The organism is Nocardia sp. NPDC050710, from assembly GCF_040654375.1.
Classification (GTDB): domain Bacteria; phylum Actinomycetota; class Actinomycetes; order Mycobacteriales; family Mycobacteriaceae; genus Nocardia.
Genome location: NZ_JBFAHV010000028.1, coordinates 57,672 through 104,217, shown reverse-complemented (window position 1 = coordinate 104,217; position 46,546 = coordinate 57,672). Strand labels below are relative to the sequence as shown.

General features: G+C 66.4%; 39 protein-coding genes and 2 tRNA genes (1 of these 41 running past the window's edge). 26 read left to right on the top strand and 15 right to left on the bottom strand.

The window, feature by feature from the left end; genetic code table 11:
- The first annotated feature begins 174 nt into the window (after nt 1-174).
- From AB0H61_RS33590 to AB0H61_RS33555, 8 genes are all read left to right on the top strand, one after another.
- Nucleotides 175-711 (top strand): NUDIX hydrolase, encoded by a 537-nt coding sequence (locus tag AB0H61_RS33590; RefSeq protein WP_357311776.1) that lies wholly within the window; start codon nt 175-177, stop codon nt 709-711.
- Nucleotides 708-3,278, top strand: coding sequence for a DUF6049 family protein (locus tag AB0H61_RS33585; protein ID WP_357311775.1), 2,571 nt, complete (start codon nt 708-710; stop codon nt 3,276-3,278). Before AB0H61_RS33590 ends, AB0H61_RS33585 begins: the two co-directional genes overlap by 4 nt.
- Before the next feature lie 645 nt (nt 3,279-3,923).
- Nucleotides 3,924-7,826: a murein biosynthesis integral membrane protein MurJ gene (locus tag AB0H61_RS33580; protein ID WP_357311774.1), complete on the top strand. Its 3,903-nt coding sequence runs from the start codon at nt 3,924-3,926 to the stop codon at nt 7,824-7,826.
- 372 nt (nt 7,827-8,198) lie between these two features.
- On the top strand, nt 8,199-8,759 hold the full coding sequence (gene sigM / locus AB0H61_RS33575; protein WP_357311773.1) for an RNA polymerase sigma factor SigM: 561 nt from the start codon (nt 8,199-8,201) through the stop codon (nt 8,757-8,759).
- A gap of 121 nt (nt 8,760-8,880) precedes the next feature.
- Nucleotides 8,881-9,684 (top strand): hypothetical protein, encoded by an 804-nt coding sequence (locus AB0H61_RS33570; RefSeq protein WP_357311772.1) that lies wholly within the window; start codon nt 8,881-8,883, stop codon nt 9,682-9,684.
- Nucleotides 9,685-9,875: 191 nt separating this feature from the next.
- The gene (trxB, locus tag AB0H61_RS33565) at nt 9,876-10,862 is read left to right on the top strand and encodes a thioredoxin-disulfide reductase (RefSeq protein WP_357311771.1); all 987 of its coding nucleotides are present in this window, start codon (nt 9,876-9,878) and stop codon (nt 10,860-10,862) included.
- A gap of 38 nt (nt 10,863-10,900) precedes the next feature.
- Entirely contained in the window at nt 10,901-11,233 is a 333-nt protein-coding gene (gene trxA / locus AB0H61_RS33560; protein ID WP_357311770.1) for a thioredoxin, read from the top strand.
- Between the two features lie 277 nt (nt 11,234-11,510).
- Complete coding sequence (locus tag AB0H61_RS33555) at nt 11,511-12,707, top strand: N-acetylmuramoyl-L-alanine amidase (RefSeq protein ID WP_357311769.1); 1,197 nt, start codon at nt 11,511-11,513, stop codon at nt 12,705-12,707.
- Between the two features lie 86 nt (nt 12,708-12,793).
- Here the strand turns inward: AB0H61_RS33555 and AB0H61_RS33550 are convergent, their stop codons facing one another.
- From AB0H61_RS33550 to rpmH, 9 genes are all read right to left on the bottom strand, one after another.
- A complete protein-coding gene (locus tag AB0H61_RS33550) occupies nt 12,794-13,513 on the bottom strand; it encodes a GNAT family N-acetyltransferase (protein ID WP_357311782.1) in 720 nt (239 codons plus the stop codon).
- A 228-nt stretch (nt 13,514-13,741) separates the two neighbouring features.
- A complete protein-coding gene (locus AB0H61_RS33545) occupies nt 13,742-14,767 on the bottom strand; it encodes a ParB/RepB/Spo0J family partition protein (RefSeq protein WP_357311768.1) in 1,026 nt (341 codons plus the stop codon).
- Nucleotides 14,768-14,816: 49 nt separating this feature from the next.
- Nucleotides 14,817-15,818 (bottom strand): ParA family protein, encoded by a 1,002-nt coding sequence (locus tag AB0H61_RS33540; RefSeq protein ID WP_357311767.1) that lies wholly within the window; start codon nt 15,816-15,818, stop codon nt 14,817-14,819.
- Between the two features lie 2,675 nt (nt 15,819-18,493).
- Nucleotides 18,494-19,273, bottom strand: coding sequence for a 16S rRNA (guanine(527)-N(7))-methyltransferase RsmG (gene rsmG, locus AB0H61_RS33535; RefSeq protein ID WP_357311766.1), 780 nt, complete (start codon nt 19,271-19,273; stop codon nt 18,494-18,496).
- A 173-nt stretch (nt 19,274-19,446) separates the two neighbouring features.
- A complete protein-coding gene (locus AB0H61_RS33530) occupies nt 19,447-19,953 on the bottom strand; it encodes a protein jag (RefSeq protein WP_357311781.1) in 507 nt (168 codons plus the stop codon).
- A gap of 154 nt (nt 19,954-20,107) precedes the next feature.
- Complete coding sequence (gene yidC / locus AB0H61_RS33525) at nt 20,108-21,211, bottom strand: membrane protein insertase YidC (protein WP_357311765.1); 1,104 nt, start codon at nt 21,209-21,211, stop codon at nt 20,108-20,110.
- 4 nt (nt 21,212-21,215) lie between these two features.
- Complete coding sequence (gene yidD, locus AB0H61_RS33520) at nt 21,216-21,590, bottom strand: membrane protein insertion efficiency factor YidD (RefSeq protein WP_357311764.1); 375 nt, start codon at nt 21,588-21,590, stop codon at nt 21,216-21,218.
- Nucleotides 21,587-22,051: a ribonuclease P protein component gene (gene rnpA / locus AB0H61_RS33515; RefSeq protein ID WP_357311763.1), complete on the bottom strand. Its 465-nt coding sequence runs from the start codon at nt 22,049-22,051 to the stop codon at nt 21,587-21,589. The genes yidD and rnpA overlap by 4 nt, the downstream gene beginning before the upstream one ends.
- Before the next feature lie 21 nt (nt 22,052-22,072).
- On the bottom strand, nt 22,073-22,216 hold the full coding sequence (gene rpmH / locus AB0H61_RS33510; protein ID WP_005516618.1) for a 50S ribosomal protein L34: 144 nt from the start codon (nt 22,214-22,216) through the stop codon (nt 22,073-22,075).
- A gap of 678 nt (nt 22,217-22,894) precedes the next feature.
- Between rpmH and dnaA the strand changes: the two genes are divergently transcribed.
- The 12 genes from dnaA to AB0H61_RS33450 all read left to right on the top strand — a co-directional run bounded on the left by dnaA (nt 22,895) and on the right by AB0H61_RS33450 (nt 36,870).
- Nucleotides 22,895-24,808, top strand: a complete 1,914-nt coding sequence (dnaA, locus tag AB0H61_RS33505; protein ID WP_357311762.1) for a chromosomal replication initiator protein DnaA — start codon at nt 22,895-22,897, stop codon at nt 24,806-24,808.
- Between the two features lie 827 nt (nt 24,809-25,635).
- Nucleotides 25,636-26,811, top strand: a complete 1,176-nt coding sequence (gene dnaN / locus AB0H61_RS33500; RefSeq protein WP_357311761.1) for a DNA polymerase III subunit beta — start codon at nt 25,636-25,638, stop codon at nt 26,809-26,811.
- 82 nt (nt 26,812-26,893) lie between these two features.
- A complete protein-coding gene (recF, locus tag AB0H61_RS33495; protein ID WP_357311760.1) occupies nt 26,894-28,081 on the top strand; it encodes a DNA replication/repair protein RecF in 1,188 nt (395 codons plus the stop codon).
- Nucleotides 28,082-28,537: 456 nt separating this feature from the next.
- Complete coding sequence (locus AB0H61_RS33490; protein WP_357311759.1) at nt 28,538-29,104, top strand: DUF721 family protein; 567 nt, start codon at nt 28,538-28,540, stop codon at nt 29,102-29,104.
- A 210-nt stretch (nt 29,105-29,314) separates the two neighbouring features.
- Nucleotides 29,315-29,959 carry an alpha/beta fold hydrolase gene (locus AB0H61_RS33485; RefSeq protein ID WP_357311758.1) on the top strand — a complete coding sequence of 215 codons (645 nt, stop codon included), beginning with the start codon at nt 29,315-29,317 and terminating at the stop codon, nt 29,957-29,959.
- Nucleotides 29,956-30,225: a hypothetical protein gene (locus AB0H61_RS33480; protein ID WP_357311757.1), complete on the top strand. Its 270-nt coding sequence runs from the start codon at nt 29,956-29,958 to the stop codon at nt 30,223-30,225. The genes AB0H61_RS33485 and AB0H61_RS33480 overlap by 4 nt, the downstream gene beginning before the upstream one ends.
- A 319-nt stretch (nt 30,226-30,544) precedes the next feature.
- Nucleotides 30,545-32,584: a DNA topoisomerase (ATP-hydrolyzing) subunit B gene (gene gyrB / locus AB0H61_RS33475; RefSeq protein WP_357311780.1), complete on the top strand. Its 2,040-nt coding sequence runs from the start codon at nt 30,545-30,547 to the stop codon at nt 32,582-32,584.
- A gap of 134 nt (nt 32,585-32,718) precedes the next feature.
- On the top strand, nt 32,719-35,229 hold the full coding sequence (gene gyrA / locus AB0H61_RS33470; protein ID WP_357311756.1) for a DNA gyrase subunit A: 2,511 nt from the start codon (nt 32,719-32,721) through the stop codon (nt 35,227-35,229).
- 39 nt (nt 35,230-35,268) lie between these two features.
- Nucleotides 35,269-36,387: a DUF3566 domain-containing protein gene (locus AB0H61_RS33465; RefSeq protein WP_357311755.1), complete on the top strand. Its 1,119-nt coding sequence runs from the start codon at nt 35,269-35,271 to the stop codon at nt 36,385-36,387.
- Nucleotides 36,388-36,567: 180 nt separating this feature from the next.
- Nucleotides 36,568-36,641, top strand: a tRNA-Ile gene (locus AB0H61_RS33460).
- 29 nt (nt 36,642-36,670) lie between these two features.
- Nucleotides 36,671-36,778: a DLW-39 family protein gene (locus tag AB0H61_RS33455; protein ID WP_357311754.1), complete on the top strand. Its 108-nt coding sequence runs from the start codon at nt 36,671-36,673 to the stop codon at nt 36,776-36,778.
- A gap of 19 nt (nt 36,779-36,797) precedes the next feature.
- Nucleotides 36,798-36,870: transfer RNA gene (locus tag AB0H61_RS33450), tRNA-Ala, on the top strand.
- Here AB0H61_RS33450 and AB0H61_RS33445 read toward each other — a convergent pair.
- From AB0H61_RS33445 to AB0H61_RS33435, 3 genes are all read right to left on the bottom strand, one after another.
- Nucleotides 36,844-37,191: a transposase gene (locus tag AB0H61_RS33445; RefSeq protein WP_357311753.1), complete on the bottom strand. Its 348-nt coding sequence runs from the start codon at nt 37,189-37,191 to the stop codon at nt 36,844-36,846. The genes AB0H61_RS33450 and AB0H61_RS33445 overlap by 27 nt on opposite strands.
- A gap of 168 nt (nt 37,192-37,359) precedes the next feature.
- Nucleotides 37,360-37,995 (bottom strand): hypothetical protein, encoded by a 636-nt coding sequence (locus AB0H61_RS33440; protein ID WP_357311752.1) that lies wholly within the window; start codon nt 37,993-37,995, stop codon nt 37,360-37,362.
- A gap of 1,096 nt (nt 37,996-39,091) precedes the next feature.
- The gene (locus AB0H61_RS33435) at nt 39,092-39,802 is read right to left on the bottom strand and encodes a YoaK family protein (protein ID WP_357311751.1); all 711 of its coding nucleotides are present in this window, start codon (nt 39,800-39,802) and stop codon (nt 39,092-39,094) included.
- A 191-nt stretch (nt 39,803-39,993) separates the two neighbouring features.
- On the opposite strand from AB0H61_RS33435, the gene AB0H61_RS33430 reads away from it, so the two are divergent.
- The 3 genes from AB0H61_RS33430 to AB0H61_RS33420 all read left to right on the top strand — a co-directional run bounded on the left by AB0H61_RS33430 (nt 39,994) and on the right by AB0H61_RS33420 (nt 43,668).
- Nucleotides 39,994-40,974: an acyl-CoA dehydrogenase family protein gene (locus AB0H61_RS33430; protein WP_357311750.1), complete on the top strand. Its 981-nt coding sequence runs from the start codon at nt 39,994-39,996 to the stop codon at nt 40,972-40,974.
- Nucleotides 40,975-41,776: 802 nt separating this feature from the next.
- The gene (locus tag AB0H61_RS33425) at nt 41,777-42,814 is read left to right on the top strand and encodes an ATP-binding cassette domain-containing protein (RefSeq protein ID WP_357311749.1); all 1,038 of its coding nucleotides are present in this window, start codon (nt 41,777-41,779) and stop codon (nt 42,812-42,814) included.
- A gap of 35 nt (nt 42,815-42,849) precedes the next feature.
- Nucleotides 42,850-43,668, top strand: a complete 819-nt coding sequence (locus AB0H61_RS33420) for an ABC transporter permease (protein ID WP_357311779.1) — start codon at nt 42,850-42,852, stop codon at nt 43,666-43,668.
- Between the two features lie 9 nt (nt 43,669-43,677).
- On the opposite strand, the gene AB0H61_RS33415 is transcribed toward AB0H61_RS33420, so the two are convergent.
- Entirely contained in the window at nt 43,678-43,881 is a 204-nt protein-coding gene (locus tag AB0H61_RS33415) for a hypothetical protein (RefSeq protein WP_357311748.1), read from the bottom strand.
- 133 nt (nt 43,882-44,014) lie between these two features.
- On the opposite strand from AB0H61_RS33415, the gene AB0H61_RS33410 reads away from it, so the two are divergent.
- Both AB0H61_RS33410 and AB0H61_RS33405 read left to right on the top strand, forming a co-directional pair.
- The gene (locus AB0H61_RS33410; protein ID WP_357311747.1) at nt 44,015-44,542 is read left to right on the top strand and encodes a peptidylprolyl isomerase; all 528 of its coding nucleotides are present in this window, start codon (nt 44,015-44,017) and stop codon (nt 44,540-44,542) included.
- Nucleotides 44,543-44,546: 4 nt separating this feature from the next.
- Nucleotides 44,547-45,419, top strand: a complete 873-nt coding sequence (locus tag AB0H61_RS33405; protein WP_357311746.1) for a rhomboid family intramembrane serine protease — start codon at nt 44,547-44,549, stop codon at nt 45,417-45,419.
- Between the two features lie 58 nt (nt 45,420-45,477).
- On the opposite strand, the gene AB0H61_RS33400 is transcribed toward AB0H61_RS33405, so the two are convergent.
- Together AB0H61_RS33400 and crgA are read right to left on the bottom strand one after the other, a co-directional pair.
- Entirely contained in the window at nt 45,478-45,954 is a 477-nt protein-coding gene (locus AB0H61_RS33400; RefSeq protein ID WP_357311745.1) for a PH domain-containing protein, read from the bottom strand.
- A gap of 99 nt (nt 45,955-46,053) precedes the next feature.
- Nucleotides 46,054-46,317, bottom strand: a complete 264-nt coding sequence (gene crgA / locus AB0H61_RS33395; RefSeq protein ID WP_357311744.1) for a cell division protein CrgA — start codon at nt 46,315-46,317, stop codon at nt 46,054-46,056.
- Between the two features lie 204 nt (nt 46,318-46,521).
- Between crgA and AB0H61_RS33390 the strand changes: the two genes are divergently transcribed.
- A protein-coding gene (locus AB0H61_RS33390) for an aminodeoxychorismate/anthranilate synthase component II (protein WP_357311743.1) crosses the window boundary here: on the top strand, nt 46,522-46,546 show its 5' portion. The gene runs 620 nt beyond the window's last position; the window shows 25 of its 645 coding nt (coding positions 1-25); its start codon is at nt 46,522-46,524; its stop codon lies beyond the right edge, outside the window.

Genomic DNA, 46,546 nt, shown 5'->3' with positions numbered 1-46,546 from the left:
TTGCCCGACCCGTCGCTCTTCCGATCTCGGCCGAAGCGCACGCGACGCAGTCGCAAGTCTCGGCCGCTCGGACGCGAGACATAAAGGGCCGCGAACCCGCCGCGCCCGTGCGGCCGACAACACAGCAACACGCCGCGCCGAAGGCGCGGCAAACAAGCACAGTAGGATGTTTTGGTGTCTCCGGCCGATCGAGCGAACAGTCGACGCCGCCAGCCTCGGCGCCGCGGTTCGGCGGCCAATGCGGCGAAACCGCGCATGCGCACTGTTCGGGAGACTTCGGCGGGCGGCCTGGTCGTCGACGGGCTCGACGGTCCCAGCGAGAAACGCAGCGCGGCTCTCATCGGACGGACCGATCGGCGCGGCCGGTTGCTGTGGTCGCTGCCCAAGGGGCATATCGAAGAGGGAGAGACCCCCGAGCAAACCGCCATTCGAGAAGTCGCCGAGGAGACCGGGATCAACGGGGTGGTGGTCGCCGAACTCGGCAGCATCGATTACTGGTTCGTGACCGAGGGGCGCCGGGTACATAAGACCGTGCATCATTATCTACTGCGTTCGGTCGGCGGCGAACTCTCCGACGCCGATGTGGAGGTCACCCAGGTCGCGTGGGTTCCGTTGAGCGAACTGGATTCTCGGCTGGCCTACGCCGACGAACGGCGGCTCGCCGAGGTGGCGAACCGGCTGATCGACCGGATGGAGACCGGCAAGCGATGACACGTGGACTGTTCCGGATCATCGTGGCGGTCCTGATCCTGCTGGGTTCGGTGACGGCGGTGCCCGCGCTCATGGGGACGCCGGCCGCGGCACAACCGGGTGGTTCGAGCAGCCCGTCACCGAAATTCCTCAAACTGTCGCTGGATTCGGTGACGCCGTCGGCGGTCACCACGACCAGCGATCAGAACCTCACGGTCTCGGGCACCGTCACCAATATCGGCGACCGGGTGGTCGACGACATCAGCGTCCGCATCCAGCGCGCCGCCGCCGTCACCGCGCCGAGTGATCTGCGCTACGCACTGCGCCTGGATCAGATCAACTACGACGTCACCGGTCCGTTCGAGGATGTCGCCGAACGACTCAGCCCCGGCCAGCGCAAACAGTTCACGCTCAGCATCGCGTTGCGCTCCACCGACGGTACGGCCTCGCTCGACCTCACTCAGCCCGGCGTCTACCCGCTCTTGCTGAATGTGAACGGCGAACCGGCGTATGGCAGTCAGGCCCGGCTCGACGACGCCCGCTTCCTGCTGCCGGTGCTCGGACTGCCCGCCGCGACCGGAGGCGGCGCCACGGTCCCGGCCGTGCCCGCTCCGCCGGAACCACCGGTGGCGACGACCCTGGTGTGGCCGCTGGCCGATCGACCCCGGCTGGTCGCGGGCGTGCCCGGCTCGGTGAACGGGAAGGTCGAGCTCACCGACGACGATCTGGCGGCGTCGCTGGGCAAGGGCGGTCGGCTCGACCAGCTGCTCGGCGCACTGGAGGCCGTGCTGGGGTCCAACGGACCCAAGGAACCCGGCGTGGCCGCCGCGGTGTGCGTCGCCGTCGACCCGGATCTGCTGCTCACCGTCCGAGCCATGACCGAGGGGTACCGGGTGCTCGCCAGCCCGTCCGACCCCGACGGCGCGACCCGGGCGGGCGCGGGCGCGGCGGCGGCGCAGTCCTGGCTGGATCGGTTGCGTGCGGTCGCCGCGTCGGTCTGCACGGTGGCACTGCCGTTCGCCCAGGTCGACATCTCCGCACTGGCGGCGGTAAACGATCCCGCGCTGTCCGCCAGGGCGCTGGACGCACCCGCCGATATCGTCGACGCGATCCTCGCGACCAGGTCTATACGCGGGGTGAGCCTGCCCGATTCCGGCAGTATCGACGCGGGCGCCGGAATGCTGTTGCGCAACCGCGGTTTCGGCACCGCCGTGCTGGCCGACACCGCGGCCGTCCCGGTCGGCTCGGCCCGCAGTGATGAGTCCACGCAGGTCAGCGCCGGGCAAAGCCCCTCGGTCTCGAGCGGTACCCAGTCCGAACCCGCCACACCCGACGTGGTCCGCCTCCCCGATGTCGCCGCGCTGCCGGCCGCCGCGAACCCCGCGCCCGAACCCGCCGCGCCGCACACACCGATCGTGCCGCCGCCCGCGACGCCCGGCGCACCCGCGGCCCCGGCAGGCGATCCGGCGTTGCACGTCGCGACCTTCGATATCTGGTCGGCCACCGCACTCGCCGCGGTCGGATCGAATCCGCCGACGCCGTCGTTCACACCCGCCCGGGTCCGCTACGACGTCACCAACGACTCGCGCACCGCCCGGTTACAGGACGCGATCGGCGCCATCTCCTGGACCGCACTGAACCCACAGCCCGGCCACCCGCGTTCGCTGCTGTTGATGCCGCCCCAGCAGTGGGGCGCCAACCGGGACGAAGCCGGGGCGCTGCTGCGCCAGGTCGAGCTGTTGATGCGGAACAATCTCGCCGCCGCGCGCCCGTTCGCCGAGTTGCTCGCCGAGCAGCCCGACGCGCAACCGTACGAGCTGGACTATCTACCCCAGGCCGCCAAGGACGCTGCGCCGGGCCGATTCGTGCTTCCGGTGCGCGAGCAGGCCAACCGGATCACCGAGATGATGCGCGCGCTGGTGGACGTGCCCGAATCCGAGCCGACGCCACAACAATTCCTGACCCCGCTGCGCGACGATCTGATCCGGGTGCTGACACTCTCGGATCGACGTTCCGGAAACAGCTCCCAGCCGGATACCTTCGCGCAACGCCGACTGGACCAGACCACCCGGGCCATGGACGAGCTGTACCGCTCGGTCACGGTGCTGCCGCCCGGCGGGGTGTACACGCTCGCTTCCGAACAGAGCCCGCTGCTGCTGGTGGCGCGCAATGATCTGCCGGTCGCGATCCGGGTGCGATTCCGGATCGAGGCGCCCTCGGAGACGAAGATCACCGATATCGGTGAACAGCAGCTGCCGCCGAAGGGCACCCGCTCGTTCCAGATCCCGACCGAGGTCAGTGACAGCCGCAACCTGGTGATTCCGATCTCGCTGAACACTCCCGACGGTATTCCGCTCGGCAATGCCACCTCGGTTTCGGTGCGTTCCAACGCCTACGGTCAGGCATTGGCGATAATTACCGCGTGCGCGGGATTGCTGCTGTTCCTGCTCGCCGGGCGTCGATTGTGGCGCCGGTTCCGCGGGCAGCCCGATCCGGCCGACGAGGGATTCGATTCGGACACCAGGCGCCGGGTCAACCGCTACCGACGCGCGCGCACACGGGTACTGAGGAAGCAACAGGATGGGTGAACAAGCGCCCCTAACCGGACAGCGGTACGGTTCGGGACAGTTGTTCGGCATCAGCATTTGTGTCACCCCGGGCGGATGGCAGCACAATGGTGGGAGCTCGACGGGTGGAACTAGGCGAAACGCCGGACCTCGAGCAAGCCGGTTGCAGAGGTCCGGCCCGGCACAGGAGGCATGATGAGCGACGATGACTTGTCCGCTCATCGGTCCCGACCTGATGAACGACCCGACGGGCCACCGGCCCGCCGGGCGCCAGTCGCGCCTTGGGAACGACGACTCCAACCGCACGCCGAACCCGAGGAAGACCCGGGCATGACGTCGAGAGACCCCCACGGTGGTCCGCCACCGCGCGTCCCGCAGGTCAGTCGCCCGGTGCCGCCACCACCTGGTCGCCCGGTTCCCCCGCCCCCGCCGGGGCGCCGGATGCCACCGCCATCCGGGCCGATACCCGCGCAGTCGGGGCCGATACCCGCGCAGTCCGGGCCGATACCCCGACAGCCCGCGCCGCCGCAGCGCCCCGGCCCCGCACAACATCCCGGTCAGCGGCAGTACCCCGCGGCCCCGCCGCCGCAGGGGCAGGGTCGGCCGCGGCCGATGCCACCGGGTCAGCAGCTCCCACCGGGTCAACCGGTGCCGCCTGGTCATTCGGTGCCGCCTGGTCAGCCGCCGCGGAATCCGGCCCCGCCCACCCGGGTGCCCCCGCAACGGTTCGCGCCGCCGCCGAACTATCCGCAGCCGCAGCCGAATCCGGCCCCGCAGCGCCGCAGGCCGGTCCCGGTCGAACGTGCCGCCGCCGCTCCCACCCCCGTCAATCGGCCGCGAACCCAGGAATGGGCGGTCATCGATGAGCCGGAAGCCCAGGAGGCGAAGCAGAGCGCGGGTGCGCGCCTGCTCAGGGACTCCGGATCGATCGCCGTCGCGACGCTGATCAGCCGCATCACCGGCTTCGGCAAAGTGCTGATGCTGGCGGCCGTACTCGGCCCCGAGATCGCGAGTGCCTTCACCTCGGCCAGCCTGATTCCGAACATGATCGCCGAACTGGTGCTCGGCGCCGTCCTCACCGCCATCGTGGTGCCGACCCTGGTCCGGGCCGAGCAGGAGGATCCGGACGGAGGCGCCGCCTTCGTGCGACGGCTGGTCACCGCCGCGTTCGTCGTACTTGCCACCGCGACGGTGCTGACCACCGCGGCGGCCCCGATTCTGGCGACGCGGGTCTTCGTCGATCCCAATGGCCAGGTCAATACCGCGCTGACCACCGCGCTGACCTTCCTGCTGCTGCCCGCGATCGTGTTCTACGGCATGTCGGCGCTGTTCACGGCGGTGCTCAACACCAGACAGAACTTCAAACCGGGCGCGTGGGCGCCGGTGCTGAACAACATCGTCGTCCTCACGGTGCTCGGCCTGTACGCGCTGACACCCGGTGAGATCACGCTGGACCCGGTGCGGATGAGCGATCCGAAACTGCTGGTACTCGGCGTCGGCGTCACCCTCGGTGTGGTCGCGCAGGCGCTGATCCTGCTGCCCGCCATCCGCCGGGAGGGTATCGATCTGCGCCCGCTGTGGGGTGTAGACGAGCGGCTCAAGCAGTTCGGCACCATGGGCGCCGCGATCATTCTGTACGTGCTGATCAGTCAGATCGGCCTGATCTTCGCCAACCACATCTCGTCGCAGACGGATGAGGCGGGCCCGGCGATCTACTCCTACACGTGGCTGCTGTTGCAGCTGCCCTACGGCGTTCTCGGCGTTACGCTGCTGACCGCGATCATGCCGCGGTTGAGTCGCAATGCCGCCGCCGACGACACCCCCGCCGTGGTCGACGACCTGTCGGTGGCCACCCGGCTGACCATGATCGCGCTGGTACCGGTGGTCATGTTCTTCACGCTGGCGGGCCCACAAGTGGGCCAGGCGCTGTTCGGCTACGCGCGCTTCTCCGGTGACGCCGAACGCCTCGGCCACGCGCTGAGCTGGTCGGCCTTCTCGCTGATTCCGTACGCGCTGGTGCTGATCCACCTGCGGGTGTTCTACGCCAGGGAGCAGGCCTGGACGCCGACCTGGATCATCCTCGGCATCACCGGCGTCAAGATCGCGCTTTCGGCCCTCGCGCCGTTCATCGCGAGTTCCGACGACCAGGTCGTGATCATCCTCGGCGTGGTGAACGGCATCAGCTTCGCGGTCGGCGCGGGCATCGGCGGTTATCTGCTGCACCGCAGCCTCGGTGATCTACGCATGGCCAATGTCGGGCGCACCGTGACCCGGGTCGTGCTGTCATCGATGGCGGGCGGCGCGGTCATGCTGATCGCGGACAAGGTCATCGGCTTGGACCGACTGTCGGATGCGCTCGGCGGCCCCGGCTCGCTGATCCGCGTCGCGATCGACGGCATCGTGCTGTTCACGGTGGCATTCGGTCTCATGCGACTTGCCGGTATTCCGGAAATCGTCGCGATTACCGTCGCGATTTCGCGGCGCCTCGGTATTACGCCGCCCGCACCGGATCTCGGTCTCGACGGTCCGGTCGAGGAGGAGTACGCCACGCAGGTGTTCCGCAGGCCGGATCCCTATCTGTACTCGGGCTTCGACCCGTATATGGATGCCCAGACCATGGTGCTGCCCGTGATCAGAGCCGATGCCGTTGACATCACCGGCATGGGCGAGTTCCCGTACCCTGTTCGGCAGAGAAGCACAAGTGGCGAATTCGCCGGAACTTCGACATATCAGGGCGAAGGAGGACCCAGGGTGAGCGACGACGCGGCGGTGGGCGGCGTCCCAGCCGCCGATTCATCTGCGACCACGGCAGGCGGCCTCTCGACCGATGTTCCGCCCGCCGCAGTGCACCCATCGGATCCTGATTACGCGGACCAGGGAGCCAATTCCGGTCCGCCCGCCGCGGGTCCGGTACCGGGCCCGCGCGAAAGTCAGGGACCCGCACCACGGGATCCGATGTACGACACCGGCATGATTCCGATTCCGCCGCCACAGATGGCCCCGATGGGCGATGCCGGTGGCAAACGCGTGCCGCGCGGCCCCAAGCTGATCCCGGGCGCCTCGGTGGCGGGCGGTCGCTATCGGCTGTTGGCCGGCCACGGTGGTGCGCGCGGACTCAGATTCTGGCAGGCGCTGGATATCAAACTGGATCGCGAGGTCGCCCTCACCTTCGTCGACGCCGACCAGAAGGCCACCGACAACTCCGGCCATGACGGCCCGCAGGCCATCCTGTCGCGCACGCTGCGACTGGGCCGGATCAATTCCCCCGGCCTGGCCCGCGTGCTCGATGTGGTGCGCGGCAGCTCCGGCGGCATCGTGGTGGCCGAATGGACGCCCGGCCGCTCGCTACGCGAGATGGCCGAGACGGTCCCGTCGCCCATCGGCGCGGCCCGGGCCATCCGGGCGCTGGCCTCGGCGGCGGAACTGGCGCATCGCGGCGGCGGCTCGTTATCCATCGACCATCCGGACCGGGTGCGCATCAGTGCCTCCGGTGATGCCGTATTGGCCTTCCCCGGCACCCTCTCCGATTCCGACGCGCAGTCCGACGTGCGCGGTCTCGGCGCCATGCTCTACGCGCTGATCACGGCCCGCTGGCCGATCCGATCCGGCGGCATGACCGGTTCCGCGGCCACCGTCGGCGGGCTGCGCCTCGCCGACTTCGGTCCGGACGGCACCCCAGTCGAGCCGCGGCAGATCCGTCCCGAGGTGCCCTTCGAAATCTCGGCGGTCGCCGTGCGCTCGCTGGAGTCGAATAAGGGCGTACGCACCGCGGCCACCGTGCAGCACGTCTTGGAGCAGGCCTCGGTCGTCGACCAGAAGACCGATTTCATTCCGGTGCTGCGCCTCGGCCAGCGTCAGGTCACCGCGGCCAGTGTCGACGAATCCCTGGCCGACCCCGAACTGCTTGCGGCGGAACGGGAACGGTCACAGCGGATGATGTGGATCATGGTCGGCCTCGGCATTCTGGCCGCGCTGGTGGTCGGCATCGTGATCTGGTGGATGGTCAGCGTATTCGCGCCAACCGCCTCGGATGCCCCGCTCGACGAACAGCGCAATATCGGGCTCACCACCGACAACAGCACACCGGCACCCGCGCCCGGTGTGGTGGTGCCGAGCACCCCGACCGGCGGTGTACCGGTTCCGGTGGCCTCGGTGTCGGTCTTCTCCCCGGAGGGGACCCCCGACAATGCGAGCAATGTACAGGCGGTGCTGGACCACAATCCCAGCACCATGTGGCGCACGGACCAGTACTTCCAGCAGTTCCCGGCCCTCAAGAAGGGGGTCGGGCTGATGGCCACGCTGCCCAGCCCCGCCAAACTGACCACCGTATCGATCGACTCGCCCAGCTCGGGCACCATGGTGGAAATCCGCACCTCGCCGACCGATTCGCCGACCATTGATCAGACCCAGCTGATCGGCTCGGCCAAGTTGGGGGACGGGATCACCGAAATCCCGGTTCGCGCCGATCAATCCGCCCGCTACGTCCTGGTCTGGATCACCGGCCTGGGCAACTCCGGCAATCAGTTCCAGTCGGCCATCGCCGATCTCCGTTTCGACGCAGCTCCGTAAGAATTCGACGCAGTACCGTAAGAAAGACGCAGCGCCGTAAGAAAAAGCGCCGCACACCCTTCCTTTCGCCGCCGGCCGCACGTGTAGATACCGTGCATCCCTGGGCGGCACACCCCCTACTTCGGCGGCCGCGCACCGTCTACGCAGGTTGCTGCGGCTTCGTGCCTCCCGATATGATTCCCTGGCGCTCTCACAGCAGGGGAGCTTCCCAGGATCTGGTGTCTCGATCCTGGATGCTGCGGAAATTCGATGGTGGTCGAATACGGCCGCTACGTGAGCGCTGTCCGAGGGGTTGGCTTGTCGTCCGAATCGAACGCGGTTTCCCATGGTGGGGGGACATCGCGACCGGTCGCGTACCGCGAACGGTCGTTCATGCCCGACGAATTGAGCGATGTCGAGCTGCTCCGCGCACATGTGCGCGGACAACGCCACGCCTTCGCCGAACTGCTGCGCCGACATAACGACCACCTCTGGCAGACCGCGCTGCGCACCTCTTACACACGCGAGGACGCGGCGGATTCGCTCCAGGACGCCCTGCTGTCGGCACACCGCACCGCGGGCTCCTTCCGGGCCGAGGCCGAGGTGCGCAGCTGGCTGCACGCCATCGTGGTCAACGCCTGCCTGGATCGGATCCGGCGCAACAAGACTCGCCGCGCCGTCTCGCTCTCACCGGACACGATGCCGGAACCGACCGACGAACGCGACGAATTCGCCGAGCTGGAAATGTCATTGGTCGTCGATCACGCCCTGTTCTCACTGCCGCCGGATCAGCGGACCGCCCTGGTCGCGATCGATCTGGAGGGGTATAGCGTGGCGGACGCGGCAGCGATGCTCGGTGTCCCGGAGGGGACGATCAAGAGCCGGTGCGCCCGCGCGCGGCAACGTTTGCAAGAACGTTTGGAATTTCTGCGCGATCCGGGGAACCGGAAGTAGATGAGGTGCGTCATTAATAGTGACGAACCACTAGACGATGTAATGGCGGTGCCTGCACGATGGGGGCGTCCGCGGCGACAGACCCGTACAGCTGATGTCGGATGAGATCAATGGAGGTGCGATGGCGAGCCGGTCCGTACCGCAGCCTCCGTTCTCAGCGGAACTGCTGGCCGATCTGCACGCCGATAACGTGGCTCCGGAGCTCAGCGCCCAGCTGTGGCCCGTGGTGCGCAACGATTCGGACGCGCTGAGCTATCTGTGCGCCCTCGACGACGTCAGCGCCCATATCCACGCGTTGGGCCGCGAGGAACGCATCATCCACGCCATGCCCGCCGACGTGGCGGCCCGGTTGGATCGGTTCGTCGACGAGCTCGATCTGTCCGAAGATCCCACCGATCGGGTGGCGACCGTCCATCGGCTGCCCTCGGCCGTCTCGTCACCCGGAATATCCAGCGCACCAGCCGATTCAGAGGACCGGACGGAACGCATCGCCGCGCCGATCGACCTGAACGAACGCCGCGGCAACCGGCTGCGCTGGCTCGCCGCCGCGGCCGCCGCCATCGCGGTGATCGCGGGTGTGGGGGCCGGGGCGCTGCTGCTGCGCGGCAACGAGGCCACGCCGACCGCGCAACCCACCCCGAGCAACCCGATCGACGACGAGCTGTCCGCCACCGTCGCCCTCGCCGCGCTCGGCCGTAACAATGTCACCGGTCCGCTCGGCAGCCAGGCCGCGCTGACCCGTTGCGTGCGCGCGGCCGGCCTGGAGCGCGTCATCCTCGGCTCCACCGACATGACCTATCAGGGCAAGAACGCGGTGCTGATCCTGCTGGCCGGCCCGAACCCGCCGAAGATCACCGCGCTCGTCGTCGGCCCGGGCTGCTCGACCGGCGATCCCCAGGTGAGGAACATCACCGACATCGGTTGAGCCGGACCACTCGATCGGACTCTCGCGAAACCCGTTAGCGCGCAGTACGGCCGAGAGCGCCGCACAGCCGCAGGCCGGAACGTCGTCCATCGGCATAATGGGGGCAGGCGGTAGCGTCCGCACGGCGGGAACAAGGCCGTTTAGGCTGTTGTTGACCCCCATGTCCCACAGCATTCTCTCGGAAGGGCCCCATGAGTACGCCAGTTCGCGACCTCATCATCGTCGGCTCCGGACCTGCCGGCTACACGGCCGCCGTCTACGCCGCCCGCGCCGAACTACAGCCGCTGCTGTTCGAGGGCACCCAGTTCGGTGGCGCGTTGATGACCACCACCGAGGTGGAGAACTTCCCCGGCTTCCGAGACGGCATCATGGGCCCGGATCTCATGGAGGAGATGCGCGAGCAGGCCAAGCGATTCGGCGCCGACATCCGCACCGAGGATGTGGACGCGATCGATCTGACCGGGCCGATCAAGACGGTGACCGTCGGCGACGAGACCCATCAGGCGTACGCGATCATCCTTGCCATGGGTTCGGCCGCCCGCTATCTGGGCGTACCGGGCGAGCAGGAGCTGCTCGGCCGCGGTGTCAGCGCCTGCGCCACCTGCGACGGCTTCTTCTTCAAGGGTCAGGACATCGTGGTGGTCGGCGGCGGCGACTCGGCCATGGAGGAGGCGACCTTCCTCACTAAATTCGCGTCCAGCGTGACCATCGTGCACCGGCGCGAGGAGTTCCGCGCCTCCCGCATCATGCTGGAGCGTGCCAAGGCCAACGAGAAGATCAAGTTCGTGCTGAACGCCGAGGTCGCCAAGGTCAATGGCGATACCAGCGTGACCGGTCTGACCCTGCGCGACACCCGCACCGGCGAGGAGTCGGAGCTGGCCGCGACCGGCCTGTTCGTCGCGATCGGCCACGATCCGCGCAGCGAACTGGTCAAGGGCCAGGTCGAGCTGGACGACGAGGGCTACGTACAGGTGATCCATCCCTCCACCGCGACCCGGGTGCCCGGCGTCTTCGCCGCGGGCGACCTGGTCGACCACACCTACCGCCAGGCGATCACCGCCGCGGGCACCGGCTGCCGCGCCGCCATCGACGCCGAGCGCTGGCTCGCCGACCAGGGCGATATCACCGCGAACACGCTGGACCACGCCGGGGAACCGGTCGCGGTGCCCGCCAACTGATCTCGCTTCACAGCTTCACCCATTACAAGGAGATATCCATGTCCGACAGTGCCAAGACGGTCACCGTGACCGACGCGTCCTTCGCCGACGACGTGCTGCTCAGCGAGAAGCCCGTACTCGTCGACTTCTGGGCCACCTGGTGCGGACCGTGCAAGATGGTGGCCCCCGTACTGGAGGAGATCGCCGGCACGCATGCGGACAAGCTGATCGTCGCGAAGCTGGACGTGGACGCCAACCCGGATACCGCCCGCGATTACAAGGTCCTTTCCCTGCCCACTATGATGCTGTTCTCCGGTGGTAAGCCGGTGAAGCAAATCGTCGGAGCGAAGGGCAAAGCCGCCCTGTTGCGCGAACTCGAAGGCGTCATCTGACGCTTCGGTGTCCGTGCCGTTGTGAATTCGAGTCTCCAAAGGACGCCGTCATCAGACGACGCGCCGTAGGATGCCTGGACCCCGGTAATTGCTGAATTCCGGGGCAGGTCTGAGACAATCGACCACGCGCCGTGAGCGACGGCCCCGAAGGCGGTAGCCTGCGTTACCACGAGGGGCCCCGTGAACGGCGCGAATAGAACACAGCTCCGGTCGTGCGAAGGTGTACCCCATCGCATGAGTGGGTACCCGGGTTGACGGAAGGAAAGGGCTCTCACGCATGCACCGACTTCGTCACGGCGATACAGGTCCAGCCGTCGCAGAGGTTCGGAGCACCCTGGCAAGTCTCGGGTTCCTACACACGCACGCTGTCGGTAACGATCAGGCCGATGCGCGGGAGTACTGGAAGGACACCGAAGCCTCCTTCGACCACCAGCTCGACTCCGCCATCCGCGCGTTCCAGCAGCATCGCGGTCTGCTCGTCGACGGGGTCGTCGGCCCGGCCACCTACCGGGCCCTCAAGGAGGCCTCCTACCGGCTCGGTGCCCGCACGCTGATCTACCAGTTGTCCGCACCGCTGTACGGCGACGATGTGGCGACGCTCCAGCGCAGGTTGCAGGACCTCGGTTTCTACGTGCATCGGGTGGACGGCTACTTCGGGCCGCACACCCACGAGGGGCTCACCGCATTCCAACGGGAGATCGGACTGTCCGCCGACGGTATCTGCGGTCCGGATACGCTGCGTTCGCTGGAGTTGCTCGGCGCCCGCGTCACCGGTGGCAATCCGCACCGGATCGCCGAGGAAGAGGTCGTGCACCGGGCCGGGCCGCAACTGACCGGTAAGCGCATCGTCATCGATCCGGGCCTCGGCGGTCCGGATAAAGGCCACGCGGTCCCCACCGAATATGGCGACGTCTACGAATCGGAGATCCTCTGGGATCTGGCCAGCCGGTTGGAGGGCCGGATGGCCGCAACCGGTATGGAGACCTTCCTGTCCCGGCCGTGGGGCGCCAATCCCACAGACGCCGAACGGGCCGAAACCTCGAATGCCTTCGACGCGGATCTGATGATCTCGCTGCGTTGCGCCACCAACCCGAGCCCGCTGGCCAATGGTGTGGCGGGCTTCCACTTCGGTAATTCACACGGTTCGGTCTCGATGATCGGCCAGGTGCTCGCCGGATTCATCCAGCGCGAAGTGGTGGCGCGAACCTCGTTGCAGGACTGCCGGACCCACTCGCGCACCTGGGATCTGCTGCGCCTCACCAAGATGCCGACAGTACAGGTGGACATCGGTTACCTGACCAATGAATACGACGCCTCAGTGCTCACCAACCCCCGGATGCGCGATGTCATCGCCGAGGCCATCCTGATCTCGGTCAAGCGGCTCTACCTGCTCGGACAAGACGATCAGCCCACCGGCACATACACTTTCGCGGAACTACTCGCCGAGGAGCTCGCGGCCGCCGACCGCGTATAGCGGGCTCCACCGCACGGACTTTCCGAATACAGTGCGCCCCTGCCGACCACGTGTCGACAGGGGCGCATTGGTCTGTCAGCAGCCCGTCAGGGCACCCCGATCCGGGTGGGGACGGTCAGGGAGGCAGCGGCGAGCAGCTGGTCGAGGGCGCGCTCCACGTCTTCCTTCCAGCCGTGGTCGGAGTTGAGCTCCAGCCGCAGACGGGGGAATCGGTGGTGCGCCGCGACGACCTCGAAGCCGACATCCTCCAGGAAATCGGCATCGATCATGCAGGTCTCGGGGGAGCACCCAGCGGAACGGGATTCCCGGACCGGGGCGCCGATGCGTTCCATCAATCGCATAGAACCGACCGTCCGGTCTGACATGGCCTTACTCGGCGGCCCGGTGCGAATCCCGAAGGCCTCCAGCGCGCGCACGCCACGACGCACCAGATCGGACACCACGGCCTGAAGCAGCTGGTGGGCTACATCGGCATCCTGATACGGGAATTCGGACCGCAGCGTGGTCAGCAGGACCGCGTCCGGGCTGACGGGGGAGGTGGGGAACAGTGACGCCCGCGGCACCGCGCTCGGTGGCGAATACAGCGCACACCCCGCGACCTTGCCGTCCACATTCGCCACCTGGCCGCATGAACCCCACTCGAGCATGACGGTGGAAAGCCAGGCCTCCTTCTCGAAGACCGGGTCACTGAATTCGCGGGAGTCCTCGGCCACGGCGGGATCGATCTCCCAGAAGACACAGCGCCGGGCGTGCGCCGGGAGCTGATCCACTCCGCCGAGGGTAAGTGCTGTGACGCTGGTCGACACCGCTCTGCTCAGCCTCCAGCTGTCCGATTCTTCGATCACACCGCATCACTATTTTCTCGCCAGCAAGAATAAGCGATCAACGAGATCCCGCCTCATTCCATGTCGCTGTGCTGTTGGTCAGGAGCCCCGATGTGAACCACCGGGCCGCCTGTCGCGGCACCGTCACAGTGACGTTTCCGCGCCAGGCCCATGCTTTCCGGACACACGGGGCAATTTTTGCCACATCTGTCACATATCGAGCTGTTGCTGCTCCATCAGGCCGACGATGCGCTCGAGATCTTCGACCGACCCGAACTCGACCACAATCCGTCCCTTCCGCTTGCCGAGACTCACCGTGACTCGGGTATCGAAGGATTCCGACAGCCGCTCGGCCACATCCTGTAAACCCGGCATGTGAATCGGCTTGCGTCTCGGCGTCGGGGGAGTGGCGGCATCCGGATCGCGGTTCGCCAGCGTGACGGCTTCCTCGGTGGCACGAACGGATAGCCCCTCGGCGACGATCCGCGCGGCGAGCACCTCCTGCGCGTCAGCACCCGCCTCCAGACCGAGTAGCGCACGCGCATGTCCCGCGGACAACACGCCCGCCGCAACCCGCCGCTGCACCGGAATGGGCAGTTTCAGCAGTCGGATCATATTCGTCACGACCGGCCGGGACCGGCCGATCCGCGTCGCCAGTTCCTCATGGGTGACGTCGAATTCCTCGAGCAGCTGCTGATAAGCCGCCGCCTCTTCCAACGGATTCAGCTGCACCCGATGGATGTTCTCCAGCAGGGCGTCGCGCAGCATCGACTCGTCGGCGGTCTCGCGGACGATGGCCGGGATGGTCTCCAGCCCGGCCTCTTGGCAGGCGCGCCACCGTCGCTCGCCCATAACGAGCTGAAAGCGGTCCACGCCCGGTTCCAGCCTGCGCACCACGATCGGCTGCATCAAACCGAACTCGCGAATCGAATGCACGAGTTCGGCGAGCGCCTCTTCTTCGAAGACCTGGCGCGGCTGCTTCGGATTCGGCTCGATCTGATCCGGGGCGATCTCGCGGTAAACCGCTCCGCCCTCTGTCAGCCCGGCCTCCTCCTCGGGAGTCTCGGCGGGGTCGGGAACCCGGTGCAGATAGGCCGAGGCCGGCTGCGGACCGATGGGATCGAGACCGATCACGACATTCGCCGCGGCGCTGCCGAGCCCCGGAGTAGCCGCCGGCCCGGTCGGGATCAACGCCGCCAGACCGCGCCCTAGCCCACCCTTCTTCGCCTGACTCATCGGCCTACCGATCCCTTCTCGTTCGCCAAACACCAACCCCGGGGAGGGGTCACGCGCCCTCCGCTACCTGTCGCGCAATGGCCCGCTGGGCCATCTCTCGACCGGCATCGAGATAGCTCATCGCACCCCGGGAGCCTGGATCATAATCGAGCACCGTCATTCCGTAGCCCGGTGCCTCGGAGACCTTGACGCTGCGCGGAATTACCGAGCGCAGCACCACATCACCGAAGTGACCGCGCACCTCCTCTGCGACCTGGTCGGCCAACTTGGTACGGCCGTCGTACATCGTGAGGATCACCGTCGAGACATGCAGCTCGGGATTCAGATGCGCCTGCACCAATCCGATATTGCGGATCAGCTGACCGACACCCTCCAGCGCGTAGTACTCACACTGGATCGGGATCAGCACCTCCTTGGCCGCGACGAGTGCGTTGACCGTCAGCAGACCGAGCGATGGCGGGCAGTCGATCATCACGTAATCAATGTCGTAGCCCGCGATATTGGCCTCCTGAATGGCGGCCTTGAGCCGTCCCTCCCTGGCCACCATGGAGACCAATTCGATCTCGGCGCCGGCTAGGTCGATGGTGGCCGGAATGCAGAGCAGGCGCTCGCTGTGCGGACTCTGCTGGATGGCGTCCTTGACCGAGACCTCGCCGATGAGAAGTTCGTAGCTCGACGGGACGCCCGAATGATGCTCGATGCCGAGCGCGGTACTCGCATTGCCCTGCGGATCGAGATCGATCACGAGCACGGTCATCCCTTGATGCGCCAGCGCGGCCGCTAGATTCACGGCGGTTGTCGTCTTTCCGACGCCACCCTTCTGATTAGCGATGGTGATGATGCGTTGCTCGTGCGGTTTCGGCACTGTCACCTTTCCTGGATGCAATATCTGGCTTGCGCGCTGAGCTTCGGCCGCGATCGGGGTCTCACTGGGGGAGATGTGCCCGAACGGTGTGCTTCCGAATGCCTCCGCATCGAGATTGCTGGAGTCCAGCATCCCCGGCACGCGCGACATAGTTTCCCGTGAAACATTCGCCGGACCGCTCGACATAGACAGCTCCTAACCCGAGAACTTCAGACCACGTGCAACCGACAGGCGCCGACGACGTGTCTTCAACAGCTGTGTCGAATCAACCATGATGCTCGATCGGGGGCCGCGGCGCCTGACAGACCGAGCGCAGCCCGCGCCGCTGTGACACCCACAATCCCTCCGTGGCACCTACGCTCACGCCCGACGCACACTAGCTTGCCAGCACCGAGCGCGATAAGAAAGCTGAATCGCGGCACTACGCAAAGGACCACACAAATCTGCGCCCAAATCCGGGGGCACGCCATGTTTCACATGAAACATCGACTCCAACAACGCGGTTCCACGCCCGCCTTTCATGGGGCCGCGCCACACCGCAACCGAAGCGCCACCACCGTCCCGCAGTCGCCACCACCCAACCCCTGCACCCACTTTCATCACTGTGACGCTAGGCTCCAGGACTCCACCCTGCCCGGCGTCGGACTCAGATCCAATCCAGGACCGAAAGCCAGTGATGGCGAAGCCAGTCCGATCGCTACAACATCTGCGCTGGGCACCACGATGCGTCGCTATTCAACGACGCGACCACTCGACAACACCGCGGCCTGCGATCAGGGCTGGGGGGTATCCGCGATTGGCGAGGAACGGTCTGCGAATCTCCTTGCGCCGCTGCGGTGGGGACGGGACCGGCGCGCCGCACTGGTGGCGATCTCCGGGCTGGAAAGTCTCCGTTGAGAAGCGACTGGCGTGCGAGCTGCCGTGCAGGCTGTCGTGCGGGCTGTCGTGGGGGTGCGGTCTATCACCAGAGTCGGCCAGTCACTCGAGTCGGCTTAGTTCGGTGGTCCGGGGAGTCCGGTGGTCCGGGGAGTCCGGTGGTCCGGGAAGTCCGGTGGTCCGGGAAGTCCGGTGGTCCGGGAAGTCCGGCGGTCCGGGAAGTCCGGCGGTCCGGGAAGTCCGGCGGTCCGGGAAGTCCGGCGGTCCGGGAAGTCCGGCGGTCCGGGAAGATCGGCGGTCCAGGAAGATCGGCGGTCCAGGAAGATCGGCGGTCCAGGAAGATCGGCGGTCCGGGAAGATCGGCGGTCCGGGAAGATCGGCGGTCCAGGAAGATCGGCGGTCCAGGAAGATCGATTGCTGCTGTCTCGATCCAACGCTCGACTCCGACCGCCCGATCCGAACCTGCGGCCGCAGAAGATCGTTCCACGAGGAACGCCGGTCCGCGCACTGAACTCCAACCGCCCAACCCCAATCTGTTGGCCGCGGGCGGTAATCGGGATCGACCACCACCGCGGTGCAGCCCGCCACGGGCGTCGGCCAGTCACCCGAGTCTGCAAGTTCTACTTCCAGTCACAGCGTTTCGCGAAGGGTTTTGTCAGCCGTTGAACTCCAGCAGAGGACATCCCGAATCCGTGGCAGCACTCGATCATTGGGACCGTTCTCTGCTAGATCGTGTGCCGGGCGTGCGCGTTGCCGGGCGTGCGCGTTGCCGGGCGTGCGCGTTGCCGGGCGTGCGCGTTGCCGGGCGTGCGCGTTGCCGGAGTCGCCCGTTGCCGAGGTCACGCGTCGTCGAAGTCAGCCCGCCACTGGACTCGAACAACCACCCGACCCGAACCAATGCACCACCGCTCGGCTCGCTCCACTGATTGGCTCGGACTTCCGCCGCCGTCAGCCCGCCATTGGAGTCACCCGTTCGCGTGAGTCGGCCATCTACCGGGCACATCTCAGGGCTCCTTCGATGGATTCGGGTGGTCGGTCGATACGTGTCCGGCCCTCGGCTCGGAGTGTTCAGGGATACGCAGCAACCGCAGTCGTCCGGTCGGTGCTCACGGCCCGTCGCGAGGCTTTCTCGTCCCAGTTCGAGCGGGAGGCTCGACCTCGGAAGGACGCCCGGCTCGGACCGCCATCGTGCCCTGGCCACCATTCGATTCGCCCCCGGCAATCTGGGCTGCCCGTCCAGTCCTGCGCTCCGTCGTGGGTGGTTTCGCCCCGTCGGGGGAGCCCACTCGCTGCGGCAGTCGGCGAACCACTGGGATACGTCGGCCACCGCTGCGCATCCCTCAGCTGACGCTCCCTGGAATCCGTCGATCGGCGGGCTCGACCGGCAGGCTCGCCCCGACCGGGAGGCTCACCCCGACCGGCAAGCTCACCCCGACCGGCAGCCCGTCGCGTGGGGATTCGCGCTTGCGGGTTCGAACCTCTTTGCGTTGGTGACGGAAGTCGCGGTCCGGCATGGGTCGCGGCCGCCGAGGAGATCCGATGGGCTGTCCTGGTCGGCCCTTTCGCTTCGGCACCCGATGGGTTCCGGCGTCCATGGACTCGGTCACTCGGGTGGGTCGGATGCCCGCAGAGATCCGTCATCAGACTCGGACTGTTCATCGGTTCGGGCCCAGCGCTGGCCCCGTCGATCGGTCACGTCGCCGCGTCGGTCGAGTCGCGCTCATCGCCCAAGTCACCTGATCGGCCGTGTCGCCCATGTCATCCGGTCGGTCGGGTCCGGCCCAACGTCCCGCTTGCGAACACGACTGACGATCGGGCGAGATCGGCTTCTGCGCATGACCTGCGATGGCGCGAATTGCGCACCATGGTCGAGCATTCACCGGCGGGCGTCGGGTGGACGGCTGCGATGTCGGCCCTGTGGTTTCACGGGAAACATGCGACGACAGCCGGAACTCCGCGACGGTCCGCGGCGGGGAGACGCCGGATCAGTTCTTGACGCCGCGGGCTCGTTCAGCGCGACCGCTCTTGGCCGCGGCGACGCGACGGGTGGATCCGCCCTCGGCTCGGCGACGGGGGGCACGCTCGGCGCGGGGGAGTCGCTCGGCGCTGATCACCAGGGTGGGTGTGGAGGCGATGCCTGCGCCGCATTCGAGGACTTCGGCGTTGCCCGCACCGGCTCGTGCCAATGCCTCGCCGTCGCGTGCGAGCTCCTCGGCCGCGCTGACGCCCTTCAGTGCGAGCATACGTCCGTGGTCGCGGAGGAGGGGGAGTGACCATTGCGCCAGTTTGGCGAGTGGTGCGACCGCGCGGGAGGTGACGACGTCCGCGCCGCCGGCTTCCTTCATCACCCCGGACTGCTCGGCCCGGCCGCGCACAACGGTGATGTCGAGTCCGACCGATTCGATGAATTCGCTCAGGAAGATGGTGCGGCGTAGCAGTGGCTCCACCAAGGTGATCCGTAGGTCGGGACGGGCGATGGCGAGCGGGATTCCGGGGAGGCCGGCACCGCTGCCGATGTCGACCACGCTTGCCCCCTCGGCGATCAGCTCGCCGATCACCGCGCAGTTGAGTATGTGTCGATCCCAGAGCCGCGGCACCTCACGTGGACCGATCAGCCCCCGCTCCACCCCGGCGGTGGCGAGCGCCGCGCAGTATCGGCGGGCGATCTCCAACCGGTCGCCGAAGACGGCCGCGGCCGCGGCCGGTGGCTCCAACTCGGTAGGCAGGGCGGCGCTTCCACCGAGATCTCGTTCCACGTGAAACATCCTTCCGAGCTCGAGTCGATCAAATGGCAAGTGGTCCGGAGCGCGGCGTGCGCCTCGTCCGGGGAGCGGTTGGGCGCCGGACATGGAGAGGGCCTCCGGTCCGAAGACCAGAGGCCCATCCAACCACTCCCGTCAGGGTGACGAAACGTCCGTCCCCGGAAGGTTGCCCGAAACTAGGCGGGAACGACCACCACGTGACGGTTCGGCTCCACGCCTTCACTCTCGCTACTGACCCCGTCGACGGCGGCCACCGCGTCGTGCACGATCTTGCGCTCGAACGGCGTCATCGGGGCCAGCGGCTCCGGCGCGCCCGATTCCAGTACCCGCTGCGCGGCAGCGGTGCCCAGAGCACTCAGCTCCTCGCGACGCTTGGCACGCCAGCCCGCCACGTCGAGCATGAGCCTGCTGCGGACACCGGTGGCCTGCTGGACGGCGAGCCGGGTCAGTTCCTGAAGCGCGTCCAGCACCTCGCCATTGCGGCCGACGAGCTTCGTCAGGTCGCGGCCACCGTCGATGCTCACGATGGCGCGGTCGCCCTCGACGTCGAGATCGATGTCGCCGTCGAAATCAAGCACATCGAGCAACTGCTCGAGGTAGTCGCCAGCGATCTCGCCCTCCTCGATCAGAGCTTCCTCGGTGTCGTTCGCGACGTCGTCGGGCTCGGCCCCGGCGTTCACCATCGTCGTCGCCACTGTGGCGTCCCCTCCGTCTGTCTCAACAGTCATTTGGTTTCCTTCATCTGCTCATCGCGCACGCCTGGCGATCGCCGCCGGGTGGTACGCGATCAAAGGGTTGCTCAGGGATCGGTGGGCCCGTGGGCCGTCGATCATGTGTTCAGCGCCGACGCTTCTGGTTGGCTCGGCCCCGACTGCCCGGACGCTTCTGGCCACCCGGCCTGCGCTGTCCGGACCCGCGATTGGCACTCTTCGAGGTGCCGTTGGTGGACGGTTCGGCGTCCACCGACTCGTCATCGGCGAGCGCGGAGTCGGCCGTTTTGGCGTCGACCGCGGTCGACTTCTTCTTCGTACTGATCGGCTTGGCGCCTGGCTTCGGGGCGTGCTGCGCGCGCTGCTCGAGCTTGGCCTGCTTCTTCGCTTTCTCTTCTTTTTCCATCCGACCGAAGACGAGGTGCTGCTGACCGTAAGTCCAGATGTTGTTGGCGACCCAGTAGAGCAGGATGGCGATCGGCAGGAAGGGACCACCGACGAGCACACCGAGCGGGAACACCCAGAGCGCCAGCTTGTTCATCAGTGCGGCCTGCGGGTTGGCGGCCGCCTCCTCGGACTGCCTGTTGACCGAGGCGCGAGCGTTGAAGTGCGTTGCCAGACCGGCGATCACCATCAGCGGGATGGCGACGAGGGCGATGCTCAGGCGGGACGGGATGCCGCCGTAGTCGGCGAAGGCCTGCAACTCGGCGGTGGGGGTGGTGATGAAGGCCGAGATCGGCGCACCGAAGATGCGGGCGCTCAGGAAGGACTGGACATCGGCCGCGCTGAACACATAGTTCGCCGTGTTGGCGTTCTCCTCGGGCGACATGCCCAGCTGCCCGAAACCGTGACCGGTCCGGTTGAACGAGCGCAGCACGTGGAACAGACCGAGGAAGACCGGCACCTGGGCCAGGATCGGCAGGCAGCCCATGAGCGGGTTGAAGCCGTGTTCCTTCTGGAGCTTCTGCATCTCCAGCGCCATCTTCTGGCGGTCGTTCTTGTACTTCTTCTGCAGCTCCTTGATCTGGGGCTGCAATTCCTGCATCTGCTTGGTGGTGCGCACCTGCTTGACGAACGGTTTGTAGAGCACGATGCGCAGCGTGAAGACCAGGAACACCACACCGAGCGACCAGGCAAGACCACTGTCCTTGCCGAGGCCGGGGATGGCCGCGAAGACTCGATGCCAGAACCACAGGATCCAGGACACCGGGTAATAAATGAAGTCGAGCACGGCTCTATGCACTCCCGTCGTTCGTGTCGCCGATCACCGCGTGCGGTGATCCTTTACAAGCGTGTGGCGCCGACGCGGCAGGGTCGGCGGCTGCCTCGTTCCGGCTGCGCACGCGGCGCTCCGGGACGGGGTCACACCCACCAGGGTGCCAGGGCGCACATTTGGCCAATCGCACGACCGTCAATCCGAGGCCGATGAACAGCCCTCGGGTACGCAGTGCGGTGACGGCGTATTCACTGCAGGTCGGGGTGAAGCGACACACCGGCATCCGCGTGGGGGAGACGTAGGTCCGGTACAGCTCGATCAGGAAGATCAACGCGCGGACCGGGAACCGGCCGAGGATCGCGAGTGCGCTGCGTCTCTCGGCGCGCTCGCTCATGACCGCTCACCCGATTCTCGGGCCACGTCAAGTGTGCGCCGAATCGGTTCCGATCGGCGCGGTAACACGTCGAGTTTGCGCAGCGCTCCGCGGATCTGACGCAGTAGCTCGGCCGAATCCACCTCCGCGGCACCGGGCAGTGCCCGGATGACGACATCGGTTTCGGCGGGCAACTCCGCGATCACGGTGGCGCACATATGACGCAGGCGGCGGGCCACGCGGTGTCGTACCACCGCGGGGCCCACCGCCTTGCTGACAATCAATCCGAACCTCGGTCCGCCCACGCGAACCATCGACCCGGCGGCTACCGGATCGCCGTTTCGTCCACTCGCGCCCACGACTCCGTCATACCCGTGCACAAGCGCGTGTACGACCAGATCTCGCCTCCCGATTCGCTGGCCGCGGCGCACCGTCCGGGAGAAGTCGGCACGATGATGCAACCGATACGGCTCAGGCAACACCCGAGCGTCCGAAAGCGAGGATCAGGCAGTGAGTTCGGCGCGGCCCTTGCGGCGACGCGCCGAAACGATGGCGCGACCCGCACGGGTGCGCATCCGGAGGCGGAAGCCGTGAACCCGCGCCCGACGACGGTTGTTCGGCTGGAACGTCCGCTTGCCCTTGGCCACGGTCAACACTCCTCGAGTTGGTGGGCGCCATTCGGCGCCCGAAGCTTGTCGGTGATACGTATGTGCGCGATGAATCGCTCTGTGGTCAACATCGGCGCGCGTCGGTCCTGGCGCACAGTTGGTCGTTAGACCACAACGCGGTCAGCACAGGACCGCCACCGCACCAAGGGGTGACTGTACGAGGGTACTGATCCGCTCATGACGGGTCAAACTCGGCCCAGCTCCCCGCGCCTCGCCGCATCTTCAGGCCGGACCGACCGTCGCATCGGCGGCTTGCGATGTGGTGGCGGGCAGGTTGGTTGGCAACTCCATACTGACGCAGTCGATCCATGATCGTGAGTTCGTCCACACCCCTATGCGTCCGCTACCGGAACGCCACAGATACGTTGCCGGATGGTTGCTGAAGAACCCCAGGTCGGGGCCGTACACCGGGCAACTCCGAGCTCATTTCACATTTCCCCAGGGTTGTCCACATCTGTGGATAATTGTGTGGAAAGACCCCTGGAGTGGCATATTCGTAGGGCCGACGGTGCCTACGCCGCCGCTCCGAACGGGGGATTCGAGCGGCGACCGAACCGGCTACGGACGTACGCGGATCACTTTATCCACCATCCACGGTAGATGCCCGCGTGCCCCGGCCGTCTGCTCCTATCGACCTACTTCCGGGGAGGAAACTGCATGGACGACGAGCAGAACGTGTTGGCCACCGTGTGGCCCGAGGTGATTGCTGAACTCACCACCGGTTCGACCGACGGCGCGATCCCGGCGGTGACCAGAGCACAGCAGGCATGGCTGAAGCTGGTCAAGCCGATCACCGTGGCCCAGGGCTTCGCCCTGCTCTCGGTGCCCTCGTCGCTGGCCCAGGAGGCCATCGAACGCGATCTGCGTGAACCGATCCTGCGCTCGCTGGGGCGTCGGCTCGGTCCCCAGGTGGAGGGGCTCGGCGTGCGGATCGCCGCACCGGCCACACCCACCACCGACCGATCCGGCGCCAACCCCCGGCACGCGCGGATGACGAGCAGGCCGGAGCGCTCGCGGGAGGCGCCGCGCGGTCCGGTCGGGGAGTTCCCGGGTCGCGGGGACTACGCGCCGCCGCGGTACGCCGCCCCCGCCGATTTCGCCCCCGCGCCCGATTACTCCTCCGGGACCCCCGACTACGCGCAGGCGCCCGAGTACGCATCGGCGCAGGAGTACGTGCCCGTCCAGGAGTACGCGGGCGCGGACGACTACCCGACGAACGCGTATCAGGTTGCGCCGCCCACCGACTACGCCGGTCCGGCGACGGACGTCCCGCCCCCGCCGCGCCGGGACGCGGGCCAGCACTCGCGTCGCGATGCCGCCCCGCCGGGACAGGAGTCCCTGTTCACCCCCGAACCCGCTCCGATGCGCGGACGTGGGCCGGGGCGCGATCACGCGACCGATCCCGCGATCGCCGCGGCGCACGAATCGGTCCGCGAGCCGGAGGCGCCGGAACACGGCGACGACGAGCCCGTGGTCAATGTGCACAACTCCTGGCCGACGTACTTCACCAAGTCGCAGGAAACCCCCGCGCCGCCGTCCTCCTCGGCCAGCTTGAACGCCAAGTACACCTTCGAAACCTTCGTCATCGGCGCGTCCAACCGCTTCGCACACGCCGCGGCGGTCGCCATCGCGGAGGCGCCCGCACGCGCCTACAACCCGTTATTCGTTTGGGGTGCTTCGGGTTTGGGTAAGACCCACCTGTTGCACGCGGCCGGCCACTACGCCCAGCGACTGTTCCCGGGCATGCGGGTGAAGTACGTCTCCACCGAAGAGTTCACCAACGACTTCATCAACAGCCTGCGCGACGACCGCAAGGTGGCGTTCAAGCGCCGCTACCGGGAGACCGACATCCTGCTGGTCGACGACATCCAGTTCATCGAGGGCAAGGAAGGTATCCAGGAGGAGTTCTTCCACACCTTCAACACCCTGCACAACGCCAATAAGCAGATCGTGGTCTCCTCCGACCGCCCGCCCAAGCAGCTGGCCACCCTGGAGGAGCGGCTGCGGACCCGGTTCGAGTGGGGCCTGATCACCGACGTGCAGCCGCCGGAGCTGGAGACCCGCATCGCGATCCTGCGTAAGAAGGCGCGCATGGACCGGCTCGACGTGCCGCACGACGTGATGGAGCTGATCGCCAGCCGGGTCGAGCGCAATATCCGCGAACTGGAGGGTGCGCTCATCCGGGTGACCGCATTCGCCTCGCTGAACGGCCAGCCGCTGGATCTTCCGTTGGCCGAGGTGGTGTTGCGCGACCTGATGCCGGAGACTGCGGCGCTGGAGATCAACGCGGCGACCATCATGGCGGTGACCGCGGAGTACTTCAACACCACGCTGGAGGAACTGACCGGCCCGGGTAAGGCTCGTCCGCTGGCGCAGGCGCGACAGATCGCCATGTACCTATGCCGTGAGCTCACCGATCTATCGCTGCCGAAGATCGGTCAGGCCTTCGGCCGCGACCACACCACCGTGATGTACGCGGAGAAGAAAGTCCGCAAGGAGATGACCGAACGACGCCGGGTCTACGACCAGGTTCAGGAACTCACAGCCCGAATCAAACAGCGCTCGCGCTGAGCTTCGCTAACACCCCAGCACCGCCTCTGACCAGGGGCGGTGCTTTTTTGTGGGTTGTGGATTCCTCGAGGAATCCCTGTGGAGTCCTCGAGGAATCCACCTAGTTGTGCACCGATTCGTGCACAGGCGGGGGAGTGAGCTCCGTGCACAGGACTCACAGGCGGTAGTCCCCAACATCCACAGCGAAATCCACACACAGGCACTGACCAGCGAACCCGCGGAGTTGTGCTTGTGGAATCCTCGAGGAGTCCGTGTGGAGTCCTCGAGGATTCCTCGAGTTGTCCACCAGTCGGTGCACACGTGTGAACAACCGGGTGAATCCGGTGGAACAACTCGAGGAGCGCTCGAGGATGAACGTGGGACAGATTCGGAACCTCCACAGACCCCTCGTGTTCATCCTCGAGTCACCCGACGGTCATCCCCATGGCACCACACCGTTTCACCAGCGGATACGGCCGAACTCCACAGATTCCACAGTGCCTACTACTACTTCAGTTCTTCTCATTAGAGATCTCTCTTGAAAACAGGGTGTGTGGAAAGTCGATCGGTGAGCATCGGCTCCGGAGCTGGTCCCGTCCCCAGGCATGGAGAAGGACAGTGATCGATGCGCACCGCGGTTCCGTCGCTCGACGTCCACTCCCGAGAGACCGACCAAGCGCACCGCCCTTCCCGGAGGGTCGGACTAGGTAGTTGCGGGCTACGCGGGTACGGTTTGGTGTCGGTCGCCTGTGCCACACTTTGTGGGGCGGCTGATCCAGCACCCCTTACGAGAACCACACGCTGACGAGCCGACACGGATCACGGAACTGGGAGAGGAAATTCGGGCGATGGAGCTTGCAAGCATGAAGTTTCGGGTCGCCCGAGAGGATTTCGCCGAATCCGTCGCCTGGGTCGCGCGCAGCCTGCCGTCCCGGCCTCCCGTTCCGGTACTCGGCGGTGTACTGCTCGTCGCGAGCGAGGACGGTCTCACCGTCTCCGGCTTCGACTACGAGGTCTCCGCGCAGATGCGCGTCGCGGCCGAGGTCGCGGGTCCGGGTGAGGTTCTGGTCTCCGGCCGACTGCTGGCCGATATCACCAAGGCTCTGTCCAACAAGCCCGTAGACGTTTCGGTGGACGGCACCCGCGTGCTGATCACCTGCGGCAGTGCGAAGTTCTCGCTTCCGACCATGCCCGTCGAGGACTATCCCCAGCTGCCCGAGGTGCCGCAGCAGACCGGTGAGCTGAGCGTCGACGTCTTCGCCGAGGCCGTCGGTCAGGTCGCGGTCGCCGCGGGACGCGATGACACCCTGCCGATGCTCACCGGCATCCGGGTCGAGATCGAGGGCTCCGACGTGGTGCTCGCGGCCACCGACCGCTTCCGGCTGGCGGTGCGCCACATCGAATGGAAGCCCACCCGCAGCGATATCGAGACCTCGGTGCTCATCCCCGCGCGCACACTGTCCGAGGCCGCCAAAACCCTTGGCCCCTCCGATGCGCCGGTGCAGTTGTCGCTCGGCACCGGCTCGGGTTCGGACGGACTGCTCGGCATCGTGAACGCCGGGCGCCGTACCACCACCCGGCTGCTCGACGCGGAATTCCCCAAGTTCCGTCAGTTGCTCCCCAAGGAGCACACCTCCATCGCCACCCTCGCGGTCTCCACACTCACCGAGGCCATCAAGCGCGTCGCCCTGGTCGCCGAGCGCGGGGCCCAGGTGCGGCTGGAGTTCTCCAGCGAAGGTCTGTTGCTGTCGGCGGGTGGGGATGACGCGGGACGCGCGGAGGAATGGCTCGAAGCCGATTTCCGCGGTGAATCGCTCACCATCGCGTTCAACCCCGGATACCTCATCGACGGACTGTCCGCGCTGCACTCCGACCGGGTGACCTTCGGATTCACCACCCCGAGCCGCCCCGCGGTCCTGCTGCCCGCAGGCGAGGAGGAGCCCGAGGTGCTCGACTCCGGGGCGTTCGCCGCGCTCTCCAGCCCGTACATCTACCTGTTGATGCCGGTGCGGCTGCCGGGCTGAGCGTCTGTGCACAACCGGGTTCCACACGGTTCGGAACCGAGCCCGGTTCGGGTGCCGTCATCCGGCGTGGTGGGATAGATCCATGTTCATCCGAGCACTGTCGCTGCGCGACTTCCGCTCCTGGGAACAGGCCGAACTCGAATTATCCCCAGGCCGAACGGTTTTCTTGGGATCGAATGGGAATGGCAAGACCAACCTGCTCGAGGCGGTCGGCTATCTGGCCACGCTCGGTTCGCACCGGGTCGCCGCCGACGCACCCCTGATCCGGATGGGCGCCGACCGGGCTCGGATCGGCGCCACGGTCGTCAATACCGGCCGTGAACTGCGCATCGACCTGGAGCTGAACCAGGGCGCGGCCAATCGTGGCCAGATCAATCGATCCCCGGTGCGTCGGCCGCGCGAGATTCTCGGGATCCTGCAGACGGTGCTGTTCGCACCGGAGGACCTGGCGCTGGTGCGCGGCGATCCGGGCGAGCGACGCCGCTTCCTCGACGAGTTGTGCACAGCCCGTCTCCCCAGGCTGGCCGGCGTGCGCGCGGATTACGACCGGGTGCTTCGACAGCGTTCAGCACTGTTGAAAACCGCTGGGCGACAGGCCAGATCGAAGTCGGATCTGAGCACCCTCGATGTGTGGGACGGACATCTGGCCGCGCACGCGTCGGTGCTGCTGGCCCAGCGTTTGCGGCTGGTCCACGAGCTGTATCCCTATCTGGCGCAGGCGTACAGCTCGATCGCGCCCGAATCCCGGCCCGCCACAATCGGATACCGCAGCTCCTATCTGCCGTCCGAGTTGCTCGACGCGGCCCGTGCGCCGCAGCCCGACGACACTGCGGCGTTGGAAGCCGTTGTGCTACGCGAATTGGGGGTCGCACGGCCGAAGGAACTGGATCGCGGGGTGTGCCTGGTGGGTCCGCATCGCGACGACCTCGACCTGGTGCTCGGTGACGCCCCCGCGAAAGGTTTTGCCAGTCACGGCGAATCGTGGTCGTTCGCGCTGGCATTGCGGTTGGGTGCGTTCGAGTTGTTGCGCGCCACCGGCGCCGAACCGGTGCTGCTACTCGATGACGTATTCGCCGAACTCGATCGGCGCAGGCGCACCGCGCTCGCGGAGGTCGCGGTGGGCGCCGAACAGGTGCTGATCACCGCGGCGGTGCGCGAGGACGTCCCCGCTGAACTCGCGGCCATACCGATGCGGGTGGAGACGTTCGGCGAGGCGACCCGGCGTACCTCCCGAATCGTCGAGCCCGCGGCCGAATCCGGCTCCGGCTGACGATCCGGGATGGGTTGAGCGCAAATCTATACACAGAAATGCCGTCTTTTATCCACATCTGGGGATGAAAGACGTCGGGGACCCCATCATCTTGTAGCTGTCGGGCGGCTCGCGGGCGGTATCCGTGACCGGCTTCCCGGGTGACGCTCCACGGCCGAACGAGTGCGCTGTCGGCTCGCTCCCGTAAAGTTGCCCCGAGATTCGGCCGTATCCCGATCATCCCCAGGAACTGTGGATAACTTGGGCACGGCGACCAGCATCCGGGTAGCGCGGGAGCCGTCGAACAACCGGCGCGATCCTGTGGAACCCACGGTGAGCGGGGCGAACAGGTGTTCGACAGTGGTCGTCGATATGCCCTCGACCACGGGTTTCGGGTTCGAGGGGATCACCGGGCGGCTGGGGACAAAGTAGGCGAAGCTGGGGACAACCCCGGTGCAGGGTGAACGGAGCGTGCCGATGACGGATCAGCCGGAGCAGGGCGCCGGTGCACCGCAGCCGGGTCCGGAACCGGAGTTGCGCGGCATCGATCTGGCCCGGCGGGCACTGGAGGAGGCCCGCGCCGCCGCCCGTGCCAGCGGCAAATCGGTCGGTCAGGGCCGGGCCTCGCCGAAGCGGTTGCGTACCGGGGCCAGGCGGCGCACCGGCTGGTCGGGCGCGCGCCCGGACGATCGTGATCCACAGCTGCTGTTCAAACTCGCCGGTTCCATCGCGAAGAACCGCGGGTGGTCGGCGAAGGTCGCCGAGGGCATGGTCTTCGGCCGCTGGCCCGCTGTGGTCGGTGAGGACATCGCGTCCCATGCCACGCCGGTGACATTGAAGGACGGCGTTCTGAGCATTGCCGCCGAGTCGACCGCATGGGCCACCCAGTTGCGCATGCTGCAGGGGCAGATCCTGGCGAAGATCAATGCCGCCGTCGGCCAGGGTGTGGTGACCTCGCTGAAGATTTCCGGCCCGGCGGCCCCGAGTTGGCGCAAGGGTGAGCGGCACATTCGCGGCCGCGGCCCACGTGACACCTACGGATAACGCGGGGCGTGTTCGCGGGGGAGGGTTGATCGCGAGCCTGGCGAATACCTGATACCAGGTGTTACGTTAACTTCGATATCCGCGGGACACCGGCAGCGAACGGGTCGCGAGTTTCACGTGGAACGCCCCTCGACCCGATGTCGCGTCCAGTGGTGCCTCGCACCGGTCCGCCGATGTCGTGCCGAAACGACCGCTCGGAAGGCGAATTCGATGACGAACACCAGTTCCGGCCCGTTCCCGGCCAATCCGACCACCAGGGTGCGCCGCGGCGATATCGAGCTCGCAGTCTTCGAATGCGGTAACCCCGTGGGTACGCCCGTCCTGTTGGTGCACGGCTGGCCGGATACCCACGTGCTGTGGAGCCGGGTGGCCGAACTTCTCGCCGCCGAGCATCGGGTGATCGCCTTCGACAACCGCGGTGCGGGCGAGAGCACCGTCCCGGCCGAGGTCGCGGCCTATCGCATCGAGGAACTCGCCGCCGATGTGCTGGCGGTCGCCGACGCGGTCGCGCCGGGTCAGCGAGTGCATGTGCTCGGCCACGACTGGGGTTCGGTGATCGGCTGGGAGCTCGCGGCCGCCCCGCGGCCGCGGAGCAGGTCGCATCCTTCGCCTCGGTCTCCGGCCCGAACCTCGACTTCCTCGGCGCGTATCTGCGCGGCCCGTTCTCCCTGGCACGTCTGCGTGGTTCAGTGGCGCAGGGCGTCGCCTCCGCCTATACGGTCGCGTTCCAGGTTCCGGGTCTGCCGAATCCGGTGTTGCGCGCACTCTCCGGCCGGTGGCCTCGCTTCCTTGCCTTCTTCGACGGTCTCGACCCGGCGCTGGTGCACACCGCGCCTACCCTGCGAGCCGACATGATCAACAATCTGAAGCTGTACCGCGCGAATATCCGTGCGCATCTGGGTAATCCGCGGCCGCGGCGGATCGATCTGCCGGTCCAGCTGATCGTCTCCACCGGCGACAGGGCCGTGCGTCCGGTGGTGAATGCCGAGGCAGGCCACTGGGTATCGGATCTGACCCGCACCGAAATCTCGGCCCGGCACTGGTCGCCGATCTCGCATCCCGCCGATCTCGCCCGCCACACCGCCGAATTCGCGGCGCGCGTCGGGCAGCGCACCAGCTGAGGGGTGCGCAACTTTTCCGGCATCCGGCTAGTGCGGCCTGAGTGCTCGGAGACGCGGGCTAAACCTCGATTCGGCTGACCGGACTCGTCGCGGGTCGATTTCTCGCAGCCACGGAGCTGTCAGGGGTGTCGTAGGTGCATCGTGGCTCGGGCTTACCAGTAGGATGGTGGCGTAACTAGCGGCGAACCTTCGGCGCGTTCCGCACAGCTCGCGCGTGGACCCGTATTTCAGGATAGTCAAGACCTCGGGCCCCACCGGTGCTGTCCGACCGCTGCGCCGAGGATCAGCAAGTAAGGAGAGCTACCGACCAGTGGCTGCCATGGACTCCAACGAATCGGGCTCGACCAAAGCGACATCCGGCAAGCAGGACTACGGTGCTTCCTCCATTACGGTCCTGGAAGGGCTCGAGGCGGTCCGCAAGCGTCCGGGTATGTACATCGGCTCCACCGGCGAGCGCGGCCTGCACCACCTGATCTGGGAAGTCGTCGACAACTCCGTCGACGAGGCGATGGCCGGATACGCCACGCGGGTCGACGTGAAACTGCTGGCCGACGGCGGTGTCGAGGTCATCGATGACGGCCGCGGCATCCCCACCGGCATGCACGCGCAGGGTGTGCCCACCATCGAGGTGGTCATGACCCAGCTGCACGCCGGCGGCAAATTCGACGGCGAATCCTATGCGGTGTCGGGCGGTCTGCACGGCGTCGGCATCTCGGTGGTGAACGCGCTGTCCAGCCGGCTCGAGGCCGAAGTGGACCACGACGGCTACCACTGGACCCAGGAATACAAGGATTCCAAACCAGGCAAGCTGTTCCAGGGCGAGCCGACCAAGCGCACCGGTACCACCATCCGGTTCTGGCCGGACCCGGAGATCTTCGAGACCACCACCTTCAACTTCGAGACGGTGGCGCGGCGCTTGCAGGAGATGGCGTTCCTGAACAAGGGACTGACCATCACCCTCACCGATGAGCGGGTCGCGGACAACGACATCACCGACGAGGTGGTCAGCGATACCGCCGACGCGCCCAAGCACGCCGAGGAAGGCGCCGAGGCCGCCCCGCCGAAGGTGAAGACCCGCACCTACCACTACCCGGGCGGGCTCGAGGACTTCGTCAAGCACATCAACCGCACCAAGACGCCGATCCACAACTCGATCGTGTCGTTCAGCGGCAAGGGCACCGGGCACGAGCTCGAGGTGGCCATGCAGTGGAACTCGGGTTACTCCGAGTCCGTGCACACCTTCGCCAACACCATCAACACCCACGAGGGCGGCACGCACGAGGAAGGCTTCCGCGCGGCGCTCACCACGGTGGTGAACAAGTACGCGAAGGACAAGAAGCTCCTCAAGGAGAAGGACGGCAACCTCACCGGTGACGACATCCGCGAGGGCCTCGCCGCCATCGTGAGCGTGAAGATCGCCGATCCGCAGTTCGAGGGCCAGACCAAGACCAAGCTCGGCAATACCGATGTGAAGGGTTTCGTGCAGCGCACCTGCAATGAGCACCTGACGCACTGGTTCGAGGCCAATCCGGCCGATGCGAAGACCATCGTGACCAAGGCGGTTTCGTCCGCTCAGGCGCGGGTCGCCGCCCGCAAGGCGCGCGAGCTGGTGCGCCGCAAGTCGGCCACCGATCTGGGTGGTCTACCGGGCAAGCTGGCCGACTGCCGGTCCAAGGATCCGAGCAAGTCCGAGATCTACATCGTCGAGGGTGACTCCGCCGGTGGCTCGGCCAAATCCGGCCGCGACTCGATGTACCAGGCGATCCTGCCGCTGCGCGGCAAGATCATCAATGTCGAGAAGGCGCGCATCGACCGGGTCCTCAAGAACAACGAGGTCCAGTCGATCATCACCGCGTTCGGCACCGGCATCCACGACGAGTTCGATATCGCCAAGCTGCGCTACCACAAGATCGTGCTGATGGCCGACGCCGACGTGGACGGCCAGCACATCTCGACCCTGCTGCTGACCCTGCTGTTCCGCTTCATGCGGCCGCTGGTCGAGCACGGGCACGTCTACCTGGCGCAGCCGCCGCTGTACAAACTCAAGTGGCAGCGGGCCGATCCGGAGTTCGCCTACTCCGATCGCGAGCGCGACGGTCTGCTCGAGACGGGTCTGGCGGCGGGCAAGAAGATCAACAAGGACGACGGCGTGCAGCGCTACAAGGGTCTCGGCGAGATGAACGCCAAGGAACTGTGGGAGACCACGATGGACCCCGCGGTGCGGGTGCTTCGTCAGGTGACGCTCGACGACGCGGCCGCGGCCGACGAGTTGTTCTCCATTCTGATGGGCGAGGACGTCGAGGCGCGTCGCAGCTTCATCACCCGCAATGCCAAGGACGTTCGCTTCCTCGACGTATAGCGGTGCGAGCGACGGGCCCAGAGGAGGTAGCGGAGCGTAACCACGAAGGGCCCCGCAAACGCCGCAAATCGAATACGCCGGTGTGAATTCCGCTGTAGTTCAGCCTTTCACGCCAGGCCCCCTAAGGAGACCGCATGACTGAGACCACGCTGCCGCCGAACGGTGGTGCAGGCGACCGGATCGAACCGGTCGATATCCAGAACGAAATGCAGAGCAGCTACATCGATTACGCGATGAGCGTGATCGTGGGCCGCGCACTGCCCGATGTGCGCGACGGCCTCAAGCCGGTGCACCGTCGCGTGCTCTACGCGATGTACGACAACGGCTACCGGCCGGACCGCGGATATGTGAAGTCCGCCCGTCCGGTCGCCGAGACCATGGGTAACTACCACCCGCACGGTGACGCGTCGATCTACGACACCCTGGTGCGCATGGCCCAGCCGTGGTCGCTGCGTTATCCGCTCGTCGACGGCCAGGGCAACTTCGGTTCCCGCGGTAACGACGGCGCGGCCGCCATGCGGTACACCGAATGCCGCCTGACCCCGCTCGCGATGGAGCTGCTGCGCGAAATCGACCACGAGACGGTCGATTTCGCGCCGAACTACGACGGTCGTTCGCAGGAACCCACGGTGCTCCCCAGCCGGGTGCCGAACCTGTTGATGAACGGCTCCAACGGCATCGCGGTCGGCATGGCGACCAACATTCCGCCGCACAACCTGAACGAACTCGCCGACGCTATCTACTGGGCGCTGGATAACTACGACGCCGATGAGGAAGCCACCCTGGCGGCCTGCATGGAGCGGGTCAAGGGTCCGGACTTCCCGACGCACGGCCTGATCGTCGGCGGTCAGGGCATCCACGATGCCTACACCACCGGTCGCGGCTCTATCCGGATGCGCGGTGTGGTCGAGATCGAGGAGGACAACCGCGGCCGTACCACCATCGTCATCACCGAGCTGCCGTACCAGGTCAACACCGACAACTTCATCAACTCGATCGCCGAGCAGGTGAAGGACGGCAAGATCGCCGGTATCTCCGATATCCACGACGAGTCCTCGGACCGCGCGGGTATGCGGATCGTGGTGACGGTCAAGCGCGACGCCGTCGCCAAGGTGGTGCTGAACAACCTCTACAAGCACACTCAGCTGCAGACCAGCTTCGGCGCCAATATGCTCTCGATCGTCGACGGGGTGCCGCGCACGCTGCGCCTGGATCAGATGATCCGGCTCTACGTCGAACATCAGTTGGAAGTCATCGTCCGGCGCACCCGCTACCTGCTGCGCAAGGCCGAGGAGCGGGCCCACATCCTGCGCGGCCTGGTCAAGGCGCTCGACGCGCTCGACGAGGTCATCGCACTGATCCGGCGTTCGGCCAACACCGACACCGCGCGCACCGGCCTGATGGAACTGCTGGATATCGACGAGATCCAGGCGACCGCCATCCTGGATATGCAGCTGCGTCGCCTCTCCGCCCTGGAGCGGCAGAAGATCATCGACGAATTGGCCAAGATCGAGGCCGAAATCGCCGATTTGAAGGACATTCTGGAGAAGCCGGAGCGGCAGCGCGCCATCGTCCGCGACGAGCTCGCCGAAATCGTCGAGAAGTACGGTGACGACCGGCGCACCCGGATCATCGCCGCCGACGGCGATGTGGCCGACGAGGATCTGATCGCCCGCGAGGATGTGGTCGTCACGATCACCGAGACCGGCTACGCCAAGCGCACCAAGACCGACCTCTACCGTTCGCAGAAGCGCGGCGGCAAGGGTGTGCAGGGCGCGGGTCTCAAGCAGGACGACATCGTCAAGCACTTCTTCGTCACCTCGACGCACGACTGGCTGCTGTTCTTCACGAACAAGGGCCGCGTCTACCGCGCCAAGGCCTATGAGCTGCCCGAGGCCAACCGCACCGCGCGCGGCCAGCATGTGGCGAATCTGCTCGCGTTCCAGCCGGACGAGAAGATCGCTCAGATCATTCAGATCAAAACCTATGAAGACGCCCCATATCTGGTGCTGGCCACCAAGAATGGCCTCGTGAAGAAGTCCAAGCTGTCGGATTTCGACTCCAACCGCAGTGGCGGCATCGTCGCGGTGAACCTGCGCGACGAGGACGAGCTGGTCGGCGCCGTGCTCTGCTCGGCCGATGACGACCTGCTGCTCGTCTCGGCCCAGGGCCAGTCGATCCGCTTCTCGGCCACCGACGAGGCGCTGCGTCCGATGGGCCGTGCCACCTCCGGTGTGCAGGGCATGCGGTTCAACGCCGATGACGAACTGTTGTCGCTCAACGTGGTTCGGCCGGATACATATCTGCTGGTCGCCACCTCCGGCGGATACTCCAAGCGCACCGCGATCGAGGAGTACACGGCGCAGGGACGCGGCGGTAAAGGTGTCCTGACTATCCAATTCGACGCCAAGCGTGGCACCCTGGTCGGTGCGCTCATCGTCGACGACGAGGATGAGTTGTACGCGATCACGTCCGGCGGTGGCGTCATCCGGACCGCGGCGAAGCAGGTTCGTAAAGCTGGACGACAGACCAAGGGCGTGCGATTGATGAACCTGGCCGATGGCGATACCTTGCTTGCGATCGCGCGGAACGCCGACGAGCCCGAACTCACAGGCGATGACGACACCGGTTCCTCTGAGCAGTAACCCATCAGCGGCGGCAACGAACGGATCTAAGGATTCCCATTGACCACTCCGAATCAGCCGAATGACGAGCGGCAGCACACGAACGGTGTGACCGAACGGATCGCACCGTCCCCGATTCCGCCGCGGCCGATCCCACGGCCGGTCTCCTCGGCCGAGAGCGGGCAGCCGGGCCAGGGGGCGTCCGGTCCGGGACCGCAGGGCGCCGCACCGCAGGGTGGCCAGCCGCACGAAAACCCCAACCCGCAGGGTGAATTCGCGCCCAAGGCGCCGGAACAGCATTCCGGCGCCCCGGGGCCGGAGGGGTTCGATCAGGCCACCGTCCGGATGAACAACCAGGGCGAGCAAAAGGCACCCGAGGGCGGGGACAAGGGGCAGGGCGCCCCCCAGTCACCGTTCCAGGATGGTTGGTCGCAGCTGCCGCAGCGGGAGCCGCAGTCCAACCTGTACCGGCCCGGTCAGGCGCCGGTGACCGGACGCCCGGCCGGTGCCCCCGGTGCCCCCGGTGCCCCCGCTGCCCCCGCCGCCGCAGTCGGCCTCAACGGCGGGGTCTCCAACGCGCGCACCACGACGGACCTCGCCGCCAAGGCGGCCCGCAAGGAAGCGGCGATGGTGAAGTCCGTCGGCCTCGATGGACCGACCCGCAGCATCGCGCGGCCGGAATTGATCAAGGACATGCCGGACCTCTCCGAGATCCGGCACCCGCTGCCACCGAACGAGGCCGGAGGCCACGGCTACGGGTCGCCACAGCCGATCTCACCGGCGGTGCCGGTCGCGGTCGCCGCGGCCGTCGCCGCCGGTGAGCCACTGCGCGCCACCGTGCAGATCCGCCGCATCGACCCCTGGTCGACGCTGAAGATCTCGCTGGTGATCAGCGTGGCGCTGTTCTTCGTATGGATGCTCGCGGTCGGGCTGCTCTACATCGTGCTCGAGGGTATGGGCGTGTGGGAGCGGCTGAACAACACCTTCACCGACATGGTGTCCCAGGACAGTGGGTCGGTGGGGCTGATCGATGCGGGCACGGTCTTCGGTTACGCGGGCGTCATCGGGCTGATCAATGTGGTGCTGTTCACCGCGCTCGGCACCGTCGGCACATTCATCTACAACCAGTGCTGCGACCTCGTCGGCGGTATCCAGGTCACCCTGGCCGACCCGGACTAGTCCCGGTACTCGCACGGCCGGCGCCAGCCCTCGGGCAGGCACCGGCCGTTGCTGTTCTTCCAGGTCCGGCGGACCGGCATTTCGACCCTCCACAGGGCTGCTACCAGCTGTTTTGGTCGTTCCAGGTGGTGTCGGGTAATCTTTAGCCTCGGCTCGGGCGTTACCCACGCAGAGTCATACGGGCCTATAGCTCAGGCGGTTAGAGCGCTTCGCTGATAACGAAGAGGTCGGAGGTTCAAGTCCTCCTAGGCCCACTCCCGAACATCACAGTAGGGTGGGAATCATGAAAATTCTTCTCACGGTCGGTGTCGTGGTCCTGGTTCTCTTCGGAATCACCAAGCTGCGCAAGCGCGACGATGCGGACTTGTGGCACGAAGTCACCACCCGCTGACCCTGCCCGTCAGGGACCAGGGGCCTTAGCTCAATTGGCAGAGCACTGCCTTTGCAAGGCAGGGGTTAGGGGTTCGATTCCCCTAGGCTCCACTTATGACCAGCGGAAACGCTGGTCATTTTCTTTTGGATTCGATCCGATGACACGGAATCAGCTCGCGAACCGGTCCAGAGCTGACGTGAAGTCGGCACTTCATGGGGCTTGTCGATGTAGTGCTTCCGGGCAATGGTGCCGTCGTCGGAGTGGCCAAGCTGGCTGGCTGCCTGCTCCGGTCCGTACTCCTCGGCAATCAACGTCATCTCATGCACACCGATATTGCGTGCGACCTCGGCCACCGGCCGACCCTCGTCCACCACGAATGCTACCGCCTGCGCCTTGTACTCTTCGGTGAAACTACGCCGCGTCGAACCCACCTATGAACTCCCGTGCTACCGGGCGACTTTCAACCCCCTGTCCACCGAACCGGGAACGGTCCAACCAGGTAAAACAAGGGTTGGACAGGGTGTCCACCCTGGACACTTCCACACACAAACGCCCCGCTACCTCGATTGCAGATCCGAGGGGCGGGGCTTTCACTGTGCCTACGGCCTGTCGAACTCGCCATCGATCACACCAGCGGTGAACGAATCCCACTCGCCCGGGTGAACACCAGCACCAGGCGGGTCACCAGGGGATCGCTGCACTTGCCAAGCGTCAATAGCCTGTTCGGATGCTTTGATGGACTTCCGAAGTATCCTCTTGTCCTCGGCCCACATCAGCGAAAATCCGCGGTAGTAGATCTGCTTGGCCGGGGTGAAGGTGAACAGCCCTGGAATCTCGTCCGGCCCCGCATCGTCGCGCGCCCGTTCGGCATCGTCTAGAAGTTCCAGCGCCTGTGCCGAATCTCCCAGGTTGGCGACGGACGCGGCGAGCCCGCACAGCAGCCGCGCCTCGGCGGTCCCAGTCGAATCGGTCACGTACTGCAAGCCATCAATCGCAGCATCACGCGCCGAAGTGAAATCCTTGACGAATCGGAACGCGAGCGCCTGTGTTCCGCGCGCCCAAGCCCGCAGTTGGTCATGCTCGGCACGGTCGCCCAGCTGGAACGAAGCTTGCGCGTGAACACGTGCCGTGTCTGCCTGCCCCAGATCGAGCGTCAGGTACGACAGAACCCCGCACACACGGCCCAGCGCCACATACAGTTCGCGGACTTCTTCCGGCCGATGGCGCGTCAGCACGGATTCGGCGCATCAACTCGGCTCTGATCTCCAAGGCTCGGGAGAGAGTCTCGTCGTAGGACTCGAATCGAGCGGTGCGCGCCACTTCGATGATGCCGTCTTGTATCTCATCCAGTGGAGCCGCATCCGGGGCGGCAAGCAGCGCTTCGGACTCTCGCCGTGCCTTGTTCAGCAGCCGCATTGTGTCCTGCCGCCGCGCCTGGTCTCGTTGGTCCGCATCCCATGCCGTGATCAACGCACCATCGCCGTTAAGAGCTCGGTCTACTCGCTCGGCCCATCCTCGATCTTTTGGCCAGCGTCGGCCAGCTTCGATGTTGGCGAGATGCGACCAAGCACAGAAAGTCATTCCCGCAAGCTCACGGGAGACTGAGCCCCCGATCTGCGCGGAGCTGTCTCAGAACTCGGCCAGTCCGTTGAGGTTCCATCCCCAACAATCCTGTGGCTGCCGCTTCCACCACACACCCGCCTGCGTGTTTTCAGATCCGAGTCGCGCCCTTTGGAAACAGCGTAGCCCTGCACAGCCACGCCTGCCCGTGATGGTCTGGGACATGCGCCCGGCTGGGACGGGCGGCCCTCTACCTCAACGGGGCCGGTCTTCTCAGAGGCAACCCGGGCGCACTCCTAAACGTCCCGGGGCCGGAGTGAGCTCGACTCCTCTGGCCCGGTGACCATCACCGTGTGGGAAGGGACACGATGACCGACACACTGCGCTCACGTTGCGAGCACTACCGGCGGGTGTGCAATCTGCCTGCCGTGGTCGACCCGAACGTGGCGCGAATTGCGTTCCGCGCCACACATGTATGGGGCGTAATGATGGCCTCGGACCTCGGGCAGACAGTGAAAGGCGAGCTCGACCGGTGGCAACGCGGTGGGGGCCGATCATTTCGCACCCCCGGTCGCACACGTGGACATTCCTAGTCAGATCGGATATCCCAGGGTTTTACCTCACGACCCCCACCGCGATTTGGCGCAAACATGCGACCGTCCTTCGCTGCGGAGCGGATATCGGCACCAGGGTCGCGAATCGGCCGGCGTGTCGTCCAGTGAATCCCGCACCAGGACAACATAATCGCCGTGTCCGGGCGCGGCATCGCCACTACTGGGTACTCAGCGGCCCGTGGCGGTCGAGGTGCAGATAGGTGTAGCTGGTGACGATCAGGCTCACCCCGGTGGCGGTGATGAGCATCGCCCAGCCCGCGACTATCTTGCTGAGCAGGCCGCCGAGCAGTGCTCCGAGGGAAAACGCGGCGTAGAGCAGGAAATAGGAGAGCCAGTCGGTGTAGTTGCCGCCGCTGATGTGACGTTCGATCCCCTGCGCCAATTTGACGAGCGTGCCGGTGACGTAGCTGAGCGGGATGGAGACCTCGCCACTCTTCACGAAGGAGGTGTTGAGGGCTCCGACGCCGAACGCCACGAACAGGATCGGAGGTAAATCGATCTCGGTGGTGTCGGTTATCTCGTAGAGGACCAGGTCGATAATGGAGGCGATCGCGAGGCTGACGGTGGTGAGCAGGGTCGGGCCGTGCGGGTGGCCGGACCAGTAGCGCCTGCGGAGCAGGGAGGCCACCACGACGCCGGAGACGAAGGACACCAGCAGCAGCGCCGCGGCGGCGGCGACATCGGCCTCCTCGTGGAACCCGCCCAGGATGGCGCGTTCGGTATTGCCGGTCATGAAGGTGACGAAGTAGCCCTCCGTATGCATGAAGGCGGCGCCGCCGATCAGACCGGCCAGCGCGGCGAGCACCCAGGAGATCCGGGCTTCGCTGTCGTAGAGCGCCTTGACGGTGTCCGGTTCCGGTTTCGACACAGGTCAGGCTCCTCCCGACGCGGATGGTGACGCCTCAGTGTTACCCGCCGCGTCCGAGAATCCGCCGTGCGAACCCGGAGTGTTCCTGGTTGTTTGCCGAAGGTCGCTGTATCGGCCCGGACTGCCACGGGTGTGGGCCGCGACTCGGTCCGGCTCGGTATCCGCGCGGTGACCGGGGTTACCGTGCAGCTGTGGATTCTGTGTTCGACTACCTGCTGACCGCACCGCTGTACGAGACCCCGCTGGAGAGCGTCGCGGACGCCTGGGCCCGGCACCGGATGGCCGCGGCGCGCTTCGAGAAACCGCTGGATGTCGCGATCGCGGGCGGATTCGGCGCCGACCGGCTCGGCTACGCGTTCCTGTCCGGATATCAGGAGGCGCTGCGGGCGCTGGTACCCGGGCTCTCCGCTGAGGAGTTGGTCGCGGTCGCGGCGACGGAGGCCGGTGGCGCGCACCCGTCCGCGATTCGGACCGAGCTGGTCGAAACCGCCGGTGGTTGGACCGTGCGCGGCACCAAATCCTTCACGACGCTGGGGATCATGGCGCGGCGAGTGCTGGTGATCGCGACGACCGGGGTGGCCGCGGACGGGCGCAGTCTGCTGCGGGCCGCGCTGGTGGATATCGACCAGCCCGGAGTCACCGTGACGAATCAGCCCCCACTCCCGTTCGCCCCCGAAATCCCGCACGCCACGGTGACCTTCGCGGATGCGCGGGCGCAGCCATTGCCCGGGGACGGTTACGCGGACTTCCTCAAACCGTTCCGCACCATCGAGGACGTGCACGTACTGGCGGCGGCGCTGGGTTGGCTGGTGCGGGTCGCCCGTGCCGGCTCCTGGCCGCGCTCGACGCTGCAGCAGCTGCTCGCGGCGGTGGCCGCGCTACGTGGTCTGGAGTTGGATCGGCCCACCTCACCCGGCGTACATATCGCATTGGGCGGACTGCTCGAACAGTTCGACAGGTTGCCCGCGGAGCTGGACTCGCTCTGGCGGCTCGCCGATCCGGTCGATCGGGATCGATGGGAGCGGGATCGTCCACTGCTCGGCACGGCCGGGCGGGTGCGGGTGCAGCGCTTGGACGCGGCATGGCGTTCCGTGGTTGTGACGGCTGCTCCGGACGGCGAGGCGAACTACCCCGGAAATGGGGAGCGGGCCTCGGCGAAGGGGGGGAGTTAGCCGAGGCCCGCGTAAGGTCGGCCCGGGGGGGAGGGGCCGACGTGAACGATCCTACGCGATGATCGGCGATTGTGTGTGCGTGGGGATCGCCACTTTCCAAGATTTTTGAGTGGACTCGATTCGGCGAGTCACCGGCGGGGATGGGTCGGTGGTCGGCCGAATCCTATACATCCATTCGGAAGCGGCTACGTATTAGCCAAAATTGTTGCCGTGCAGTGACTTACATTCGTGGATCCGGCCGCTACCAGGTGCTGTTGCCGCCATTCGGAAACATGCCGACCGGTCGCCGTGTGTTAGGGTCGCCCGTTCGGCCGCCTGTCGAGTGTGGAGATTCGGTTGGATTCACCGCGTGTCGCAACCGTGCGGCATGTCGACCGCGGATCGGCCACGGCGAATCTGTCGTACCCGGATGCCATCATGTGCGGGTGTTCATCGGGACCGGACCCGTCCGAAGGTCGAACCGTACGGGTCACCGCGAGCTGCCGTCCATCGACCGCCGCAAGTACCCCGCGCACCCGAATCGGGTAGTCGGCTACGCGGGACCGCCCCGGGTCCCGCGCGCGATGATCGAGACGGTCGCATCCCGGACAGGCAACCCCGAGCACCGCCCCAACCGGGATGCGGCCTTCTGTGTTCCCGCCGCGGCCCGAACCCCCGATAAAGCGGATGAAATTGTCGGTGCCCAGGACAATACTGACTCGGGTATCGGTCGGATATCCGATCCAGCGACATCGCTTCGACGTCCTCATGACGGACGTCGATGGAAATTCGACATCGCGAAATCCCGAACGTCAGGAGAATCATGCCCGACGCAATAGTCGCCGAGGGTCTGGTCAAACGCTATGGCCAGTTGGTCGCCCTCGACGGCCTCGACCTAGCCGTGCCCGAGGGCACGGTCACCGCCTTGCTCGGCCCCAACGGCGCGGGCAAGACCACCACCGTCCGGGTGTTCACCACCCTGCTCGTGCCGGACGAAGGGCGCGCGACCGTGGCGGGTATCGACGTGCTGCGCCATCCCCAAGCCCTGCGGTCCCGTATCGGAGCCTCGGGCCAGTACGCCGCCGTCGACGAATACCTCACCGGTTTCGAGAACCTCGAAATGGTGGGACGGCTGTACCACATGGGTGTGCAGCGCAGTAAGGAACGCGCACGCGAGCTGCTCGAACGCTTCCGGCTCAGCGACGCCGCGGACCGCCCGGTCAAGGGCTACTCCGGCGGTATGCGCCGCCGACTCGACCTCGCGGGTGCGCTGGTGGCCAACCCGCCGGTGCTCTTCCTCGACGAGCCGACCACCGGTCTGGACCCGCGTGCCCGGCTCGATCTGTGGGATGTCATCGAGGAGTTGGTCGCGGGCGGCACCACGCTGCTGCTCACCACGCAGTACATGGAGGAGGCCGACCGCCTCGCCGATTCCATCGCGGTGATCGACCACGGCAAGGTGATCGCCCGCGGCACCGCGGACGAACTCAAGACCTTGGTCGGCGGCGATCGCATCGAACTCACCGTGGATCACGCCGACAAACTCGGCGTCGCGAAGCAGGCATTGCAGGGTTTGGCCGACGGCGATATCCACCTGGAGCCGGGTCTGCGGCGGATCACCGTTCCGGTCAGCAACGGCTCGCAGGCCCTCGTCGACGCGATCGGCGTGCTCGCCGGCCACGACGTGACAATCCACGATGTCGGGCTGCGCCGTCCGTCGCTCGACGACGTCTTCCTCACCCTGACCGGGCACGAGGCGGAGGAGCTCGTCAGTGGTGACATCGGGACCCCCTCGACCAACGGTTCCGGTGGCGAACGCGCGGCCGAGCTGCTCGAGAAGACGGAAGGAAAGGTGCGATGACCGCGGCCGCCACAACCCTGGAGATCCCGCAGCGGATGGGGCTGGGTGAACGCCTGACGATTGTGGTCAGCGACAGCATGACCATCGCCAAGCGCAATGTCATCAAGATCAAGCGCGTACCCGACGTGCTGATCTTCTCGACGCTATCGCCCATCATGTTCGTGCTGCTGTTCGCCTACGTCTTCGGAACGGCGATCGCCGTACCCGGCATGGAGGGCGGCTACCGGGAGTTCCTGATCGCGGGCATTTTCGCCCAGACCGTGGTGTTCGGCGCATCGTTCACGGGCGCGGGTCTGGCCGAGGATATGCAGAAGGGCATCATCGACCGATTCCGGTCACTGCCGATGGCGCCGTCGGCGGTGCTGATCGGGCGAACGATCAGCGACGTCGTGATCAATGTGGTCAGCCTGGTCGTAATGTCGCTGACCGGTCTGCTGGTCGGTTGGCGGATCCGGGGTTCATTCCTGGACGCGGTGCTGGCCTATGCATTGCTGCTGCTCTTCGCGTACGCGGTGTCCTGGATCATGGCCGTGGTGGGCCTGCTGGTGCGCGCGCCCGAGGTGTTCAACAACGCCAGCTTCATGGTGATGTTCCCGCTCACCTTCCTGGCCAACACCTTCGTACCGCTGGAAAATCTGCCGACCGTGCTGAAGGTCTTCGCCGAGTGGAACCCGGTCTCGGCACTCACCCAGGCCACTCGTGACCTGTTCGGCAACACCAGTGTGGCGATGCCGCCATCAGACGCCTGGTCCATGCGGCATCCGGTGGCGACCACGCTGGCCTGGGTGGTGATCATCCTGGTGGTGTTCGTCCCGACGGCTCTGCGTCAGTACAAGCGGACCGTCAGCCGCTGAGGCCTGCCGTCAGCGACCATTCTCCGCGCCGGCTCCCGCCATGGGGGTCGGCGCGGAGCCGTTACGGGAGTATCCGATCCGCGGCGGGGCCGGAGCAGGCGCCGGCGGCTGCGGGCGTTTATTGCGGACCAGCCAGGCCACCCCACCGGCCAGCGCGACGGCGACCGCGGCAATCAGAGAACGTGTGGAAAGGTGCAGGCGCCCCGAGGTCATTCGACCACTTTGGCACAGCCGCACGAATCTCGCAGTCGGTGCTGGTGAGAGCAGGGAACACCGAGGCCGCTGCCGCGACGTGTCGGCAACCCGGTACCGGAGGCGCTAGGCGTCCCCTGACTATCCTGGCGGGGTGACCTCACCGATTCAGACCGCCGGTGTGACGCTGCACACCAACTACGGCGACATCAAGCTCGCCCTCTTCGGCAACCATGCCCCGAAGACGGTGCGGAACTTCCTCGGCCTCGCCGACGGGTCGGCTCCGTACACCACCCAGAATGCGAGTGGGGGTAGCACCGGCCCGTTCTACGACGGCGCCGCCTTCCACCGGGTGATGTCCGGATTCATGATCCAGGGCGGTGACCCGACCGGCAACGGCCGCAGCGGGCCCGGCTACGAATTGGGCTTCGAATTCCACCCGGAACTGCGCTTCGATCGCGGCTACCTGCTGGCGATGGCGAATACGGGGCCGAAGACCAACGGCTCGCAGTTCTTCATCACCGTGAGCCCGCAGCCGCACCTGAACCGCAAGCACACCATCTTCGGCGAGGTTGTCGACCCGGATTCGCGTAAGGTCGTCGACGCCATCGCGACCACACCGACGGACCGCAACGACCGCCCCAAGGAGTCGGTGATCATCTCCAAGATCACGATCGAGTAATCCCATGAACCCACAGCCGCCCGCACCGACGTGTGTCCGCCATCCGAATCGTCCGACCGGTCTGGCGTGCACGCGCTGCGGGCGGCCCTCTTGTGCGGAATGTCTGCGCCCCGCCGCGGTCGGCCAGCACTGCGTCGACTGCCTGCGACAGGATCAACGCAACACCCCCCGGGTGCGTACCGTCGCGGGCGCACCGGTGGCGCGGTCACCGATCCCGTACATCACCTATGCCCTGATCGTGGCCAATGTGGTGATCTACGCGGTCACCGCCGTGCAATCGAAGAGCCTGGTGGACAACTACTACCGGTCCACATTCTTCGCCCGCTGGATGCTGGTTCCCGATCTGGTGGCCGACGGCCAGTGGGTGCGGGTGCTCGGCGCCGGATTCCTGCACTGGGGTCCGATCCACTTGGCGCTCAATATGTTCGCGCTGTGGGTGGTCGGCCGCAGTCTCGAGCCCGCACTCGGGAGGACCCGCTATCTCGCGGTATATCTGGTCGCGCTGCTCGGCGGGTCGGCCGCGAGCATGATCTTCCAGGATCCCACCAGCGCCGCCGCGGGTGCGTCGGGAGCGGTGTACGGCCTGTTCGGCGCGATCACTGTGCTGCTGATCCGGGTGCGGCAGAATCCGAATCAGATGTTGATCCTGATCGGCATCAATATCTTCATCAGCTTCTCGCTGCCCGGTATCTCGCTATCCGGACATCTCGGTGGTCTGATCGCGGGCACGCTGGCCACCCTCGGTGTGCTCTTCCTCCCGGAGTGGCTGCACGCCAAATCTCAGGAGGCGGCGCACAGCATCGGCTGGGCCGCGATCGCCGCCGTGGCTCTGGTGGACCTGGTCGCTATCGGCGCCGCCGTCGCGTCACTGGCGTAGTGCGATGTTTCGCGTGAAACGTTGAATACGCCGACCGGTGGACCGATTCGGTGGCTTGCTACTCGTATCGCGTGGTGTCGCTGGTCGCGAGTCCGTTGGCCAGCATGGCCTCGAAGACATCCTCGGGATGGGTGCCCAGATCCCAGCGACCGAAAATCAGCAGGTGCTCGGTGCCGTCCGCGCCGCGCACATCGATCTCGAGCATCGGCATCTTGCGGCCGAGCCTGCGGTAACCCACCATCCGGGCCCTGATGATCTGGCCGGGGGTGTACTCGGTCGGACCCGCCAGAGTGCGCACCACCAGCAACGGGTTGGAGCCGGGCACGATGGCCAATCGCGGTCGCTGCCGGAATCCGAGGATTGCCAGGGCCAGCAGGCCTAGTGCGGCGAGCCCGATGAGTAACCGACCGGCATTGTCGTTGCTGAGGATGGCCGCGCCCGCCAGCACCACGGCGCCGACCGATACCGCGTAGAGCGCGGGGGCGGGCGTGGCCCAGGCGAGGTGCGGTTCCGGCGCTGGGGATTCAGGGTTCACGCGTCACTTTCCCCAATCGTTCCTCGAGTTGTCCACAGGGTCATCCACAAGTGTGAATGAATGACACGTCTGTAATCCGGCGTTATCCGGCCGGTCTGCTCAGCGCCACCGCATGGTCATGATCAGGCCGACCACCATGAGGCCGAATCCGATCAGGAAGTTCCAGGCGTTGAGATCGTTCATCCAGCTGATCTGCTCGGCCGCCAGGTAGTAGACCAGCAGCCAGGCCAGCCCGGCCAACATGAAGCCGAGCATGATCGTGACATACCAGACCGGGGACGGACCGGCCTTGACCTTGACCGGGATCCGGCTCGCGGGGTTGATCGTATAGTCGGCCTTCTTACGGACCTTCGACTTGGGCATGACGTCCTCGTATTCGGCGTGCAGGTCGGTACCGGCGGGGCAGATTCGGTTGAATTATGTGTCGAGCGCATTCGCCGCCTTGGTCGATCCGCTGACAGCCGGGACCGATCCGGGCAAGGCTCGAGTGCCCTCCGGTGTGTCTCTAGGCTATCCCAACTGGTAATGGATGCGACGCGCTCCCGGTGCGCCACGTAATCTCGAACCATGCGTGTACTGGTCGTCGACAACT

Coding starts and splice junctions, on each gene's coding strand:
- crgA (WP_357311744.1), bottom strand. CDS start 46,317: ATGCCCAAGTCGAAGGTCCGTAAGAAGGCCGACTATACGATCAACCCC.
- trxA (WP_357311770.1), top strand. CDS start 10,901: ATGTCCGACAGTGCCAAGACGGTCACCGTGACCGACGCGTCCTTCGCC.
- AB0H61_RS33425 (WP_357311749.1), top strand. CDS start 41,777: ATGCCCGACGCAATAGTCGCCGAGGGTCTGGTCAAACGCTATGGCCAG.
- AB0H61_RS33420 (WP_357311779.1), top strand. CDS start 42,850: ATGGGGCTGGGTGAACGCCTGACGATTGTGGTCAGCGACAGCATGACC.
- AB0H61_RS33455 (WP_357311754.1), top strand. CDS start 36,671: ATGAAAATTCTTCTCACGGTCGGTGTCGTGGTCCTGGTTCTCTTCGGA.
- AB0H61_RS33485 (WP_357311758.1), top strand. CDS start 29,315: ATGACGAACACCAGTTCCGGCCCGTTCCCGGCCAATCCGACCACCAGG.
- AB0H61_RS33480 (WP_357311757.1), top strand. CDS start 29,956: ATGATCAACAATCTGAAGCTGTACCGCGCGAATATCCGTGCGCATCTG.
- rsmG (WP_357311766.1), bottom strand. CDS start 19,273: ATGTTTCACGTGGAACGAGATCTCGGTGGAAGCGCCGCCCTGCCTACC.
- sigM (WP_357311773.1), top strand. CDS start 8,199: ATGCCCGACGAATTGAGCGATGTCGAGCTGCTCCGCGCACATGTGCGC.
- dnaN (WP_357311761.1), top strand. CDS start 25,636: ATGGAGCTTGCAAGCATGAAGTTTCGGGTCGCCCGAGAGGATTTCGCC.
- AB0H61_RS33405 (WP_357311746.1), top strand. CDS start 44,547: ATGAACCCACAGCCGCCCGCACCGACGTGTGTCCGCCATCCGAATCGT.
- AB0H61_RS33530 (WP_357311781.1), bottom strand. CDS start 19,953: ATGGTGAACGCCGGGGCCGAGCCCGACGACGTCGCGAACGACACCGAG.
- trxB (WP_357311771.1), top strand. CDS start 9,876: ATGAGTACGCCAGTTCGCGACCTCATCATCGTCGGCTCCGGACCTGCC.
- gyrB (WP_357311780.1), top strand. CDS start 30,545: ATGGACTCCAACGAATCGGGCTCGACCAAAGCGACATCCGGCAAGCAG.
- dnaA (WP_357311762.1), top strand. CDS start 22,895: ATGGACGACGAGCAGAACGTGTTGGCCACCGTGTGGCCCGAGGTGATT.
- AB0H61_RS33585 (WP_357311775.1), top strand. CDS start 708: ATGACACGTGGACTGTTCCGGATCATCGTGGCGGTCCTGATCCTGCTG.
- AB0H61_RS33555 (WP_357311769.1), top strand. CDS start 11,511: ATGCACCGACTTCGTCACGGCGATACAGGTCCAGCCGTCGCAGAGGTT.
- gyrA (WP_357311756.1), top strand. CDS start 32,719: ATGACTGAGACCACGCTGCCGCCGAACGGTGGTGCAGGCGACCGGATC.
- yidD (WP_357311764.1), bottom strand. CDS start 21,590: ATGAGCGAGCGCGCCGAGAGACGCAGCGCACTCGCGATCCTCGGCCGG.
- recF (WP_357311760.1), top strand. CDS start 26,894: ATGTTCATCCGAGCACTGTCGCTGCGCGACTTCCGCTCCTGGGAACAG.
- AB0H61_RS33570 (WP_357311772.1), top strand. CDS start 8,881: ATGGCGAGCCGGTCCGTACCGCAGCCTCCGTTCTCAGCGGAACTGCTG.
- AB0H61_RS33415 (WP_357311748.1), bottom strand. CDS start 43,881: ATGACCTCGGGGCGCCTGCACCTTTCCACACGTTCTCTGATTGCCGCG.
- AB0H61_RS33540 (WP_357311767.1), bottom strand. CDS start 15,818: ATGTCGAGCGGTCCGGCGAATGTTTCACGGGAAACTATGTCGCGCGTG.
- AB0H61_RS33490 (WP_357311759.1), top strand. CDS start 28,538: ATGACGGATCAGCCGGAGCAGGGCGCCGGTGCACCGCAGCCGGGTCCG.
- AB0H61_RS33545 (WP_357311768.1), bottom strand. CDS start 14,767: ATGAGTCAGGCGAAGAAGGGTGGGCTAGGGCGCGGTCTGGCGGCGTTG.